Annotated in this window: 52 protein-coding genes (2 of these 52 running past the window's edge); 27 read left to right on the top strand and 25 right to left on the bottom strand. The window is 69.4% G+C overall.

The window, feature by feature from the left end; translation table 11 throughout:
* The 10 genes from AB0B64_RS16430 to AB0B64_RS16385 form a co-directional block, all read right to left on the bottom strand.
* Positions 1-104 carry the start of a hypothetical protein gene (locus AB0B64_RS16430; protein ID WP_358178180.1) on the bottom strand. 2761 nt of this gene lie to the left of the window's left edge, so the window shows 104 of its 2865 coding nt (coding positions 1-104); the start codon lies at positions 102-104; the stop codon falls past the left edge of the window.
* 8 nt (positions 105-112) lie between these two features.
* Entirely contained in the window at positions 113-1429 is a 1317-nt protein-coding gene (locus AB0B64_RS16425) for a hypothetical protein (protein WP_357956019.1), read from the bottom strand.
* Positions 1422-2225: a polysaccharide deacetylase family protein gene (locus AB0B64_RS16420; RefSeq protein ID WP_357956016.1), complete on the bottom strand. Its 804-nt coding sequence runs from the start codon at positions 2223-2225 to the stop codon at positions 1422-1424. Before AB0B64_RS16420 ends, AB0B64_RS16425 begins: the two co-directional genes overlap by 8 nt.
* Positions 2225-3163: a glycosyltransferase family 2 protein gene (locus tag AB0B64_RS16415; RefSeq protein WP_357956014.1), complete on the bottom strand. Its 939-nt coding sequence runs from the start codon at positions 3161-3163 to the stop codon at positions 2225-2227. Before AB0B64_RS16415 ends, AB0B64_RS16420 begins: the two co-directional genes overlap by 1 nt.
* A gap of 11 nt (positions 3164-3174) precedes the next feature.
* Positions 3175-4008: a glycosyltransferase family 2 protein gene (locus AB0B64_RS16410; RefSeq protein ID WP_357956012.1), complete on the bottom strand. Its 834-nt coding sequence runs from the start codon at positions 4006-4008 to the stop codon at positions 3175-3177.
* A 150-nt stretch (positions 4009-4158) separates the two neighbouring features.
* Positions 4159-5277, bottom strand: coding sequence for a GNAT family N-acetyltransferase (locus AB0B64_RS16405; protein ID WP_357956009.1), 1119 nt, complete (start codon positions 5275-5277; stop codon positions 4159-4161).
* 8 nt (positions 5278-5285) lie between these two features.
* Entirely contained in the window at positions 5286-5654 is a 369-nt protein-coding gene (locus AB0B64_RS16400; RefSeq protein WP_357956007.1) for a hypothetical protein, read from the bottom strand.
* Positions 5655-6022: 368 nt separating this feature from the next.
* On the bottom strand, positions 6023-7609 hold the full coding sequence (locus AB0B64_RS16395; RefSeq protein WP_358178178.1) for a sigma-70 family RNA polymerase sigma factor: 1587 nt from the start codon (positions 7607-7609) through the stop codon (positions 6023-6025).
* 139 nt (positions 7610-7748) lie between these two features.
* Entirely contained in the window at positions 7749-9524 is a 1776-nt protein-coding gene (locus tag AB0B64_RS16390; protein ID WP_357956003.1) for a substrate-binding domain-containing protein, read from the bottom strand.
* Between the two features lie 134 nt (positions 9525-9658).
* Complete coding sequence (locus tag AB0B64_RS16385; RefSeq protein ID WP_357956001.1) at positions 9659-10231, bottom strand: cation transporter; 573 nt, start codon at positions 10229-10231, stop codon at positions 9659-9661.
* 211 nt (positions 10232-10442) lie between these two features.
* Between AB0B64_RS16385 and AB0B64_RS16380 the strand changes: the two genes are divergently transcribed.
* From AB0B64_RS16380 to AB0B64_RS16370, 3 genes are all read left to right on the top strand, one after another.
* On the top strand, positions 10443-11216 hold the full coding sequence (locus AB0B64_RS16380) for a DUF4184 family protein (protein WP_358178176.1): 774 nt from the start codon (positions 10443-10445) through the stop codon (positions 11214-11216).
* Positions 11164-12024 (top strand): RNA methyltransferase, encoded by an 861-nt coding sequence (locus AB0B64_RS16375; RefSeq protein WP_357955997.1) that lies wholly within the window; start codon positions 11164-11166, stop codon positions 12022-12024. The genes AB0B64_RS16380 and AB0B64_RS16375 overlap by 53 nt, the downstream gene beginning before the upstream one ends.
* 257 nt (positions 12025-12281) lie before the next feature.
* A complete protein-coding gene (locus AB0B64_RS16370; RefSeq protein ID WP_358178174.1) occupies positions 12282-14828 on the top strand; it encodes a M4 family metallopeptidase in 2547 nt (848 codons plus the stop codon).
* 46 nt (positions 14829-14874) lie between these two features.
* Here the strand turns inward: AB0B64_RS16370 and AB0B64_RS16365 are convergent, their stop codons facing one another.
* Positions 14875-17787 (bottom strand): AAA family ATPase, encoded by a 2913-nt coding sequence (locus AB0B64_RS16365; protein WP_358178172.1) that lies wholly within the window; start codon positions 17785-17787, stop codon positions 14875-14877.
* A 476-nt stretch (positions 17788-18263) separates the two neighbouring features.
* Here AB0B64_RS16365 and AB0B64_RS16360 point away from each other — a divergent pair, with 476 nt between their 5' ends.
* From AB0B64_RS16360 to AB0B64_RS16345, 4 genes are all read left to right on the top strand, one after another.
* Positions 18264-18761, top strand: coding sequence for a hypothetical protein (locus AB0B64_RS16360; RefSeq protein WP_358178170.1), 498 nt, complete (start codon positions 18264-18266; stop codon positions 18759-18761).
* 78 nt (positions 18762-18839) lie between these two features.
* The gene (locus AB0B64_RS16355; protein WP_357955989.1) at positions 18840-19202 is read left to right on the top strand and encodes a hypothetical protein; all 363 of its coding nucleotides are present in this window, start codon (positions 18840-18842) and stop codon (positions 19200-19202) included.
* Between the two features lie 114 nt (positions 19203-19316).
* Positions 19317-20018 (top strand): hypothetical protein, encoded by a 702-nt coding sequence (locus AB0B64_RS16350; RefSeq protein WP_358178168.1) that lies wholly within the window; start codon positions 19317-19319, stop codon positions 20016-20018.
* Positions 20019-20704: 686 nt separating this feature from the next.
* A complete protein-coding gene (locus AB0B64_RS16345) occupies positions 20705-22288 on the top strand; it encodes an NAD(P)/FAD-dependent oxidoreductase (RefSeq protein ID WP_358178166.1) in 1584 nt (527 codons plus the stop codon).
* A gap of 206 nt (positions 22289-22494) precedes the next feature.
* Here the strand turns inward: AB0B64_RS16345 and AB0B64_RS16340 are convergent, their stop codons facing one another.
* Together AB0B64_RS16340 and AB0B64_RS16335 are read right to left on the bottom strand one after the other, a co-directional pair.
* Positions 22495-23340: a serine hydrolase gene (locus tag AB0B64_RS16340; protein ID WP_358178164.1), complete on the bottom strand. Its 846-nt coding sequence runs from the start codon at positions 23338-23340 to the stop codon at positions 22495-22497.
* A 62-nt stretch (positions 23341-23402) separates the two neighbouring features.
* On the bottom strand, positions 23403-23897 hold the full coding sequence (locus AB0B64_RS16335; protein ID WP_357956329.1) for a VTT domain-containing protein: 495 nt from the start codon (positions 23895-23897) through the stop codon (positions 23403-23405).
* A 148-nt stretch (positions 23898-24045) separates the two neighbouring features.
* On the opposite strand from AB0B64_RS16335, the gene AB0B64_RS16330 reads away from it, so the two are divergent.
* A complete protein-coding gene (locus AB0B64_RS16330; RefSeq protein ID WP_358178162.1) occupies positions 24046-24567 on the top strand; it encodes a hypothetical protein in 522 nt (173 codons plus the stop codon).
* Here AB0B64_RS16330 and AB0B64_RS16325 read toward each other — a convergent pair.
* The 3 genes from AB0B64_RS16325 to AB0B64_RS16315 form a co-directional block, all read right to left on the bottom strand.
* Positions 24536-27904 (bottom strand): BTAD domain-containing putative transcriptional regulator, encoded by a 3369-nt coding sequence (locus AB0B64_RS16325; RefSeq protein WP_358178160.1) that lies wholly within the window; start codon positions 27902-27904, stop codon positions 24536-24538. The two genes, AB0B64_RS16330 and AB0B64_RS16325, sit on opposite strands and share 32 nt — an antisense overlap.
* Positions 27905-27985: 81 nt before the next feature.
* Positions 27986-29041, bottom strand: coding sequence for a lysylphosphatidylglycerol synthase domain-containing protein (locus AB0B64_RS16320; RefSeq protein ID WP_357955974.1), 1056 nt, complete (start codon positions 29039-29041; stop codon positions 27986-27988).
* A 49-nt stretch (positions 29042-29090) separates the two neighbouring features.
* Positions 29091-29909 (bottom strand): PIG-L family deacetylase, encoded by an 819-nt coding sequence (locus tag AB0B64_RS16315; RefSeq protein WP_357955972.1) that lies wholly within the window; start codon positions 29907-29909, stop codon positions 29091-29093.
* 39 nt (positions 29910-29948) lie between these two features.
* Between AB0B64_RS16315 and AB0B64_RS16310 the strand changes: the two genes are divergently transcribed.
* Positions 29949-31031: a glycosyltransferase family 4 protein gene (locus tag AB0B64_RS16310; RefSeq protein ID WP_358178158.1), complete on the top strand. Its 1083-nt coding sequence runs from the start codon at positions 29949-29951 to the stop codon at positions 31029-31031.
* 10 nt (positions 31032-31041) lie between these two features.
* On the opposite strand, the gene AB0B64_RS16305 is transcribed toward AB0B64_RS16310, so the two are convergent.
* Together AB0B64_RS16305 and AB0B64_RS16300 are read right to left on the bottom strand one after the other, a co-directional pair.
* Positions 31042-32499, bottom strand: coding sequence for a DUF2079 domain-containing protein (locus AB0B64_RS16305; protein ID WP_358178155.1), 1458 nt, complete (start codon positions 32497-32499; stop codon positions 31042-31044).
* 126 nt (positions 32500-32625) lie between these two features.
* A complete protein-coding gene (locus tag AB0B64_RS16300) occupies positions 32626-33006 on the bottom strand; it encodes a hypothetical protein (protein WP_357955966.1) in 381 nt (126 codons plus the stop codon).
* Positions 33007-33200: 194 nt separating this feature from the next.
* Between AB0B64_RS16300 and AB0B64_RS16295 the strand changes: the two genes are divergently transcribed.
* A complete protein-coding gene (locus AB0B64_RS16295; RefSeq protein WP_358178152.1) occupies positions 33201-34310 on the top strand; it encodes an aromatic ring-hydroxylating dioxygenase subunit alpha in 1110 nt (369 codons plus the stop codon).
* On the opposite strand, the gene AB0B64_RS16290 is transcribed toward AB0B64_RS16295, so the two are convergent.
* The gene (locus AB0B64_RS16290) at positions 34280-34834 is read right to left on the bottom strand and encodes a DUF1707 domain-containing protein (RefSeq protein WP_357956327.1); all 555 of its coding nucleotides are present in this window, start codon (positions 34832-34834) and stop codon (positions 34280-34282) included. The two genes, AB0B64_RS16295 and AB0B64_RS16290, sit on opposite strands and share 31 nt — an antisense overlap.
* 195 nt (positions 34835-35029) lie before the next feature.
* Between AB0B64_RS16290 and AB0B64_RS16285 the strand changes: the two genes are divergently transcribed.
* Both AB0B64_RS16285 and AB0B64_RS16280 read left to right on the top strand, forming a co-directional pair.
* Positions 35030-35959, top strand: coding sequence for an anti-sigma factor RsbA family regulatory protein (locus tag AB0B64_RS16285; RefSeq protein ID WP_357955962.1), 930 nt, complete (start codon positions 35030-35032; stop codon positions 35957-35959).
* 166 nt (positions 35960-36125) lie between these two features.
* Entirely contained in the window at positions 36126-36755 is a 630-nt protein-coding gene (locus tag AB0B64_RS16280; RefSeq protein WP_357955961.1) for a DUF998 domain-containing protein, read from the top strand.
* On the opposite strand, the gene AB0B64_RS16275 is transcribed toward AB0B64_RS16280, so the two are convergent.
* Positions 36716-37081, bottom strand: coding sequence for a hypothetical protein (locus AB0B64_RS16275; protein WP_357955959.1), 366 nt, complete (start codon positions 37079-37081; stop codon positions 36716-36718). The genes AB0B64_RS16280 and AB0B64_RS16275 overlap by 40 nt on opposite strands.
* A gap of 58 nt (positions 37082-37139) precedes the next feature.
* On the opposite strand from AB0B64_RS16275, the gene AB0B64_RS16270 reads away from it, so the two are divergent.
* From AB0B64_RS16270 to AB0B64_RS16245, 6 genes are all read left to right on the top strand, one after another.
* Positions 37140-37604: a universal stress protein gene (locus AB0B64_RS16270; protein ID WP_357955957.1), complete on the top strand. Its 465-nt coding sequence runs from the start codon at positions 37140-37142 to the stop codon at positions 37602-37604.
* A gap of 69 nt (positions 37605-37673) precedes the next feature.
* Positions 37674-37850: a class I tRNA ligase family protein gene (locus tag AB0B64_RS16265; RefSeq protein ID WP_357955955.1), complete on the top strand. Its 177-nt coding sequence runs from the start codon at positions 37674-37676 to the stop codon at positions 37848-37850.
* Positions 37851-37897: 47 nt separating this feature from the next.
* Positions 37898-38875, top strand: a complete 978-nt coding sequence (locus tag AB0B64_RS16260) for a phosphotriesterase-related protein (RefSeq protein ID WP_358178149.1) — start codon at positions 37898-37900, stop codon at positions 38873-38875.
* Positions 38876-38916: 41 nt separating this feature from the next.
* The gene (locus AB0B64_RS16255) at positions 38917-39303 is read left to right on the top strand and encodes an STAS domain-containing protein (RefSeq protein ID WP_357955951.1); all 387 of its coding nucleotides are present in this window, start codon (positions 38917-38919) and stop codon (positions 39301-39303) included.
* 10 nt (positions 39304-39313) lie between these two features.
* Entirely contained in the window at positions 39314-40207 is an 894-nt protein-coding gene (locus tag AB0B64_RS16250; RefSeq protein WP_357955949.1) for a sigma-70 family RNA polymerase sigma factor, read from the top strand.
* Positions 40208-40363: 156 nt separating this feature from the next.
* A complete protein-coding gene (locus tag AB0B64_RS16245) occupies positions 40364-40855 on the top strand; it encodes a hypothetical protein (protein WP_358178146.1) in 492 nt (163 codons plus the stop codon).
* Positions 40856-41177: 322 nt separating this feature from the next.
* On the opposite strand, the gene AB0B64_RS16240 is transcribed toward AB0B64_RS16245, so the two are convergent.
* A complete protein-coding gene (locus AB0B64_RS16240; RefSeq protein ID WP_358178143.1) occupies positions 41178-41786 on the bottom strand; it encodes a hypothetical protein in 609 nt (202 codons plus the stop codon).
* 172 nt (positions 41787-41958) lie between these two features.
* Here AB0B64_RS16240 and AB0B64_RS16235 point away from each other — a divergent pair, with 172 nt between their 5' ends.
* Together AB0B64_RS16235 and AB0B64_RS16230 are read left to right on the top strand one after the other, a co-directional pair.
* The gene (locus AB0B64_RS16235) at positions 41959-42711 is read left to right on the top strand and encodes a DUF6879 family protein (protein ID WP_358178140.1); all 753 of its coding nucleotides are present in this window, start codon (positions 41959-41961) and stop codon (positions 42709-42711) included.
* An 11-nt stretch (positions 42712-42722) separates the two neighbouring features.
* Positions 42723-43574: a helix-turn-helix transcriptional regulator gene (locus AB0B64_RS16230; RefSeq protein WP_358178137.1), complete on the top strand. Its 852-nt coding sequence runs from the start codon at positions 42723-42725 to the stop codon at positions 43572-43574.
* Between the two features lie 91 nt (positions 43575-43665).
* On the opposite strand, the gene AB0B64_RS16225 is transcribed toward AB0B64_RS16230, so the two are convergent.
* Positions 43666-44745 carry a hypothetical protein gene (locus AB0B64_RS16225; protein WP_358178134.1) on the bottom strand — a complete coding sequence of 360 codons (1080 nt, stop codon included), beginning with the start codon at positions 44743-44745 and terminating at the stop codon, positions 43666-43668.
* Between the two features lie 201 nt (positions 44746-44946).
* On the opposite strand from AB0B64_RS16225, the gene AB0B64_RS16220 reads away from it, so the two are divergent.
* The 3 genes from AB0B64_RS16220 to AB0B64_RS16210 are packed head-to-tail and all read left to right on the top strand — an operon-like array spanning position 44947 to position 47974.
* A complete protein-coding gene (locus AB0B64_RS16220; RefSeq protein ID WP_358178131.1) occupies positions 44947-45417 on the top strand; it encodes a MarR family transcriptional regulator in 471 nt (156 codons plus the stop codon).
* Complete coding sequence (locus tag AB0B64_RS16215) at positions 45414-46337, top strand: ABC transporter ATP-binding protein (RefSeq protein ID WP_358178128.1); 924 nt, start codon at positions 45414-45416, stop codon at positions 46335-46337. The genes AB0B64_RS16220 and AB0B64_RS16215 overlap by 4 nt, the downstream gene beginning before the upstream one ends.
* Complete coding sequence (locus AB0B64_RS16210; RefSeq protein ID WP_358178125.1) at positions 46334-47974, top strand: ABC transporter permease; 1641 nt, start codon at positions 46334-46336, stop codon at positions 47972-47974. Before AB0B64_RS16215 ends, AB0B64_RS16210 begins: the two co-directional genes overlap by 4 nt.
* Positions 47975-48039: 65 nt before the next feature.
* Here AB0B64_RS16210 and AB0B64_RS16205 read toward each other — a convergent pair whose 3' ends face one another.
* The 3 genes from AB0B64_RS16205 to AB0B64_RS16195 form a co-directional block, all read right to left on the bottom strand.
* The gene (locus tag AB0B64_RS16205; protein WP_358178123.1) at positions 48040-50580 is read right to left on the bottom strand and encodes a Tex family protein; all 2541 of its coding nucleotides are present in this window, start codon (positions 50578-50580) and stop codon (positions 48040-48042) included.
* A gap of 27 nt (positions 50581-50607) precedes the next feature.
* The gene (locus AB0B64_RS16200; RefSeq protein ID WP_358178120.1) at positions 50608-51771 is read right to left on the bottom strand and encodes an amidohydrolase; all 1164 of its coding nucleotides are present in this window, start codon (positions 51769-51771) and stop codon (positions 50608-50610) included.
* Between the two features lie 75 nt (positions 51772-51846).
* Complete coding sequence (locus tag AB0B64_RS16195; RefSeq protein ID WP_358178117.1) at positions 51847-52281, bottom strand: RpiB/LacA/LacB family sugar-phosphate isomerase; 435 nt, start codon at positions 52279-52281, stop codon at positions 51847-51849.
* A gap of 346 nt (positions 52282-52627) precedes the next feature.
* Between AB0B64_RS16195 and AB0B64_RS16190 the strand changes: the two genes are divergently transcribed.
* The 4 genes in view from AB0B64_RS16190 to AB0B64_RS16175 are tightly spaced (at most 23 nt apart) and all read left to right on the top strand, a layout consistent with a single transcriptional unit that may run on beyond the window.
* On the top strand, positions 52628-53707 hold the full coding sequence (locus tag AB0B64_RS16190; protein WP_358178114.1) for a DUF917 domain-containing protein: 1080 nt from the start codon (positions 52628-52630) through the stop codon (positions 53705-53707).
* Complete coding sequence (locus AB0B64_RS16185; RefSeq protein WP_358178111.1) at positions 53700-55271, top strand: hydantoinase/oxoprolinase family protein; 1572 nt, start codon at positions 53700-53702, stop codon at positions 55269-55271. The genes AB0B64_RS16190 and AB0B64_RS16185 overlap by 8 nt, the downstream gene beginning before the upstream one ends.
* Before the next feature lie 23 nt (positions 55272-55294).
* Positions 55295-56914, top strand: a complete 1620-nt coding sequence (locus tag AB0B64_RS16180; RefSeq protein ID WP_358178108.1) for an ABC transporter substrate-binding protein — start codon at positions 55295-55297, stop codon at positions 56912-56914.
* A gap of 3 nt (positions 56915-56917) precedes the next feature.
* On the top strand, positions 56918-57006 hold the beginning of the coding sequence (locus AB0B64_RS16175) for an ABC transporter permease (protein WP_358178105.1). The gene runs 928 nt beyond the window's last position; 89 of the gene's 1017 nt are visible here — the first part of the coding sequence; it begins with the start codon at positions 56918-56920; its stop codon lies off the right edge, out of view.

Below are 57006 nucleotides of genomic sequence, written 5' to 3'. Positions count from 1 at the left end.
ACGCCCGTTTCCCCCTCTGCCTCGGTGCCGTCCGTGGAGTCGCCCACGTGCTCGGAGGAGCCCGTGATCCCCGTTGTCATGCCATCGCCGTCGCGTTGCCTCACGTTGACCATCATGCGGCCCCGGACGACCCCTGAGTGACGGGAGTCCGCCGTGTATCGCCAAGAATGAGTATTTTGCGAAGAGATTTGAAGATCAAAAGTGCCATCAAAGTCTCGCTGAGCAACAAGCCGTACCCAACGGCGTTGACTCCGGCGAACGGGAACAGCGCCAGGATCGACACGAGAACGAGCACCGCGAGCCCGATCTGCACGAAGGCCAGCTGCCGCGCGTCACTCCGCGCCCGCAGCACGCTCAGATAGACCTCGATCAGCACCCGTGGCAGCACGGCCAGCGCCATGAGCCGCAGCAACGTCGTACCCACCGCCGCGAAGCCGTCCCCGAAAACGCTCAGGATGAGGGGCGCGCCCGCGAGCACCACGACGATGATCGGTACGATGATCATGAAGGCTCGCTGCAGCGCCCGGCGGCAGTTCTCGGCCAGCTGCGACCGGTCGAAGGAGCCCTCGACGGTCAGTGACACGGCCATGTTCATGGCCAGCAGTTCGATCATGCTGGCCAGCGTGTGCGCCATCGAGAAGCGGCCGAACGTGGCCTCGTCCACCCGGGTCGCGACGACGGTGGGCACGAGGTAGACGATGGCCAGGATCGACAGCGTGCCGGGGAAGTCGCCGGCCAGGAACCGGCCGATCTCGCGCAGCCGCGGCGGCTGCTGGACGGTCTCGGTCCGCTTCATGTGCCGGGGGACGATGACGCCGAAGATCAGCCAGTTGACCGGGATCAGCGCCAGCGCCGTCGGCACCATCCAGGAAGTGAAGATGCCGCCGTCGGGCAGCGCGCCGGCCATCGCGATCAGCAACCCCATCTTGGCCAGGCCGAAGACCAGGTTGTTGAGCGGCACCCAGGTGGCGTTGCGCAGTCCGGTCAGCACCACGTCCTGCAACGTGAACACCGACCAGACCAGCACCGAGCCGAGGAAGAACAGGCCGGGCCCGAACGCGCCGAGCACCGAGTAAGTGCGTCCCCACAGCGGCAGGGTCAGCAGGAAGCCGAGTGCCGCCACGCCGCCGGTCGCCGCCGCCAGGCCGTACCCTCGCAGGATGAGCTCGGGGATGCGGCGGCCCGCCAGCGGGAGAAAGCGGGAGAGCGCGCCCACCAGGCCCAGCGCGGTCAGCGACGCGAACAGCCGCATCGCGGTGATCATCGCCTGGCCCCGGCCGAACTCCTCGGGCGTGTAGAAGTGGGCGGCCAGCAGCCAGTAGCCCATGCCGAGCGTCGCGGTGATCGCCGTGTTGGCCATCAGCGCGTAGCCGTTGCGGAACAGGGGGTTACGAAGGTCGCGCAGGACCCTCCCCCAGAGGCTAGACATTTCCACGCACCCGCTGCAGGCCGTACCTCGTGCGCCTGACGATCGCGTAGCCCTTGGTGAGGACCCGTTCCTTCAGGTAGATCAGGGGCACACCAGTGCCTTCGACGGCGCGCTTGAACATGCTGATGGACGTGTGCCGGGCCACGGTCAGCCGGGGGATGGCCAGCATGTCGTGACGGTCGGCGGCGATCGAGTTGTTCACCGCGCAGGCGGCGAAGTAGCCGGCCTTGCGCACCTCGCGGCGTACGCGGGCGCTGGAGTAGCCATAGGGGTAGGCCATGGTGGCGACCGGCGCGCCGATCTTCTCCTCCAGCAGGCCCTTGTTCTTACGCAGCTCCTGGCGCAGCTCGTCGATGTGGAGCTGGTCGAGCTGCGGGTGGCTGTGGCTGTGGCCGCCGATCTCCATGCCGGCCTGGGCGGTCTCGCGGGCCTGGCCCCAGGTGAGCATGTCGTCGAGCGGCCGGCCCGCGGCGTCGTCGCCGGCGTCCGCCACCCAGCCACTGGTCAGGAAGACCGTGGCCGGGAACTTGTAGCGGTCGAGCAGCGGCAGCGCGCGGCTGTGGAAGTCGGCGTAGCCGTCGTCGAAGGTCAGGACGATGGGTTTGTCCGGCATGCACCTGCCGTTGTTCTTGTTCAGTGAGGCCACCAGATCGCCCAGCGTGAGCGGGGTGAACCCGCTCTCCGACAGGTAGGCGAGCTGCTCGTCCAGGTCCGACGGCCGTACCGAGTGAGGGAGTGTCTCCTCGTTCGGGTCGTCGGCGACAGAGTGGTACATCAATATCGGTACGCGGATCATCAGCGCACTGCCTTCAGTCGTGCCGAGCCGATCAGGTAACCCCAGGTGGTCCAGGCCAGGCCGACCACGATCGCGGCGGCCCGGCCGAGCCCGCCGACGTCGCCCCGGAACGCCTCGCCGACGCCCCGCAGCGCGCCGAGCGGCAGCGTCTTCAGCGCGTGCGCCCGCTCACTGGCCAGTCCGTCCTGGGTGCCCACCTCCTGCGTGACCAGGGCCTTGGACAGTCCCTCCGCGTAGCACCTGGATCTGAAGTAGGCGAATCGCTCGCGCTGGCGCGACACCTTGTGCCCGATCAGCGCGCGCGGCTCGAACAGCATGACCGAGCCGGGCTTGCGCTGGCTCAGCCTGATGCAGAACTCGGTCTCCTCGCAGCCCAGCGGCCGGCTCTTGCGACCCTGCACGCTGCGCCCGATGCCGCTGTGGAAACCGCCCACCTCGGAGACGACCTCGCGCAGGAAGGCGGCGTTGCCGCCCATCACATTGCGGATCGGCGCTCTCACCGCGGGCATGCCGCGATAAGAGCAGCCGACCGTCCAGTCGAACTCGTAGGGGAACCAGCGCGGCCTGCGCTGGGACGCCCACAACGGCTCGGTGCGACCGCCCACGCCGACGACACCCGGTTCCTGGAAGCCCTCCTCCAAAGCCTCCAGCCAGCCGGGATCGGCGACGGCGTCGTCGTCGAGGTACGCGACGATGTCACCGGTGGCCGTGGCCACGCCGGTGTTCTTGCCGCCGGACAGCCCCTTCTCGTGCGTGTTCTCCACCACAATGGCCTGTGGGTAAGCACGCTTGAGTTTCAGGTGCAGGTCCGGGTTGTAGTCGACGACCAGGATCAGCTCGTACGGTCGTCGCCGCTGATTCTCGACCGACTCGACGGCTTGCCTGATGTCCTCCCACCGCTCGTCGGTGTATACGCAGATGACAACAGACGTCTTCACAACGGACCTTCTTACGCGACACCCCGGTCCGCGGCCGGAGCAGTGGCGGGCTTGGGCTGCGGAGGGGCGGGCTGGCGGCGCCACTCTCGCAGGATGGTCTTCAGCACACGCATGCCGTCACGCACGACGCGCAGGTTGCTCTCGCCGTGGATCCGGTTGCGCTCGTGGCTCGGCACCTCGTGCACCTTCAGTCCGGCCTTGGCGGCGCGGACGTTCAGCAGCGTTTCCACCTCGAAACCGTCGCAATCGAGGTCGAGCACCTCGAGGTGGCGGGCCCAGAAGGCGTTGTAGCCGTAGCACAAGTCGGTGTACTGCGTGCCGTACATCATATTGACGATGCTGGTGAGGACCTTGTTGCCCAACCGGCGGCCGAAGGTCAGGTCGTCGCTGCCGCCACCGGCGGCGTAGCGCGATCCCTTGACGAAGTCGGCGCCGGTCACCAGCGCACCGACGAACGTGATGATCTCGTGGCCGTCGGTGGAGCCGTCGGCGTCGATCATCACGATGATGTCGCCGCTGGCGGCGGCGAAGCCGGCGGCCAAGGCGTCACCCTTGCCCTTGCCGGTCTGGGTGACCACCTTCAGGTTGGGCCGCAGGCGTCTGGCCACCGCCACGGTGTCGTCGACGGAGTTGCCGTCGACCAGGATGATCTCATCGATCCACTGGGGCAACGTGGCGAAGACATGGGGCAGGTTGTCCGCCTCGTTCATGGCCGGGACCACGACGCTCACCGTGGGAGAGATGGCCAGGTGAGGCGTGACCGGGGTGAAACGCTCAATAGGTGGCATCGATCGCAGCGGCGCGATCTGCACTTTGCCGTTGTGCTTGGTGATGTCGGGACTCATGGTGAGGGAATTCCTTCCGAGACCCAGCACACTGGCCGGACGCAGCCACTCCCGGGTGCAGGAGGAATGGCGGTGCTGCGAACGGTGCATGAAGGGTCCACTGGGAGCGAGGGTTGCGCGGGGATTGCTAGGGCTGTACGGGTGGGAGCGCTAGCGCGCTCCCGTTGGTTCCTTGACGACTGCGTTGGATGACTCCTGGTGCTGCAAAGTGCTGCGCACCCGACCGAAACCCTTCAGGACTCTGTCGGCTGCCCTATAGAGAGACGGCCGGTCCATGACAATTGTTCGGGCTTTGTTGAAAGGAGTTCTGCCCATCCAGTGCACCGCCGCCGACGCGGAGGGTCTGGAGACCCGGCCCTCGGCGACGTACAGCACCCCACTCTTGAGCCAGTCCTTGTATTCCTTGCCGCCCTTGCCCATGTCCACCATGTGCAACCCGGCCGCCGCGGCGGCCTCTGCCATTTGCAGATGGTGCACGATGCCCGGTGAGTACCGGGCGAACTCGGTGTCGTAAGCGGGGAACCACCCGACGAGCGTGGTGGCCGTGCGCAGTCCAAAATGGCCGGCGACTGGCACGTCTCCCGCGTACAGCATGGTCAGGACACCCGAGAAGTCAGCCGACTTCTCGGCGAACATCAGGTCGATCAGCTCGACGATCCAGGGCTGGGCGAACCGGTCGACCCGGCCCGTCCGTCTGTACTGGTCGGACTTCCACGCGAGCAGGGTGCGCAGCACCTCCGGATCGGCCGAGGCCCATTCGAAGCGCAGCCCACCGTGCTCCCTGCCGAACTTGCGCTCCTTGTAGCGCACGGTCTTCAGGTTCTTGGGGGAGTTGGTCTTCACCTGCTGGAGCCAGGCGTCGAAGCCCTGGGTGAAGTCCATGACCGGCGCCGGGCGCACGTCGCTCTCGTAAGGAGCGAACGTCGGCTGCCCCGCGACCAGGTGGTCGAAGTCGAAGACGCTGAGCTTGCAGGCCCTCAGCAGCGCGCGGGCCTCTAACTTCAGGTCCGGCTCGGAGATCAGGCCATGGCAGGTGGTGAGGAAGCCGCCGAGCGGCTTGCCGATGCCGAAGCTGTGGCGCTCGTACGGGAAGAAGCCGGCGATGCCGGTCTCGTCCTGGATGACCGCGACCCGGACCCGATCCCGCAGGCGGTCCATCGCCAAGGCGAATTCGACGGAGAGGAATGGGTTGTCCAGGCTCGGGTCCGCCTTCTGAAGCGCCCGCCACCTGGCCCGCTCGGACTCGCCGAGGTCTCCGGGGCGAACCACTGTGATGTTCACCTTGGCCTGGCCCCCTGTTCGGTCTGCATGTTCTTCCCCCGGTACAACACGCGAAGCACGTACATGAAGCCTCCGAGCACGGCGACCGTTGCCACACCGGCCCGAGGCGACCATGCGTTGAACTGCAGCATGGCTTGGGCGAGAAGCACGTTAAGCACGAGACTTGCCGCAGCTCCTACTGATAGTGCGGCAAGCGGGTCACGATCACGCAACAGTCCTACGACTGCGGCTCCTGGCACCACCAGAAGGAAAAGAGAGATGAGGAGCGGGCGCAGCGGTGTCTGGATGTCGAACAGCGCGATCACCGCTCCCGCGATGCAGGCGAGCGCGAGGAGCCACGTCAGCGCTCTGCGGTGCTTGAGCATCTACTTGTCTTCTCTCCTGGGGCCTAGCTGGGTAAAGGCGCGATTGATCGCATTTCATGGGACCAATGCACCCGTGGACACGTCAATGCCGACGCTTGGCGACGCGCTCCGGTTTACCGGCAGGCAGATATTCTTCGTGTGTTTTTGAACACACGGTCATACTCCGGCCTCCGTTGCGGTCCCCAAACCACAAGGATGCCCTACTTGCGGCAAGATCTTCGAGCTATGGTCCGTTTTATCCCCACTTGTCACGTAAGTGTACTCCGGGCTCAGCAGTCACTGGCGTGGGGGCGGGCCATTTGACGACCGGGAGTCAGAATTTCCTGCCTTATCAGGCGGAATATCATCCCGAGTAACCATGTCACACATCAGGAGTCGTGGGGCGGGTCTACCTGGACGTTGTCCACGGACGTGCTCTGCGTCGGCCCGCTGGGCGTCTCGCTCGGCTCGGGACCGCTCGTCGGCTGGTCCGTGGGCGGCTCCGGGGTCTGCTCCGTGCCGCCGTGCCACGACAGCGAGCATTTCGCGCCGCCGCCGTTGGAGCTGAAGGACACCGAGCCGCTGCCACCGGTGCCGGGGTCGTCGACCGTGACCCAGATCGCCATCGAGCCGCCCGCCTTGATCGACCCGCTCGCGGGATACACCTGCAGCCCCGCGGACGCGGTCGCGCGCCAGGCGACGGTGGCGTTGCGCGCGGTCAGCCCGATCTTCGCGGCGTCCTCGACACCGTCCGGGCAGGAGGTGGCGAACCGGGCGCCGCGGACGGTCTGCCGGCGGGTGGCCGTCGGGGCGGCCGCGGGCTTGGTGGTGGCGGGTCTCGTGCTCGGCGCCCCGCTGCGGGACGCCGTGGGCGACGGATCAGGCGTGGGCGTGGTGTCGTCCTCCGACTCGGGCTCCGGCGTGGTGCCGGTCAGGTCGTCAGGAGAGCCGGTCAGGTCGTCAGGAGAGGCAGCGGGGGAGGCCGAGGGGGCGGGGGCCACGCGCAGCGCGGTCTTGGCGGGGTCGCCGCTGTTCATCGCGACCATGGCGCCGGTCGCCGCGAGCACCGCCGCGCCGGCCAGCAGCACGGGCCCGAGGCGGCGCGGCCGGCGGCGGCGCGAGCGCCGCTCGACCGCCACCGGAAATCCCGTGCGGTCGAAGCTGTCGCCCCGGTCGGTGATCAGCGTCCGGGTCTGGTCCCGCTCCGGGTTGACGCAGGTGTCGACCACCCTGCGGCGCAGCGAAATGGGGGGATAGGCCACCGGCACCATGTCGAGCAGCCGGGTGGCCGCCACCTGCCGGTGCCGCCCCTCCGTACACACCTCGCACCCTGAGATGTGTCCCGACAATCGCCGCCGCAGCAACGAGGTGAGCGGCCCTTCCCACGAGTCCAGCATCGCCGACAGGTCAGGACAGTGCGCCCGTCCGGTCCTGGCCAGGATCACGGCGGCGGCGGCGTTCTCCAGATGATCGCGGGCCCGGCCGAGCCGGGCGGTGGCCTGGCGAGAGGTCAGCCCGAGCACAGCGCCGACCTCCGCCGGGGTGAGCCCGTGACGCAGTGACAGCTCCAGGACCTCGCGCTCGTTCCTGCTCAGCTCCCCGAGCGCCTCGTGCACCAGCGCGGCGAGCTCGGGATCCTCCGGCTCGTCGAAGACCGGCAACGGAACGCTGTCGGTCTTGGCCGAGCCGCTCCTGTGGGCCAGCCGGGCGACAGCCTGGAACCTGGTCAGCGCGTACAGCCAGGCTCTCAGCCGGCCGGTCTCCTTCAACCGCGAGACGCACCCGTGCGCGGTGACGAGCGCGTCATGTACGGAGTCGGCCGCGGCGTCGCGCTCCCCGGTAAGAGAGCACGCGTAGTCGTGCAACCGCTCGGCATAAGCGTCATAGAGCTTGGCCGCGCCTTCGACGGCACCCATCCGAAGCGCGTCGACCACCTGCTGATCGTCACCGCGGTCAACAGCCGGCCATCCAGACACGTTTCCTCCCCGCTGGTCGAGGGCGGAAGCCCTCACGGCGGGTAGGACGCCTCCCCGCGCGAGCGGGGTTACCACAGCGTGCCAGTCCATGCCCAACTGGCATGAGCTGGGAAAACGGTGTCAGATGTGACTAATGGGGTCAGCCATCGCAGCGCGGCGCGCAGAGGCGGCGCTGCATGCCCTGGAGGAAGAAGTCGCGCACCTGCAGCACGTTCTTGGCGATGTAAGCCTCGCCACCGGTCGCCTGCGCGAGCGCGTCCATCTGCTGCTTGCCCTTGGGCGCGTCCGGGCCGAAGGCGATGAGGAGGATGCTGACCGGGCGCTTGGGGTTATACGTCTTCTTGAGATAGTTCAGGATCTGCTTGTTGCTGAGCCCGCCGTCCGGATCGTCGTTGCCGGCGCCGTCGGTGAGGATCACGATCGTGTTGATCTTGTCTTCCTGGTACGACTTCGTCATTTCCGCGTACGCGGCCTTGAGCGTGTCGTTCAGTCCTGTGTCACCCGTGGCCTTGGCCTGGGCGGCCCCCAGTTGCCGGCCCAAGGCGTCCTTGCGGAGCACGCCGTTGACGCTCTCGCTGAGCGGCCCGACCGAGACCACCTCGCGCCAGTCCTTGCCCTGTCCGTCGAGGTGGGTGGAGAACGCCCACACCCCGATCTCCGCGTCGGCGGGGAACAGCCCGAGCCCCTCGACGGCGATCTTGCCGATGGCCTGCATGCGGGTCATCTTCGTGCCGGGGACGGGCAGTGCCATCGTGCCCGAGACGTCGAGCAGGGTGAGCAGGCGGGTGCCGAGGTTCAGCCGGGACCAGGTCTGCGCCATGCTCACCACGGTCTTGTCGTCCGGGGTGGGCAGCGGTGTCGGCGGGGCCGGGGTGAAACCCTTGTCCTTGGACAGGGCGTCGCCGGCCTTGCCGTCGGGTGTACGGAAGCCCTGCTCGCGCAGCGTCCGGTGGGCCGACTCGGTGCCGAGCTCCTGCTTGAACGCCGCGGCCGCCTTCTGCGCCGCCGCGTCCTTGGTGACGATCACGAGCGGGTAGTCGAGGCTGAGCGTGCCTTCGGCCGGGTAGAGCGGCACCACCGGGGTGTCAGGCTTTTTCGTGTTGTGGAGGTAGATGGTCTGCTCGGACGTGACGCCGATCGGGACCTTGCTCCCGGACTTCACGGTCAGGCTGGCCAGCAGCGCGGCCGGGTCGGCGACGAGCTGGCCCGACAGCTCCTTGAGCGCGCCCACCAGCGCCTTGCTCTGACCGGCCTGCTGGGCCGAGCCGGCGGCGGCCAGCAGCGCGGCCATCCCGGCCGAGTTCTTCTGCGGGTCGAGGGCCAGTACACGGACCTTCTTACCGGGTCCGTCCGGATTGGCGACGTTCGCCGCCGCGATGACGCCCGCCCAGCTCGGCTGGAGGCTGCTGGCCAGCTTGGCCGCCGCGGCCTTGGCGGCCACCAGCACGACCGGCGAGGTGGCGATCGAGCCGCTGGACTCCGGCAGGGCGGCGCCCGCGGCCTGGCCGCGGAGCCTGGAGACGACGAGGCTGGAGTCGGCCACCCACAGGTCGGCGTTGATCTTGCCGGCGGCCAGCGCGTTCGCGGTCCGCGCCGCGGCCTCCTTGGCCACCGTCACCTCGACGCAGCGGCTGTCGATCGAGTGCATGGCCTTGTTGTAGTTGCCGGCGATCTTGTTGAGCGCGGGCTGGATGTCCGGGCTCGCGACGACGCGCAGTGGCAGCTTGCCGTTCGAGCAGTCGTGGTCGCGGTTAAAGATGACGAACGCCGCGACGCCCAGCAGCACAGCGAGTGCGACCGCCCCGGCGAGCGGGACGAACACCTTGCCGCGGCCACCACCGTTCCCACGCTTTCGGGGAGTCGGTTCCTGAGCTTGGTAGCCGCCGTCGAGCTCGTCTGTGCGGTGTCGCCCCACGATGTCCTCTTCGGTGTGTCGGGACCTTTCGGAGACCCTAGCGGGAGATGCTCCGCAATACTTCCGGAACGATACTCGGTGCGCTTACTGTGGCAAAACAGCCCGTTTGGTGCGACGATTACCTGGTGTGACGGTCAATGGCAGCATGAGTGACCGCGCCAGGCCCGAGTTCCCTCCCTCGTGGCGACCGCCGCCAGAGCCAACGCCACCACCGGATCGACCCACCACCAGCCGAGCGTGTTCAGCCACAATCCCGTCAGGACGCCCGCGGCCATCGCGGCGCAGATGAGGTTCTGGGTGCCTTCCCCCGAGGTCGCGGGGGACCCGAGCCGCCGGCCGAGCCGCCGCTTGACCAACCCCAGCACCGGCATGCTGGCCAGGCTGACCGCGGTCACCACGATGCCGAGCGCGGTCGGTACGGCCCGATGGCCGGCGTCGAGATCGTGGGCGACGTGGATGACCAGATAGGGCGCCAGCAGCCAGAAGCTCACCGCGACCGCCCGCCCCGCCCGGCGCTCCGCGCTCGGCGACAGCGTGCGCGAGCCGGTGAACCGCCACACCACGATCAGGCTCGCCACCGCCTCCACGAGAGCCGACAGCCCCCAGCCGATCAGCGCCACCGAATGCGCCCCCAGCCCCGCGGCCAGCCCGAGCGTGCTCTCCACCGCCAGCCACACGAGGGTGAGCACCGAAAGGGAGCGAGCCACGCGCGCAGCGCGCAGCCAGGCGGCTGACGCGGCCGGATGAGCGTGAACTCGCTGTTCAGGCACCTTGAACCCCCGAATCCCGACTCCGGCCGTCGACAGCGATAAGTAAGCTACCCATTACTAATGGTGACCTTAGGGTCTACGAGCAAAGCTTGTTCAAGGTTCGCGAGGTAATCTTCGAAGATCAGCTACGGGGGAGGAGTTGGGGCCGGTGCCGTTCACGCCCAGTCACATCGCGGCGGTGCTTCCCCTGGTGTCGTCGCCCCGATTCCGCAGGCTGGCCAACCCATGGGCGCTGGCGATCGGCGCGATGGTCCCCGACCTGCCGATCTTCCTGCCGTTCCTGCCCGACTACACCGACTGGCACTCCTGGCGCGGCGTCGTCACCATCGACCTGGCCGCCCTACTCATCCTGCTGGCCCTGTTCCATCTCTTCTTCCGCGAGCCGCTGATCTCCCTGCTCCCACCCGCCCTCGCGGGCCGCGCCGCGACCCTGCTCCCGCCGCGCCTCCGCGACCTGCCGGCCATCCTGGCCGGCGCCCTGATCGGCGCCGCCTCCCACGTCCTGTGGGACTCCTTCACCCACTCCACCGGCCCCGGCGAGTGGGGTCCGTGGCTGGGGGTGTCGGTGTTCGGGGTGATCAGGCTGTTCCGCCTGCTCCAGTACACCTCCTCAGTGGTGGGCCTGGCCATCGTGGTGTGGTGGGCCTGGCGCGGCCTCACCCGGATGGGCGCCGCGACCGTCCCCGACCGGCTGCGGCTCCACGCGGGCGTACGACGGGCGGTCCTGGCCCTCTGCATGGCCGGCACCGTCGCGGGCGCCTTTCTCTGGCCCCTGGTCGACGAGCCCGTCCCCCAGCTCGGCATCGCCAGCGTCATCACCAAGGTGGGCGCGGGCACGCTCGTGGGCCTCTGCCTGGTGCTCAGCTGCTATGCGGTGGTCTGGCAGGTCATGCGCCTCATGGCAGTATCTGAAGGTGCCTGACTACGTAACGGACCCCGCCGACCCACGCCTGACCGACTACACCCGGCTCAGGGACGTGGACCTGCGCAAGAGCCTGGAGGCGGAGCGCGGCCTGTTCGTGGCCGAGGGCGAGAAGGTGATCAGACGCGCGATCGGCGCCGGCTACCCGATCAGATCGGTCCTGACGACCCCGCGCTGGCTGGAACCGCTGGCGGACGTGCTCGGGGACGCGACGGTGTACGTGGTGAGCGACGAGACCATGCTGGGCGTCGCCGGGTTCCAGGTGCACCGGGGAGCGCTGGCGTCGATGGAGCGCCTGCCGCTGCCGTCGGTGGAGCGGGTGCTGGCGGGCACCTCACGCGTGGTGGTCCTGGAGGACCTCGTGGACCACTCGAACGTCGGCGCGATCTTCAGGTGCGCCGCCGCGCTGGGGGTGGACGGGATCGTCCTGTCGCCTCGGTGCGCTGATCCGCTGTATCGGCGGTCGGTGAAGGTCTCGATGGGCGCGGTGTTCTCCATCCCGTACGCGCGCATGGACGACTGGTACAACGGGCTGGAGCAGATGCGTGACGCGGGCTATCAGCTGCTCGCGCTGACCCCTGATCAGAGCGCCACGCCGCTGGACGCGGTGAAGATGACGGATCGGGTGGCGCTGCTGCTGGGCTCCGAAGGAGACGGGCTCTCCTCGCGGTGGTCGCAGGAGGCCGATGAGCCCGTGTGCATTCCCATGAGCCCGGCGGCCATGGCGGCCGGTGTGGACTCGCTCAACGTGGTGGCGGCGGCTGCGATCGCTTGCCATGGCCTCATGCGCGGCAGTGCCGGGCTCTAGGAGTCGTCTCTCTCGGAGGCTCTGACCAGGGCGGATCGAAAGATCGGTAGGGCTACCGATAAACATACGTATTTGCACACCCGATCGCAGCGCTTAGCGTCTGGCGGCAGCAAGGTCAACGGTTCGGCGCTCAAACCGCTCCCTCACCCACCCCCCTTTCCCGGTCGGTTCCGCGGCCCAGGCGATCCCTGAGGCGGCGTGGTCGGCGTGCGCGCGCACGCCGCGGCGTCCGGGAAACGCCGAAAGGAGCACCACGCGTGAAACGCACTGCCTTAGCCGCCGCGGCTGTGGGACTCGCCACTGCCGCGTCGATGGTTCTCGCCGTCCCCACCGCGTACGCCGCCCCTCCCGGAGCCGGCAAGCAGGACTCCGGCGCGCAGGCACGAGCGGCGGCCGACCCGGCCTCCCTCGCGGCGGCGGTCGCCGACAAGGCCGTCTCCAGCGGGCTCGACAAGCTGGCCAAGGGGCCGGACGAGGCGTACAGCCGCGTGTCGGTCACCCGCGGCACCAGCGACATGTACTTCGTCGGCTACGAACGCTCTTACAAGGGGCTGCCGGTGGTCGGCGGCGACGCGGTCGTCGTCACCGACTCGGCGGGGCACGTCCGCGACACCGTCGCGGCCGGGCCGAGCGCCCAGGACGTGCGGACCACGGCCGTGATCAGCGCGGAGAAGGCCACGGAGGTGGCGAAGACCCGGCTCTCGCGCGTCGACGACTCCGCCGCCCCGCGCCTGGTGGTGCTGACCTGGAGCGGTACGCCCAAGCTGAGCTGGGAGGCCGTCGTCAGCGGTCTGGTCAAGGGCCGGCCGAGTATCCAGCACGTGTTCGTGGACGCCCGCACCGGCAAGATCGCCGACTCCTACGACCTCGTACGTGAGGGCAGCGGCAACGGCTACTACTACGGCCAGGTCACCATCAACACGAGCGGCTCCGGCAGCTCGTACTCGATGACCGACACGACCAGGCCCGGCATCCAGTGCGGTGGGCAGGGCGGCACCGCCTACACCGGCACCGACGACGCGTGGGGCAACGGCAGCGGCACCAACCTGGAGACCGGCTGCGTCGACGCGCTCTACTCCGTCCAGCGCGAGTGGGACATGCTGGGTGCCTGGCTCGGCCGCAACGGCATCAACGGCAGCGGCAGGGGCTTCCCCGCCCGCGTCGGCCTGGCCGACGTCAACGCCTACTGGAACGGCAGCTACACCAACTTCGGCCACAGCCAGGACAACGCCCGGCAGGCCACCAACATCGACGTGGTGGCGCACGAGTTCGGGCACGCCATCTTCCAGACCACGCCCGGCGGGGCCGGTTCCGGAAACGAGAACGGCGGCATCAACGAGGGCAACGGTGACATCTTCGGCGCTCTCACCGAGGCCTACGCCAACAACCCCAACGACCCGCCGGACTACCTGGTCGGCGAAGAGGTGGACCTCGTCGGTGACGGGCCGATCCGCAACATGTACAACCCGAGCGCGCTCGGCGACCCGAACTGCTACTCCTCCTCGATCCCCAGCACCGAGGTGCACGCGGCGGCCGGCCCGCTGAACCACTGGTTCTACCTGCTGGCCGAGGGCAACAATCCCGGCGGCGGCAAGCCGACCAGCCCCATCTGCTCCGGCGGCCCGTCGTCGGTGACCGGTGTCGGCGTGCAGAAGGCCGGCCAGATCTACATGGGCGCCCTGAACCGCAAGACCTCGAGCTGGCGCTACACCAACGTCCGCGCGGCCTCGGTCGCGTCCGCGATCGAGCTGTTCGGCGCCAACAGCGCCGAGTGCAACACCACCAAGGCGGCGTGGAGCGCGGTGAGCGTGGCGGCGGCGACGGGCGAGCCCGCCTGCGGCACGTCCACCAACGACTTCTCGCTCTCGCTCAACCCGTCGACCGGTAGCGCGCAGCCCGGCCAGCAGGTGACCACCACGGTCAACACGCAGACGACGTCCGGCAGCGCCCAGACGGTCACTCTGACCGCGTCCGGGCAGCCCACCGGTGTCACGGCGAGCTTCAGCCCGTCGTCGGTCACCTCCGGCAACTCCTCGACGCTGACCCTGTCCGTCGGCTCCTCGGTGGCGCAGGGCTCCTACCCGATCACCGTCACCGGTGCGGGGTCGGCCACGCACACCGCCGTCTACACCCTCCAGGTCGGCACCGCGACCCGCGACTTCTCGATCTCGGCCAACCCGACGTCCGGCACGGTACAGGCCGGCTCCGCGGCCACCACCACGATCGGCACCACCACGACGGCGGGCACCGCGCAGACCGTGAACCTGGCCGCGACCAGCGGTCTCCCCACGGGCGCCACGGCCGCCTTCAACCCGGCCTCGGTGACCTCGGGCGGTTCGTCCACCCTGACGATCTCGACCGCGCCGACCACGCCCGCCGGCTCGTACACGGTGACCGTGACCGGCACCGGCGTGACGGCGACGCACACCACGACCTACGCGCTCACGGTGCAGAGCACCTCGGGCGGCAGGACGTTCACCAACGGCACCGACTACACCATCAACGACTTCAGCACGATCCAGAGCCCGATCACCTCCACGGCGACGGGTACGGCGGTCTCGCCGGTCAAGCTGTCGGTCACCATCGCGCACACCTGCGCGGAGGATCTCGACATCCGGCTCCGCGGGCCGAACGGCACGTGGTACTCGGTCGACAGTTCCGGCGGCACCAGCTGCACCTCGTACGGCACCAGGACGTACTCGGTCCCGGTGAGCCAGCAGGCGGCGGGCACCTGGGTGCTCGAAGTCACCGACGACTACTTCCTTGACACCGGGCGCCTGGACACCTGGAGCATCACCCTCTGACACACGACACCAAAGCCCTGGCCGGTCATCCGGCCAGGGCTTCGGCTCATGGAGGGAGAGCCACTTCGTTACGAGTGCGGACGCCGAGTTTCTGCAGCACCCGCGCCACATGGGTGTCGACCGTGCGACGTGACAGGAACAGCACCTCGGCGATCTCCCTGTTGGTCCGGCCGAGCACGACCAGCCTGGCCACCTCGCTCTCCCTGGGCGACAGCACCCCGCCGGCCGGCTTCCGCCCCCGGCGCGGCCGGCCGCCCGCGCCGATCTCCCGCAGCAGATGGCGGCAGCGTGCCGCGTCGTGGGTGGCGCCGAGCGCGGTGAAGCGCTCGTCCGCGTGAGTGAGGATCTCCGCGGCGGTCGCCCGGTCGCCGAGCGCGAGCCGCGCGCCCGCCTCGGCCTCCGCCGCCCGAGCCGCCCCGTACGGCCTGGGCATCGCCTCGTAGGCGGCCCGCGCCCGACCGTAGTAGCGGGCGGCCTCCTCGAACCGGCCGCCCGCTCCGGCCAGCGCGCCGCGCGCCGACTCCAGCGCCGCCTCGGCCGCCGGCGCGGTCGTGCCCGCGACGCCCGCCGCGAACTCGGCCACCAGCTCGGCGGCCTGGGCGCGGTGCTCGGCCCTGAGCAGCGCGGTGACGGTCGCCGGCACCACCTGCTCGCCCCACACCCACACGCCCTTGCGCCGCAGCCTGGTCACCGCGCTGTCGGCCTCCGACAGCGCGTCCTCCACCGAATCGCGGGTCAGGTGCAGCTCGACCAGCCCGCCGGAGGCGGCGGCCGCGACCGGGAGGAAGGCCGAGTCCGGCTCACGCGGGCCGGCCGCCTCCAGGTGCTCGCCGGCCTCCTGCCACTCGCCCCTGGCCAGCGCCAGCATGCCCAGGACCAGCCGGGCGTCCACGCTGAGCAGCGGCGTCTCGGGGGTCATCTCGACCGCCGCGAGTGCCCGCTCCCGCAGGCCGTCCCAGCGTCCGGTCAGCCAGTCGAGCTTGATCGACGACACCTCCACCAGGTAGGCGGGGTACAGGGCGCCGGTCTCACCGGCGATCCGCCTGCCCTCGCGCGCGAACCGGCCGGCCGGGCCGTAGTGGCCGAGCGCGGTCGCCGCGTCGCACAGGTTGGAGTAGCCGCGCGCGGCCTGCCTGCGTATCGCCGCCGACGGATCGCTCACGGGCAGCGTGTCGGCCAGCGCGAAGGCGTCGGGCGCGCCCACGAGCATGGCGAAGGTGACCTTGTTGACGTACACCGTCGCCGTCAGTTCGGGGTCCTCGTCGGCGACGGTGACGAGGAGGCTCTCGGCCTGGTCCATCCACTTCTTGTGGGTGGCGATCGGCTCGCCGCCCCAGGCAGGCATGGCCAGCAGCGCCAGCCCTCTCGCGGCGATGCCGGGCCGGCCGGTCAGGTCGGGGAGCGCGGCGAGGACCTCCTGACGTCCCGCCGCGATGTCGCCCGCCTGGTTGGCCAGCAGTACGCCCAGGTTCAGCCTGGCCTCGCCGCGGACGTCCCCGGTCAGGAAGTCGTCCGACAGCAGGCGGCGGAGCATCCGCACGGCGCGCCGATGCGAGAGCCCGATCGTCGCGAGCCGGCTGAGCCGGAGGACCAGCGGGCCGCGGGCCTCGCGTGGCAGCTTGGGGTCGGCCAGCATGCCCTCCAGCAGCTCGACCACGAGCGGGACGTCGCCGAGCGCCGCCGCCTGGTCCGCGGCGGCGACGCCATGCCTGCGCCACGCCTCGTACTCGCCCGCGCGCCTGGCATGGTAGGCCAGCTGTACGAGCGGCGGCGGGTCCAGCGCGGCCAGTGCCGCCATGGCCCGTCTGTGGGTGAGCTGCCTGTCGGGGCCGGGGATCGCGTCGTAGACGGCCTGCTGGGCGAGCGCGTGACGGAAGCCGTACTGGCCGTCGGGGTGCTCCAGCAGGACACCGGCCTTGAGCGCCTCGCGCAGGGCGGCCCCGGCGGGGGCGATCGTCGGTTCGTCGGTGGTGCTGGAGATGGCGGCGATCGGCGGTCCGTGGGCGGTGTTGGAGACGGCGGCGATCAGTGATTCGTCGGCGGGGAGCTTGAGCACGGCGGCGGCGTGCACCGCGCGCAGCGCGGGCGGCGACAGGTCCGCGAGGCGCTCCGCCATCGCCTCGCGGAGCAGCAGCGGCACCGCGACGCGGTCGAGCGCCTCCGGCTCCTCCACGCCGCCGGGGAACTGGCCGTCGCCGTCGAGCAGCGAGCGGACGACCTCCTCGATGAGGAACGGTACGCCGGCGGTCCGTTCGCGCAGTCTGGCGGCGAAGCCCGCCGTCACCTGGGGGCGGCCGAGCAGCGTGCTGGTCAGGGTCCTGACGGCCTCGACGTCCAGCGGCTTGAGCGAGATCACCACGCTGTTGGCGCCCGGCGGATGCCGGTAGGCGTGGCCCAGCGGCAGCCCGGTCACGGGCAGGTCCTCCCGCCGGAAGGTCACCACCAGCGCCAGGCCCTCGGGCGGTTGCTGGGTGAGGAACCGCAGCAGGTCCCGGGTGCCGTCGTCGGCCCAGTGCAGGTCCTCCACCACCAGGACGACCGGCGCCGCGGCGTCCAGCAGCGCGTGGACCGCGCGGAACAGGCGGTGCCGCTCGGCTCGCGGGTCGTCGACCGGCGGGAGCGAGGGCGGCAGGTGCCCGGCCAGCTCGGGGAGGTAGCCGCGCAGTGCCCCGGTCACCGGGTTGAGCGCCTCGGTCCCGGGCAGGGCGGCGGCGACGTGGCGCAGCGCGTCGAACACCGGGCCGTACGGGAAGGGCTCCCTGAGCTGGTGGCAGTGGCCGAGCAGCACGGTGCGACCGCCGTCGCGCAGGACGTCGATGGCCGCCCGCGCCAGCCGAGTCTTGCCGATCCCCGCCTCGCCCTCCACCAGGGCCACGGCGGGCGGTCGGGTGATCGCGCCGAGGAGTGCTCGCAACGGCGCTTCGCGTCCGACCATCGCGGGACTGGCGACACTCGTCATCGGCGTCTCCGAGGGTCCGGGTTTGGTGCCCGTGCCGGAATACCGTTATCTACTACCAGTCATCTACGGTCAACCCTCGCTTTACTGACATATCATCCTTTAACGCTATAAAGCGGACGGGCGGGAGGGGTATCGGCGCTCGGCTCAGCGGGCGCGCTGAGGAGGCTGTGCGCGTCCCGATGGGCCCGGGCCACTGATCGCTCCGTCGGCCGAGCCTCGCCGAAGATATGACCCAGGCTTCTGCCGCTGTCCCGGACTGTTCGGGTGGCCGATAAAGGGCTTGGGCGATTTCAGCGACATAGAGCGCTTGATGGCTGCATGGCTCTTCTGCGCGACGCCTCATAATGCAGCGCCAATCGGAATCATAGTGTCCGGCGTGATGTCGCGGCCATCCCTAAGCCTGGGTATGTGGGCTCGGCCGAATCACTCCTAACTTTAAGGAGTCAGGAGCTCGCCACCCTAAAAGGGGAACAGAAATGCGCGGTAAAGTCACCACCAGGCGCGGGATGCGCAGGCTCGGCAGTGCCCTCATCGCCACGGGGCTGTTGTCGGCCGGCCTGATCGCGTCCGCGGCCGGAGCGAGTGCGAGCACCGCCTCCGCTCGCTCGTTCTTCAGCTTCGAGGTCTTCCTGAGCAACAACACGGGTTGCGACCTGGTGCTCGTCACGGCACGGCTCGACCACGGCGAATGGAGCAGACGGCCGCCGGCCCGGATCAAGTCGGGCAGGCTCGTCAGCTGGGAGTCCGAGTCGAACGGGGTCGCCACTGGAACCGAAGGAGAGGCCGACTACATCACCGAGAACTGCGATCCCTCGAGCAACAACACCAAGAGGATCCATGCGCACTGGGACAACCCGGCCTTTGGTAGCAATTCCGGCGACGCTGCCGGAACGGACCCCGCCTTCCGTACCAACGTCGTGATCGGCGGCGGTCACCACGCGGGCGGGCAGTTCACCTACTTCCTGCCTGAGTGATCCAGCCCGGTAGCAGAAGTACCAGCGGATTCACCGAGCGGTGGGCGCGGGGTTCCCCGCGCCCACCGCTTACCACCGATGGGCCCTGTCGGCTGTGGCCGGCGCGACCTCGACGGCGGCCGTACGGTCGGCGGGTACTTCGACGGCCTGGGTGTCACCGGAGGATGGAAATCCGAATTCAGCGAGATTTTCGCGGGGACCAATGGGTCTGCCGTGGCCCATGACTGCATGGACGGGCGGTTGACCTCACGAAGTGTGCGCGTTAACTGGTTCACCTCGTTCCTCGCCGCCATTTCCTATGATGCCGACAGCACCGAGCCGGCCTTCCGGGTCGATATCAACGGCGATTCAGAAGAGCACGCGACCGTGCGGTTCACGCTGCGGGCGGCATGGCTTCAGGTCGGCAAGTTATTCCGAAACGATGGTCAAGGTACGCCTTGACGGCTTCCTGGGCCGAAGTTATTTTGTGCGCATGATCAAGAGGAAAAAGCGGAAGCGTACGTTATGAGAGGGCCGTTCCGCAGTTGGCGGCACGTGCTCACCACCCTCTTACTCGTGGCGGCGACCCTGGCCATAGGTCAGGGCGCCGCGTACGCCGACTACCCCGGCGACGTGTGTAACGAGGCGGCGCAGGACGACATCGTCACCGTCAGCGGCGAGACCTGGGAATGCGCCTACGACGGGGACATCGACGACTACATCTGGAAGCCCACGTTCGAGGAGCTGGGACCGCCCGACTACTGGATCTTCAGCTACGGCTGGGCCACGTCCACCACGGGCGGCTATGAGCACGGCACCCGGTCACGGGTGGAGTTCCTGCGGGACGGCGTTCACACCGGGGCCGACGGCTTCTCCTACCGCGATGGCAGCCGGCGGCGCACCACGCAGGTCAGCGAGAGCCTCCTCTACTACTGGGACGGCGGCACCTGGGTGCAGTGCGGCGGCACCGGGCAGGTGTCGGGCTCGTCCTCCTTCACGTTCGCCCCGACCTGGGGCTGGGGCGGCGCCTGCGGCGAGGACCGCTACTACGCGACGACCGCCTGGTCGTGGCAGTGGACGGGCTCGGCGTGGAACGGCTCCTCGGCTTGGTCCGGCTTCCTCTGGGCGCCGTGCCGGGGGTGCCTTGCGGCGACGGACCCGCCACCGCCACCTACGGGACGGCCCTCGGTCGCCCCGCCCGCACCGCCGATCGGGCCACCTGGACGCCTGAAGCTGCGCCCGCCGACGGGCACGACCCCGAAATCGGTACGGATGTGAGAAGCCCGGCTCGGGCCTGACTCCGGCTCGGGCCCCGCCCCGGGGCCTGGCCTGCCCCCGGCTCGGGCTTGTCCGGCCTGCCCCCGGCTCGGGGACAGGCCCGTGCCTGGAGGCGCCTGGAGGTGCCAGGAGGCGCTTGGCCCGTCATGCAGAACGCCGCCACCCGGCGGGTGGCGGCGACCTCTTGGGCGAACCGGGCTCTGGCCTTCGCCCTTTCCATCCGGTCGAGCCTGAGCGGCTTGCCGGCCGCCCCGGGTGCCGTCCTTTTCGAAGACCTCGCAGACGGCTCCCTGTCCGCCGGAGCCGAGCCGTCCGCAGAGCCGGTGATCGCCCACCTGCCGGTCAGCTCCTCGGGCGAATGGCGCTTGAACCATCGAGCCCCCCGCTTTCGATGGAGGAAGCCACCACGCGCGCCTCGGGCCGCAGGTGGGATCCAGCGTAGATCGGGTGACGAGCCGGGCACCTCAGGGCCCGGCCAGGGGATAGCCCTAAGGCCGCACCGCATCAGGACGGTCTTTCGAGCCCTGGGCGGTCGGCAACCGCTGTCCGGTGGGCCGTGTTCTCCTGTGCGGGTCGTGTTCTCCCATACGGGTCGGTCGGCAACCGCTGTTCGCCGGGCCGTGCTCCCTTGTACGGGCCGTGTTCTTCTAGAGGGGAGGTCCATCTCGATCGCCGATGGAGGCGCGATGCCCGCAGGATCGACCGACCACGACGTGATCATCATTGGTGCCGGATTCGCCGGCCTGTACATGCTCCACCGCCTGCGCGGCCTAGGCATGGCCGCCCGGGTCCTGGAGGCGGGCAGTGGCGTCGGCGGCACCTGGTACTGGAACCGCTACCCCGGAGCCCGCTGCGACGTCGAGAGCCTGCAGTACTCCTACTCCTTCGCCGAGGACCTTCAGCGTGAGTGGACCTGGACCGAGCGGTACGCCGCCCAGCCCGAGATCCTCCGCTACCTCGATTACGTCGCCGACCGCTTCGACCTGCGCCCCGACATCCAGCTGGACACCCGCGTCACGGCCGCCTCCTGGCAGGCGCCCGGAGTCTGGAGCGTCGAGACCGGCGACGGCGAGCGTCTGTCGGCCCGCTACTTCGTCACCGCGGTCGGCTGCCTGTCTGTGGCCAACCTGCCCGCTCTGCCCGGTTCCTTCGAGGGGCCGAGCTATCACACCGGACGGTGGCCGGCCGAGGGCGTGGACCTGTCCGGGCGGCGGGTGGCGGTGATCGGCACCGGCTCGTCGGCCATCCAGTCCATTCCGGTCATCGCGGAGAGCGCCGAGCACGTGACGGTGTTCCAGCGGACGCCCAACTTCAGCGTCCCCGCGCACAACGGGCCGCTGTCGCCGGAGTACGACCAGTGGTTCAAGGCCAACCACCAGGACCTCCGCCGTCAGCTGCGTACCTCCCACAGCGGTCTCCTGACCAGCCCCAACCCCGACTCCGCCCTGGCGGTGACGGACGAGGCGCGGCGGCACGAGTTCGAGGCGCGCTGGGAGCGGGGCGGCCTGGGCTTCCTCGGCTCGTTCTCCGACCTGCTGACCAACGAGGAGGCGAACAGGACGGCCGCCGGCTTCGTCCACGGCAAGATTTGGGCCACGGTCCAGGACCCGGCCGTGGCCGAGCTGCTCCTTCCCGGCGGCCACCCCATAGGAAGCAAGCGGCTCTGCGTGGACACGGGCTACTACGCCACGTACAACCGCCCGAACGTCACCCTCGCCGACCTCAGGACCGCGCCCATCCGGGAGCTCACCCCCGGCGGCGTGCGTACGGCTGAGCGTGAGCATCCGGTGGACGTGATCGTGTACGCGACCGGGTTCGACGCGATGACCGGGCCGCTGCTGGCCATCGACATCCGGGGCGAGGGCGGGCTGTCGCTGCGGGACAAATGGCGGGCGGGGCCCAGGAGCTATCTCGGGCTGATGAGCGCCGGTTTCCCCAACCTGTTCACGATCACCGGGCCCGGGAGTCCGTCGGTGCTGAGCAACATGATCGTCTCGATCGAGCAGCACGTGGACTGGATCGCCGAGTGCCTGGAGCGGCTGGACGGGCAGGTCATCGACGCGGATCCGCAGGCCGAGGACACGTGGGTGGGGCAGGTGAACGAGATCGCGGCGCTGACGCTGTTTCCGCGGGCGAACTCCTGGTACATGGGGGCGAACATCCCCGGAAAGCCTCGGGTGTTCATGCCTTACGTCGGCGGTGTTGGCGTATATCGGGATAAATGCAGTGAAGTGGCTGCCAAGGACTATCAGGGGTTTCTCCGCGGCTGAGGCGCCGCCCCACGGCCCCACGGCCCCGCGGTCCCGGCCGCCTCGCCGAGAGCGGGGGCCGCCCGGTCGTACGCGAGGTCGGGTCAGACAGCGGGCGCGGCGGTCGAGCCGCGGACGATCAGCTCGTGCGCGAACAGCAATCGCCCGTCCTCGGCGAGCGGTCGCGGCCCGGCGATGACCGGGCAGGTCGTCGCCGGGCCGTGGGATCAGCTGCCGGCGATCTGCTCGCCCGCGTAGTCGAGCAGCTTCTCGGCCGTGCTGAAGCGGCGCGCGTCCTGGTCCCCGAGGAGCACGCCCACCACCTGCCTGCCGCCGCGCTCCGCCGCGAACAGCAGGCAGTAGCCCGCCGCGTTCGTGTAGCCGGTCTTGACCCCCAGCACCCCGTCAGCCTGCGTGAGCAGTTTGTTGGAGTTGCGCCAGGTGTGCGCCCGGTGCGTGGATGTCTTGGCCACCTTGTGCACCTCGCGCCCGACGACCGTCTTGAACGTCGTGTCGCGGAGCGCCGCCTGCGCCAGCTTGGTCTGGTCGACGGCCGTGGAGTAACCGCCGTTGCTGGGTACGGGCAGGCCGTCGGCGTTGGTGTAGCGGGTGTCGGCCAGGCGCAGCTGCTTGGCCGCGGCGTTCATCTTGGCGACGAATGCCGCGTTGCCCGGCCCGTACGTCCTGGCCAGCGCGTTGGCGGCGTCGGCCCCCGACGGGAGCATGAGCCCGTACAGCAGGTCCCTGACCGTGAGCCGCTCGCCCTTCTTCAGCGAGGCGGTGGTGCCGCCGTACTTGGTCGCGTGCTTGACGTCAGCCGCGGTGATGGTGATGGTGTCGCCCAGTTTGGCCTCGCGGAGCACCACGTACGCCGTCATCACCTTGACGAGGCTGGCGACCGGGACGCGGCTCGTCTCCCGCTTGTTGAAGTGGATCGTTCCCGCTGAATCGACCACATACGCTGATTTTGCCGCCACAACGGGCGGGTCCGCCGCCTGCGCGGCCGCTGCGGGCGACGAGATCCCCACGACCACGGCGAGTGCGGCGCCGCCGATGAAACCCCCAATATGCATGCCGACATGGTCGCAGGTGATCAACGCTTAATATGCCGAACTCTGTCCCAAGTTGAGGACACTCAGGCGGCCAGCACCTTGTCCGCCCGCTTCTTCCGGCGCCACACGACGAACCCGACCACTCCGCCGACGAACAGCACCGCCAGGACCGCCGCCGTGATCGGCGACCGCGCGGCGACCTGGAGCCAGGCCCAGACCAGCGCGCTCAGGCCGAACCACCAGATGGGCGCCCAGGTCAGGCAGCCCAGCGCGCTGGCCACGAGGTACCAGGGGTAGGAGACGCGCAGGGCCCCGGCGACCCACGGCAGCGTGTGCCGGAGCATGGGCACCCAGAAGCACCCGTAGACCGCGAACGCGCCCCACTTCTCCACGACCCGCTCGACCTTCGCGATCCGCTCGCGACCGAGCCGGACGCCGATGCGCGAGTCGTAGAGCTTCTCGCCGAGCCTGCGGCCGATCCAGTAGTACGCCTGGAACGCGCCGAACAGGGCGATGATCAGCACGACTCCCAGCCAGATCGGCCCCACGGGTTCGATGGTGATCGCCAGCTGTCGCATCAAGGACCCCACCCCCCGTCGCGTGCTTTAGGTCAGCCTTACCTTAGTTCAAGGGGCAAGTCGTCGCCACAGCAGGGTGCAACTCGTCGACAACCAGGGTTCAACCACCTTCGCGTACCACTGTAGTGAGCAAGAAGGAGTGTTGATCATGGCAACGAGAAGCACCGCGGTTCTGGCCTCCGGCACGGCCAGCACGGCCAAGCTCTTCGTGGCGGCCCTCGCCTTCACCGGAGCCTATGTCGGTTTCTCGGCCTACGACACCGCCAACTCCGCGCCACACCCGGCGCAGACGGTCACCCTGTCGGCCCGCGAGCTGCCCATCATCTCCCCGACCACCGCCCGGACGCCCCAGGCCGCCAAGCCGGGCAAGATCAGCGTCAGCGCGCTGCCGGTCGGCGACGCCGGGTGTGTCAAGACGTTCGTGGCCCGCAGTGTGGTGATCAACGCCGAGCCCGACCACACCGTCCTGTACGGCTGGGAGCTGTCCCGCTGGAGCCCCGGCACCAACACCTGGCACTCCTACTTCGTCAACTACGACGGCTTCGCCGGTAACACGAAGACCGTGCGCTGGAACCCCAGCATCACGAACAACCCCGGCTGGTATCGCATCGAGCTCACCGTCGAGGGCGCCAAGACCATCAAGAGCGACCGCTTCCAGGTGAGTTGCTGACCGACCGCCGCGCCGCCTCCACCCAGCGCGGCACGCCGACCCGCTCGGCCACCTCCAGCGCCTTCTCGTAGTGGGCCCGCGACGCGTCCGGCTGGCCCAGCCGCACCGCCAGGTCGCCGAGCGTCAGGGCCACCGGCCAGAGCGCCACGACCCCGGTGCCGGCGCCCGCGATGCGGTCGGCGAACGGCTTGAGCTTGTCGTAGCAGTCGATCATCCGTTCGCGGTCGTCGAGCAGCATCCCGGCCAGCGCCCGCCAGGTCATCGCCAGCTCGTACAGGAAGTCGGGCCGCACGGGCGGGCGTACGGCGGCCACGGCCTTGGCGTCGGCCACCCGGCCCGCGGAGGCGAGCGCCAGCGCGTAGGCGTCAAGGGTCCACTTCGCGCCCCGCTGGTGCTTCTCGGAGAGCAGCTCGACCGTCTCGGCCGCCCGGCCGTCGACCAGGTGCAGGCAGAACGTGGTGATCAGCGGCAGGTCCTGGCGGCCCTCCAGCATGCCCGCCCGCTCGGTCATCCTGGCCGCGTCGGCGTAGGCCCGCTCGGCGCCGCGGTAGTCGCCGGCGATCATCAGTCGCTGGCCGGAATACCAGGCGCAGACGGCCGCCGGCGCCGACAGGTCGTACTGTCTGGCCAGCCGGTCGGCCGCGGCGGCGTGCTCGTCGGCGATGGCGAACTCACCGCGGGCCGCCGCGCATTCGAGCAGCACCAGGTGGGCCAGCGCCTGCGTGGCCATCTGCCCGGAGCGCTGGGCGACCTCCAGCAGCTCGCGGCCGATGCTCTCGCGGGTGTCGACCGCCGGGATGTCGTAGGACTGCCGCAGCCGCCCGCTGAGGGCCGCCGCCAGCAGCGTCGGGTCGCCGCTCTGCCTGGCCAGCTCCAGCGCCTCCAGCGACGCCTGCCGCCCCCGCTCGGGCGAGGAGGAGCCCTCCAGCTCCAGCGCCAGCGTGGTGAGCAGGCTCGCGCGCAGCGTCTGCTCCCCTTCGGGGAGCTCCATCAGCGCCTTCTCGGTGACGTCGACGATCTCCCACGCGGTGCGGGTGAAGTCGCGGGCCATCCCCTTGTGCGGTACGGCGAGCGAGGCCGCCACCCGCGCGGTGATCTCCAGGTCGCCCAGCGGCAGCGCGGAGTCCATGGCCTGGCGGCGCAGCAGCCGCGCCGCGGTCATGTCGCCGCACAGCGCCAGGGCCCTGATCTGGCGGAGCATGAGCTGCAGCCGGTCCTTGGTGTCGCCGCCGGTGCGGTCGAAGGCCGCGATGGCCTGCTCCCACAGCGTGGCGGCCTCGCGGTGGGCGAACCTGCGCTCGGCCTGCTCGGCGGCCAGCCCGGCGTAGTGGACGGCCTTCTCGGCGGCGTCGGCGAGGAAGTAGTGGTGCGCCAGCGCCGCCACGTCGGACGGTGTGCGCCGCTCGATGACCGACGCGACCGCCGCGTGCAGCCGGGTGCGGCGCAGCCGGGAGGCGTCGGAGTAGATCGTGTCGCGCACCAGGTCGTGATCGAACCTGAGCAGCCCGGGCCCCGGCTCGGTCACCAGCCCGGCCAGCAGCGCCGCCTCGACCGCCTCCACCACGGCGTCCTCGTCGCCCGCCACGTCGACCAGCACGTCGACGTCGACGTCGCGGCCGATCACCGCCGCCTGCAACAGGATCTGCTGGGCTCCGGCGGGCAGCCGGGAGATGCGCCGCCGCAGCACGTCGCGCACCCCTGAGGGCACCCGCGACAGCACCTCGACCGCGCTGGCCCGGTCGGCCGCGCCCTCGGAGTCGAGCAGGCGTACGGTCTCGCGCACGAAGAACGGGTTGCCGCCGGTGCGCTCGACGATGGACTCGACCGCGTCCTCGTCGATCTCGCGCACGCAGGTGGCCCTGACCAGCTCGCCCACGGCCTTGGGGTCGAGGCCGGACAGCCCGACCCGCACCGGGCCGAGCCGGGCCAGCGCGGCCAGCACGTCGGACTGGCGGTCGTCGAGCTCGCTCTCCCTGCAGGTGACCACGAGCAGCACCCGGCTGGTGGCCAGCAGGCTGGGCAGCGCGCGCAGCAGCGCCAGCGTCTGGTCGTCGGCCCAGTGGAGGTCTTCGAGCGTGAGCAGCACCGGCGCGCGCCGCGCCACCCCCGCGAGGTAGCCGCCGACCGCCCGGTGCAGCCGGAAGCCGCCGGACACCTCGTCGTCGTCGGGATCGGGGTCGGCGTCGTCGAGCAGCGGCGCCAGCAGCTGGGCGTATTCGCCCGCGCCGGTCATCCCCACCAGGGCGCGCAGAATCTCCACCCACGCCCAGCCCGGCGGTGTCGCGCTGGAGTCGGGGCAGGCGCCGGAGGCGGTGATCCAGCCGTCATTGGTGAGCTTGCCGTCGAGCTGGCGCAGCAGCGTGGTCTTGCCCGCTCCCGCGACGCCCGCGACGATCGCCACCTGGAACCTGCCGGTGCGCGCGGCGGCCGTGGTGAGCCTGGCCAGCTCGGCGTCGCGGCCGACGAACGGCTCGGGCTCCAGTGGCGGCGGCTCGACCGGGGCGGCGGGCCGGGGCGGCCAGGTGTCGGTGGGCGCCTGCACGGGCCTGGACGGCCGTGGCGCGACGCTCAGCTCCAGCTCGGGCGCCTGGGCCAGGATGTCGGACTCCAGCTTGCGCAGCGCCGGCCCCGGGTCGATGCCCAGCTCGTCGGCCAGGATGCCCCTGGCCCGGCGCAGCGCCGCCAGCGCGTCGCCCTGCCGGCCGCAGCGGTAGAGGCCGAGGCCGAGCAGCCTCCAGCCCTCCTCGCGCAGCGGGTGCTCGGTGGTGAGCGCCTCCAGGTCGGGCACGGTCTCGGCGGGCAGGCCGAGGCGCAGCCCGGTGTCGGCGTGCCGCTCGCGCGCCACCAGCCGCAGCTCGGTCAGCCTGTTGACCTCGGCCTCCGCCCACTGCTGGTCGGCGAAGTCGGAGTAGGGGGTGCCCCGCCACAGGCCGAGCGCCTTCTCCAGGCGGGCGCGCGCGGACTGCGGATCGCCCTCTTCGAGGTGTTCGCCCGCCGCCCTGACCAACTGCTCGAACTTGAGCGCGTCGACCTGGTCGGGCGCCACCCGCAGCGCGTAGCCGGAGGCGACGGTCACCAGCAGGCGGTTGGGCCCGCCCCGCGGACGGCCCGGCTCCAGCACCCGGCGCAGCCGGGAGATGTAAACCTGGAGCCCCGACTGGGCTCCCTTGGCCGTGTCGTCATCCCACAAGTCGTAAAGGAGCGTGTCAACCGGCACGACCTGACCTCTGGCCACGAGAAGTCGGGCGAGGACGGCCCGCTGCCGCAACCCGCCGAGGTCGAGTTCGTCGTCGTGTTCGTACGCCTCGACTGGCCCCAGAACTCGGAACGCCACCATGTCAGCCGCCACGCTATGCGGGCTTCCGAATCAGGCACAAGGGCCGTGATTGATTAACGCCTGTTCGGTTTGGGATTGTCACTAGGGGGCCTTCGAGATCGCGGACGGGGGCTCCGCGTCGGCGTTCCTGGCGTTGCGCCTGCGCAGTAGCGCCCACGCGCCTAGAGCGAGGCCGCCGAACGGGATCTCGATAGTGTAAGTCCAGAAGCCGAAAAGCAGTGCGGTCGCCGTCGCCGGGGCGGGTGCCACGCCGAAGGCGTAGAGCAGCGCGGCCACGCCGCTCTCCATGATCCCCGCGCCGCTCGGGGTGACCAGTGCGCTGGTCAGCACGCGTGACAGGGCGAAGACGGCGATCGACTGGGCCAGCCCCGGATAGGCGCCGGTGGCGTGCATGCAGACGACCATGATCGCCCACTGGAAGCCCAGGAAGAAGACCATGGCCAGCGACAGGCCGATCGAGCGCGACTTCACGATCTCGGCGGTGTCCTTGCGCAGCCGCTCAAGCGCCTCGGAGGCGTGGAACTTCAGCCTGAGCAGGCGTACGAGGAAGTCGAGGCCCTTGCCCAGGAGGGCGGCGGCGCGGTCCCAGTAGAGGGCGGCGGCCACGACCAGGCAGAGCGCCAGGATCGACACCGCGCCCACCCAGCCGGCCTTAGCCACCGTCGGGTTGGGCGCCTTGCCGGCCGCCAGCAGCGCGATGATGCCGACGGCGGGCAGGATGAATCTGAACAGAGTGTTCCAGATGCCGCTGACCAGGGTCATCACCACGATCGAGCGGTTGGCGAACCCCCAGCCCCTGGTCATCGCGAACGTCAGCGCCACCCCGGCCGCGCCGCCGAACGGCAGCAGGTTGCTCACCGCGCTGCCCGCCGCGTTGAGCGAGAGCGCCTGCAGGTTGTTGAGACCCGGCAGCGAGTTGGTGAGCACGAAGGTGTAGGCCAGCAGGCTCAGCAGCCAGACCACGGTCATCAGGGCGATGGTGCCGAAGCTGAGGCTGTGGAAGAGCGCGCCGATCTCGCGCCAGGACACGGGCTTGCCGGTCAGCGAGTGGACGATCTGCGGCAGGTAGACCACGAGGGCCAGGGCCAGCGCCAGGGAGAGCGCCGACAGCGTGATCTGGAGCCATCTGTTCTTCATCGGGGTATAGTCTGCCGCTCGCGGGGGCGGCCCGGATCATACTGGGGACTTATTTCGGCCATTGGTCCAGAGGATGATTGAGGCGGGTGCCGGGTGGGAGATCACGCCGTACGTACCACTCGGTGCCGAAGACGAGCCGGTAGAGCGGGCCGGGCACCTTGAGCATCACGGCCAGCGTGCGGTCGCTGTCGCCGCCGGTCGCCTGGGAGGCGTGCGCGGACATGGACGCCCGCTTCTGTTTCGCATATTTCCGGACATTTACCCGGTGGGTGATCGTCTCACTCGCCGAGTAGGCGCTCTCGAAGGTCCGTACGTCGAACTCGGGCGGGAACCGGTAGAACTTCCCCGCCAGCTTCAGCAGCCTGACCAGCGGGTCGCGGTTGACCGTCGCCTCCAGCACGACCGCCGTGCCCGCGATCTCCGCCGCCCGCCGCCCCACCCGGTGCACCTGGACGTGGTCGGGATGGCCGTAGCCGCCGGCAGGATCGTAGATCGACAGCAGGTCCGCCTGCTCCTCCTCCAGGATGGCGGCCAGCTTTCCGGCGGCCTTCTCGGAGTCTGCGTCGATGAAGGCGTCGTCGGGCCGCTCCTCGGCGCTGCCGCCCTGCGGGCTCAGGCCCGAGTCGCCGTAGCCGAGGCACTCGACGCGGGCGCAGCCGAGCAGGGCCGCCGACTCGTACAGCTCCTTCAGGCGGGTCGCGCGCAACTCCTCGCCCGGCCCCATCTCGGCCAGGCCGCGCTCGCCGGCGGTCGCCACCACGAGGACCACGCGGTGTCCCTCGGCCGCGAGCATCGCCATCGTGCCGGCCGTCAGCAGGGCCTCGTCGTCGGGATGGGCGTGGAAGAACACAGCGGTACGTGGAGGCACAACGCCCAGATTAGTCTGGGAGGGGTGCGGATCTTTCACGTGAGTGACTGTTACCTGCCGCGACTCGGGGGGATCGAGGTTCAGGTCGCCGACCTCGTGCGTACGCAGCGCGAGGCCGGCCACGCCGTCGATGTGGCGACCGCGACCAAAGGAGAGGCGCTGCCCGGTGTACACAGGATCGTCGCCAAAATGCCCTTCGACCTGCCGGTCCACCCGTTCGGAGTGGGACATCTCACGCGGCGGCTGACCTCCTCGCGGCCCGACGTGGTGCACGTCCACATGGGCGCGGTCTCGCCGTTCGCCTGGATGGGGGTGCGGGCCGCGAAACGGGCCGCGATTCCCTGCGTCGTGACCGTGCACAGCATGTGGGATCCCGTCACGCGCGGCGTCTACCGGTTGCTGCGGCTGGTCTACGGCTGGCAGAGCTGGGGGCTGGTGGCCACCACGGTCAGCAACGCGGCGGCGGCCCCGATCCGGTCGGTCGCGGGGGAGGGGGTGCCCGTGCACGTGGTGTCCAACGGCCTCGACCTGTCGGGCTGGCGGTTGTTCTCCGGGTCGCCGCCGGAGCCGCGCGAGGAGGTGCACATCGTGGCCGTGGGCCGTCTGGCGCCGCGCAAGCAGCCGGTCCGGCTGCTCAAGCTGCTCGACATGGTCCGTTCCCGGGTCCCCGCGGGCATTCCGCTGCGCGCCACGGTGATCGGCGACGGCCCGGCGCGCGCCCAGATGGAGCGCTACCTGGCCAGGCACGGCATGACGGGCTGGGTCTCGCTGCCGGGACGCTACACCCGCGAGCAGATCGCCAAGGTGCTGGAGTCGGCCGACGTGTTCGTGGCGCCGGCGCCACGCGAGTCGTTCGGGATCGCCGCGCTGGAGGCCCGCGCCGCCGGGCTTCCCGTGGTGGCGCGGGCGCAGAGCGGGGTGGCCGACTTCGTCCGGCACGGCACGGAGGGGCTGCTCGGCCGCAGTCTGGGCGACCTGGCCGCCGCCGTGGCCCGCCTGGCCACGGATCCCGAGCTGCGGCAGCGCATGATCGCTCACAACCGCGCCGTCCCGCCGTCGGCGGGCACCTGGCCGACCGTCCTGGCGGGCTTCGACCGGGCGTACGCGGAGGCCATCGGATAAGCCGATCGGGTCATGTACGGCGTAGCACCACATAACCATCGCGGTCGAACACCTTCGTGTATCCCTCGGTCACCAGCCGGTCCACCTGGGCGCGCTGATCGTCAGGGGAGCCGAACGGGTACTGCCAGCGGGCCGTGTCGGCCGCCACCCACGCGGCGCCGCGCGGCTGCCCGGTCCAGAGCAGGACGGTGGTGCGGGAGGTCAGGGCCGGGCCGAGCGAGTTGGCGGCCTCCACGGTGACGCCCGTGGGCACCGCGGCCACCGCCGCGGCGGCCGATTCGGTCCTGATCTCCTCCGCCTTGTAGAAGGCCGGATGGTAGAGCTGGTCGAGGGCGAACTTCGGCACCAGGGTGAGCGCGACCACGAGCGCGCCCGCCGACCAGGCCAGCTTGAGCGAGCGGTCGTCGGCGCGCTTGACCCGGCGCAGCAGCCTGGACAGCCCGTCGACCCCCGCGAGGAGCAGGATCACCACGGTGAAGGCGTTGTACTGGAAGTCGGCCCGCCACCACGGCTCGCGGTCCGACAGCATGCGTTCGAGCACGTGCGGCAGCGCGACCAGCGACAGCGGCGACAGCAGGCAGAGCAGCAGCGTCGGCCAGGCCAGCAGGAATAGCGTGTCGACCTTGGTCTCCTCGCTGAACGGCAGCAGCAGCGCGTTCAGCGGGTCGCGCAGCAGCGTCAGGATCGCGCTCGGCGCGTCGGGCCCCAGGTGGTTGTAGGCCCAGAAGTCCTGGCTCTGGCCGCCGAGCAGCGAGATGAGCGCGCCCCGGGTGAGCATGACCCCGCCGAGGCCGATCGCGGCGCAGCACAGCCCGCGGAACCTGTCGCCGGTGAGGAAGAGGTAGAGGCCGAAGCCGATCACCGTGAGGCCCATGTCCTCCTTGACCAGGAGGAGCGCGCCCATCGCCGCGAAGGCGGGCAGCAGCCGCCCCGCGTGGTAGCGCTCGATCATGATCGCGGTGAGCAGCGGGACGAACATCACCTCGTGCGCGTCGAACGCGATCGCCTGTGCGACGGGCCACGACAGCGCGTAGGCCACGGCGACCAGGTAGGCCGGGGCGGTGCCCAGCATCCGCCTGGTGAACAGCCAGATGAACGGGATCGCGGCGGCGAACAGCAGCGCCTGCGCCACGATCAGCGAGGCCGGGCCGTCATGGATCCAGTAGAAGGGCGCCAGCAGCGCGTAGATGGGCGAGAAGTGGTCGGCGAGCTGGAGGTAGTCCAGCCCCCGGTCGTGGAAGGCGCCGACCATCGGGATGTACGGCGGCCGGAAGTGCGCGTAGTTGCGCACGGCCTGGTCCACGATCACCAGATCGAACGTGCTGGCGCGATAGGTGGCCAGCTTGACCAGGCCGAGTACGGCGTAGACGGCGGCCGAGACCACGGCGATCAGCCCGACGCGCAGGCGGTTCGGCGTGATCCGGGCCGTCCAACGGGCAGCGCCCGCTGCCAGAGCTTCCCCCGTCACGGGCAGCAAGCGTAGACCGATTCCCCCTGATCGCGTTCGCGGAAAAGTTCCCCCTGGACCGCGAACGCGACAAGGCCGCCGCGCCGAGCCGCCCCCCGCGGCCGGTGCGGCATGCCGACACAAGCGTCAGGTGCAGGCGCTCTGGATCTTCGTTACGAAGCTCTGCAACTTCTGGACAGAGTCCATCGAGCCGGTGGGATCCTTGGCGTCGATCTTGATGCCGTCGAGCCCGGTGGCAAGGTCATTGAGCGCGGCGGCGAGGTCGCCGTCGTACTTGCCGGCCAGGGTCTTCACCTTGGCGGCGGCCTCATCGCCGGCCTTCTCGAAGGCCTTGGGATCGGTCGCGGCCGAGGTCATGCTTCCGTTGAAGTCAGTCATGATCTTCGTGACTTCGCTGCCCATCTGGTTGCAGTCCACAGCGTTGCCGATGGCACCACAGGCGGTGGTGAGGCCGGCAAGAGAAAGCGTCGCGATCGCGATGGCGATGCGACGACGAGGGGGTGTCATTTCCGTGCCCTTCGTTGCGTTTAGCGACGAATCGACATTATGGAGTAATCCTTGACAAGTGCTTGCACCCCACTAGCACCATCAGTATCAAGTCGTTGTAAAGCGGGCGACCAACTCTTGACAGCTTCTGAGGCCGACCGGACGATGTCGCATATAGAGCAACTCGGTGCGTAATACGCAACAAGGGGTGCCGGTTGACCACATCGAGCTTGATCTCCACGCTGCCGGGTCACGCCTACACCGACCCCGCGACGTTCGCCGAAGAGCAGGCCAAGATCTTCGAGAGCCTCTGGTTCTGCGCGGTCCGGTCCGGCGAACTGGCCCGGCCGGGGACGTTCAGGACGGTCCAGGTCGGAAGAGAGAGCGTGCTCGTGGTCCGCGGCCGCGACGGCGAGCTGCGCGCCTTCCTCAACGTCTGCCGGCACCGCGGCGCCCGCCTCTGCCTGGAGGAGACGGGCGAGGTCAGGCGGACGATCAGGTGCGCCTACCACGCCTGGTCGTACGACCTGGACGGCCGCCTCGCCGCCGCGCCCAACCTGGCGAAGATGCCCGACATCGACCGGGTGGAGTACGGGCTGATCCCGGTGAGCCTGCGCGAGTGGCTCGGCTACGCCTGGGTCTGCCTGGCCGACGAGCCGCCGTCGTTCGAGGAGACGGTGACGAGCGCGGCCACCGAGCGCCTGGGTGATCCGGCCGCGATCGAGCACTACCACGTCGACAAGCTCGACCTCGGGCGCCGCATCGTGTACGACGTCAAGGCCAACTGGAAGCTCATCGTCGAGAACTTCATGGAGTGCTACCACTGCGCCACGATCCACCCGGAGCTGACGGCCGTGCTGCCCGAGTTCGCGGGCGGCTACGCCGCGCAGTATTACGTGGGCCACGGGGCGGAGTTCGCCGAGCGGGCCGAGGGGTTCACCGTGGACGGGAGCCCCGGGTTCGGCAAACTGCCTGACGTGTCGGCCAAGCAGGACCGGCGCTATTACGCGATCACCGTCAAGCCGCAGGTGTTCGTCAACCTGGTGCCCGACCACGTGATCCTGCACCGCATGGTGCCACTGGCCGCCGACCGGACGATCGTGGAGTGCGACTGGCTCTACCACCCCGACGTGGTCGCCTCCGGCGCCGACCTGTCGCTCTCGGTCGAGCTGTTCCACCGGGTCAACGAGCAGGATTTCGCCGCCTGTGAGCGGACCCAGCCCGGTATGTCGTCACGCGCCTACCGGGCGGGCGGGGTGCTGGTGCCGAGCGAGCACCACATCTCGATCTTCCATCAGTGGGTGAACCAGCGCTTACGCGGATAGCGGATCGCCAGGTTCCCGTACTTCGCCTGGCCGCTCACCACCACATAGAGGGCGCCCGGCTGGGGCCGGCCCGGCACCTCCGACGTCGCGGTGTTGCCCCACTCCGTGCGGAACCTGTCGATGTCGGCCGCGGCACCGTCGGGCAGCACGATCTTGGCCGAACCGTACTTGAGGTCGAGGTCGATCTCGACGACCGGATGGGAGATGACGGCCTCCGACAGGTCGAGTTCGACGCTGCCGTACTTGGAGGCGACCTTGAGCCGGCGGGGGACCGCCCAGTCGCCTGATCGCTTGATGTGGCCGTTCTTGGACTCCAGTTCCACCACCTCGTCGGCCACGGGCCCGTCCACCGCGGGCCCGTCAGCCGGTAGGTCGGCGGTCAGGTCGGCCAGATCGCCGTAGGTTCGCGCGGTGAGGGCCAGTTCGAGCCGGTCCTCAAGCTCCAACTGGGTGAGACGGCCTTCCATGAACGCGTCTTGGAGCTTTCGCGCGCTTCGCTCACGGTCCGCATCTGAGACGCGCATCTGTAAATCCGACATGTTCCGAGCATAGGTTCGCCTGCTTCAGAACGGGAGGCGTCGGCCGGAGGGCGTACGCAGATCGAGAGGGAGCGGCCGGGGGGAGGGCTTCGTCGGCCGGACGATCTGGAGTCTCTTCATAACACATGGATACCCAACGGATTGCCGTAAAGACCTCATGGCGAGGTAGCTTGAAGTGTGATGGCGGCGGATCCCTTCGTACACCCGGCACTCTTCTATCGAGGCGATCGGGAATATGTGGCGGCTACCACGGCTTTCGTCCGCGAAGGGCTAGATTCGGGAGAGCCCGTCGCCGTCGCGGTTCCGCCCAGGAATCTCGCCCTGATCAAGGCCGGGCTGGGGCGCGACGCCGACGAGGTGCTTCTGCTCGACATGACCAGCGCCGGGCGCAATCCCGGACGCATCATCCCCGCCGTGCTCCGCGAGTTCGCGGACCGCCACCCCGTCGGTCACGTACGGATCATCGGCGAGCCCATCTGGCCGGGCCGCACGGTGACGGAATATCCCGCCTGCGCCCAGCACGAAGCCCTGATCAACTACGCCTTCGCCGGGCGCCATGTCACGATCCTGTGCCCCTACGACCTCGACGGGCTCGACCCCGAGGTCATCCGCGAGGCCGAGCAGACCCATCCCGTGCTGCGCGACGGCTCCGGCGAGTGGCACAGCGGCGACTACGCGCCCCAGAAGGTCGTCGACGGGCACAACCAGCCGCTGGACGAGCCCGCCGACTTCCTCTCGCTCCGCTTCGACCACACCAACCTGGCCGCCGCGCGCGGGCTGGCCGCCGGGCGGGCCGCCGAGCTGGGGTTCAGCCGGGCCAGGCTCGACGACATCCGCCTGACGGTCGCCGAGCTGGGCGCCAACAGCCTCGATCACGGCGGCGGCGCCGGGCTGATCAGGGTCTGGGCCGAAGCCGACCGGCTGGTGTGCGAGGTCAGCGACTCGGGCCACATCATCGACCCGCTGGCCGGGCGGATGCCGGTCGATCCGCGCACTCCCGGTTCGCGCGGCCTGCTGATCGTCAACCTGCTCAGCGACCTGGTCCGCGTGCACACACGAGCGGGCGCCACCGTGATCAGGGTCTACTTCGACCTGCCCGCGGTGGTATAGCTGGCCCTACCTACCCTGAGGCGGCGGGCTAGACCCAGGGGTGGGTTCCCGCAGGTCAGTGGGCCGGTATCCGAAGTGCTACGACCTAGGTATTAAGGGGCGCTTCAGGGCCTGTTCGGGTCGATCTCCGATACTCCGGAAGCCCGTATTCCACGACCTTTGAAGCATGAAGGCATTGCTTGTCAGTGGATTCGCGGCCATCGGAACCGGCGCCGGCGCCATGCTCACCTTGCACGCGGAATCGGGGCTGGACCCCATGCACAGCGTGATCAGTGAGTACGCTTTTCAGCCCTTGGGATGGCTGCTGCCGACCTCGCTGACGCTGTTCGCGGTCGGCTCGGCACTGATCGCCGAGTCGCTGCGCCGGGCGGGCGCGAGTGTCTGGGTCGTGCTGCTGCTGCTGGCGTGGGGCGGGAGCATGTTCCTGATCGGTGCCTTCCCCACGGACCGGCCGGGGGTGCCGCTTTCGCTGTCGGGCGGCATCCATAGATATGCCGCCTTCGCCGCCTTCCTGGTGATGCCGGCCGCGGGAATGCTGCTGGCCAACGCGCGAGTCCGTTACGCCAGGGCCGTACGGGTCCTGAGCGCGGTGGCGCTGGGCGCGCTGCTGCTCGTCGTGGTCCCGTACGTCGTGCGGATGTTCGGCATCGAGTTGTCCAACGACGACATCCCCGCCGGGCTCACCCAGCGGGTCGTGGTCCTCACCGAGATCGGGGTGCTGGCCCTGGCCGGGATGTCGCTGCTCAAGCCTTCGGTTCAGCGCTCCCAGGGTGGCGTGTCGCCCATCTTGGCGTAGTACTTGGCCAGGTTCTTCTTGACCCTCTCGATGTCGCCCTGCGGGATCTTGACCCCGCCCCTGGCACCGTCCACGACCGCGGCGGCGGCGATCACGGCCCGTGGGACGACTTTCAGCTCACCACCGACGACGTCGGCGATCGGCAGCTTGTAGGCGCCGAACTCGTCGGCGTCGTCGCTGTCGTACCAGAGGAAGGCCTGGCGGTACTTCTCGTCGGGCTTCTTCTCAGCGTCCGCCCACTTACGCACCCGCTTGTCGGCCGCCGCCGCGTCCCATTCGCGGTCACGGTCGGCGAGAGGCAGGTCCCGGAACTGTGTGACAGTCATACCCGCTGGCTACCCGGCTCCAGGGCGTGAAACGGGCTGATCTGGAAAGAGCTCGCCTATGGAAGCAACTGAGCAGACCATTCTGATCGCGTACGACGGCTCCGACGACGCCAAGGCAGCGATCGCCTTCGCGGGCCCGCTGATGCCCGGCGCGCGCGCCGTCGTACTGACCGTGTGGGAACGCCTGGCGCTGGCCTCGGCGCGGGCGTCGGCCGGGCTGATGATGACCATCGACGATTCGCCCGTCGAGGACGAGGCCGTCGGACAGGCCATGAGAGAGCTCGCGTCGCAGGGCGCGGAGCTGGCCAGACAGGCGGGGTTCGACGCTTCGCCGCGGTGTGAGCCGGACGCGTTGTCCGTGTGGTCGTCCATCGTGGACGTGGCGAACGAGATCGAGGCCACGTTGATCGTCACCGGGACGCGGGGGCAGGGCGGGGTGAAGTCACTGCTGCTCGGGAGCACGTCCGACCGCGTGCTGCACCACGCGCGCCGGCCGGTGCTGGTGGTGCCCACGCCGGAGTAAGCGTCTCGCGCGCCGCGGACCGGGCCCGCGGCTGGGGCATACCCGTGCCGGGCGCGCAAGGTCCATCTGATGGGCAAGGGCGTGATCCGCTTTCACGCGGTGTACTGGCCCGCGATGCTGCTCGCGGCGGGCCTGCCGCTGCCCACCGAGATCTTCGTGCACGACTACCTGACCGCCGGCGGCCGCAAGAGCCCGGTGACAGGGAGACCTCGCTGGCGACGCTCGTCCATTGTTGACGGGGGGTAGGGGGCGGCCTAGGTTGGCGGCACCGACCAGCCGGTATGGAGGCGCTCATGCCCACCGTCAACACCGTTCGCGGTCCCGTCGACGTCGATGAGCTCGGTCAGACCCTGATGCACGAGCACATCTTCGTTCTCTCTACCGAGTTTCTCGACAACTACGGCAAAGGCGCTTGGTGGGACGAGGAGTTCCGGGTCACGGACGCCATCGGCAAGCTCAAGGCGGTGGCGGCGAAGGGCGTGCGGACGATCGTGGACCCGACGGTGTGGGGCCTCGGACGGTACATCCCCCGCATCCAGCGCATCGCCGCCGAAGTGCCGGATCTGCACATCATCGCCGCGACCGGCATCTACAGCTTCGAAGAGCTGCCTCACCAGTACGACTACCGCGGCCCCGGCCTGCTCCTGGACATGCCCGATCCGATGATCGACGATTTCGTACGCGACCTCACCGAGGGCATCGCCGACACCGGGGTCAAAGCGGCGTTCCTCAAGTGCGTGGTCGAGCAGAAGGGCCTGACGCCCGGGGTCGAGCGGATCGGCCGGGCCGTCGCGCGGGCGCACGTGCGTACCGGCGCGCCGATCACCGTCCACACGAACTCCTTCACGCAGAGCGGGCTGACCGCGCTCGACCTCTTCGCCAAGGAGGGCGTGGACCTGACGAAGGTGGTCGTCGGGCACGCGGGCGACACCAACGATCTCGACTACCTGATGCGTCTGGCCGACACGGGCGCCACGCTGGGGATGGATAGATTCGGGTTGGATGTCTACAATGCGACGTCCGACCGGGTGGCCACCATCGCCGCCCTCTGCCAGCGGGGATACGCTGATCGGATGGTCCTCAGCCACGACACCGCCTGCTTTATGGACTACTTTGTGGAGTCTTGGGATGACGCACTACGCACGATGGCGCCCAACTGGCGCTACGATCACATCCACGATGAGGTCTTGGCCGCACTGCTGGACTCGGGTGTGACCGGCGATCAGATCGAGCAGATGCTGGTGTCCAACCCAAGACGCTACTTCTCGTAAAGTGGTGGCATCGGGCGAGCAATGCGGGTAGGTGGAACTGGGTGACTTCGGAGCAGGCCTTGTCGATCAGCCTCGGGCTCCAGGGACCGTGTGTCATCGCCAGGCTCACGGGAGACTTCGACTTCGGGTCCGCGGCCGAGGTGCGTGATCGCGTCACCAAGGCGCTCGACCTGACCCAGCCACCCTTACTCGTCATCGACATGCAGGCGGTCAGCGTCTGCGATTCTTCCGGGCTTTCCGTGCTCGTTTATCTGCACAAGGCGGTGACCGCCTCCGGCGGCCGGCTGTTGCTTTCCGGGCTGAATGGCAGGTGTAAGCACCTTTTCGCGATCACCGCCCTCGACAAGTTCTTCGACATCCGCACCACCGCCGAACTCGCCATCGCGGAACTCAATGAACAGGGGAGTTCGCCGCCGTTTACCGGGTAGTCGCATTGGTATGTCGGCCGAAGAGCCCGACCTGCTCGGCATGTATCTGGAGCAGATCGGAAAGACACCATTGCTCTCCGCCGCGGACGAAGTGGACCTGGCACGACGGATCGAGGCGGGGCTCTACTCGGGCTACCTGATCAGCCGTGGCGAGGGCACACCGGAGCTCGAACACGTCCGCCGCGACGGGCAGCGTGCTAAGGACCTGCTCATCAGGTCCAATCTCCGGCTGGTGGTGGCCGCCGCCAGACGCTACGCCTTTCGTGGGCTCCCACTCCTCGACGTCATCCAGGAGGGCAATCTCGGGTTGATCAGGGCCGTGGAGAAGTTCGACTACAAACGTGGCTACAAGTTCTCCACCTATGGGATGTGGTGGATCCGCCAGGCCATCGAGCGCGGCATCCACGACAAGAGCCGCACCGTACGGCTGCCCACGCACGTCGCCGAAGAGCTGGCGCGACTGAGCAGAATCGCCCGGCAACTGGCCGCCGACCTGGGGCGCGAGCCCCGGGAGGCGGAGCTCGCCAAGGCCGCGGAACGCTCGCTCCGCCACGTCGCCGTGCTACGGCGGCTCGCCCAGGAGACGGTCAGCCTGGACGTGCCCGTCGGCGAGAACGGCGAGGGGAGCATCGGCGACATGATCCCCGACGAGGACGGTCTCCAGGTGCAGGAGTTCACGGAGCGCCGCGCGTTCAACGCCGAACTGCACCAGGTGCTCACCTCGCTCCCGCCGCGAGAGGCATTCGTCCTCAGACTCAGGTACGGCCTGGCGGGCAATGAAGCCCGCAGCTATACCGAAATCGCGGATCGTCTCGGGCTCACCAGAGAGCGCATCAGGCAACTGGAGAAACAGGCGCTGAAACGCCTGCGACAGCTGCGTCCATTGCTCGCCTGGGCTTCGTGACGAGAGGTAATACGAGAGGTAATAGGGGTGTGGTCGGAAGACCGATTGACTCGGTCATTTTCCTGACGGTTAATCGGGACCCTGATGCCGCTTTCAATGGCTTTCGACGGTTTTCGACGGGCGGAAGCAGCGGCATGTTGACGCTATGGGGGCAACATGGTCAAGGGTCTCGTCGTCTTCTTCTTGGCGGCCACGGTGGTGGCGGTGCTTGTGGCACCGGCCGCTGGGGACGCCGCTTCTCCGGCACCCGCCTTCACGAGGGTGGCCGCTTTCACGGGGGCTTCCGCTTTTGTCGGGGTGGCCGCGGGTCCGACGGCCACCCTCTCCAGCACCGCCAAGCCACACCTGGTCAAGTACAAGATCTACTTTGGCCGATGCAAGGACACGTGCCTGGTCAAGGTGCGGATCACCAACATCTCCCGCAAAACCCTCTATGCCGTCAGCCTGAACGCCCGGCTCAAGGTCAACGGCAAGAAGGTCGGGTCCTGCTACGACTACGTCGGCACCATCCGTGCCAAACGCACCCGCTGGGGGTCATGCACCGTCAGAACCCGTACGCTCTCGAACATGTGGAACCGGTGGCTCGACGGCGGGATCCGCTTCGACCGTGACGTCACCACGGTCGTGCACTCCGAGTATTACCGCTGACCAGGACGCCAGGGGTCGCACCCGGTCCGGCCCCTGACTGTCAGGAGGTGACCATCAGAGCGAGGCCGATGAGGACCACGACCGGGACGAGCCAGACCACGGCCTCTGCGGCGAACTCCTTGTACATTACGTTGATCTCCCTTGAGACGCCCGTGCGGGGGCGGCGGTAAAACGTCCAGTGCGCAGCATAGCCGCCCGTACCTACTCCTCCAGTTGTAGATGGTGATGTTCGTGGTTGCTGCTGCGACTTGCCGCTGGTAGCGGACTTGCTCGGGGTGCCCGTTCCATCTCGCTCTCTGAGAAGGGCTTGGCCCGCCTGTGGTTACCGGTCGTTCTGGACCATCTCGGGCCGCAGGTCCGATACGTGCACGATCAGGGCCCTGGCGAGGGTGTATTCCAGCGTGTGGCAGTCGGTCAGTGGGACGTCGTGGAGAGTCGGCGGACCGGAAGGGGAGACGACGATTCCTTTCACTCCCCATGGTTTGTAGTCGGGCGAGGTGTAGACGTGGGCCTGGTGCTGGAGACGCGGGCACGCGTCCAGCGCCTCGGGGATGCACCGCATGCATGTCGGTGGCTTGCTGAGGCGGCCGGTCGTGGCGTGCGTCTTCTCGTGGAAAACCCAGGACAGGCGCCCGGTACCGGGATCCAGCGCGGGACCTTCGCACACCTGGCACAGTCGGTGCAGCATGCATGCCCGCTGCCGGAGTGTGTGCATCTCCTGGTAGTTGACCTTCCCACGCCGATCGCACTTCTGCCGGGCCCACAGCACGGACAGGTTCCAATCGTCTGCCCGGGGATCGGTGTAGGACAATCGCCGCCCGCTCAGCGCCCACACGTCGTGGATGACGACCAGGTCGAGCGCGACGGTCTCCTTGTTGTAGGCGACGACGTACGGTACCCGGGCGGCAATCGTGGTCCCATGACTGTCCATGCCGGGAACGGTAGGAAGAGCCGCCCGGGAGCCACCATGGAGGTTGCGCGAAGTTGCTTGACGGCTCCGCGAAGTTGAGCGATGTTGTTGACGCAGGACGATGGAAGCTCGGACACGGAGCACCCGCCTCGCGGAACCTTGAGAGATCAGTCTCCGCCGAAAGGAACGGGTCATGGCACGTCGACTGCGCTTCAATGGCTCCGGCTCCGGTGAGGGCGGCTGTCCCGCCGTGCATGAAGACCTCGATACGGGCGAGATCATCGTCCACGGGCCGCGACTTACCGACCCCGACGTCATCGCCCAGCTTCAGCACCTCGACGAGGACGAGATCCCCATTGTGGTGCCGCGCAACACGCTGATCGATTTCGGTCCGCACGACCGGGACACCCAGCCACGCATCCTCGACCCGGAGCGATTCGCCCGTCTCTTCAAGAACTTCCAGCACAGCGCATGGCATCTGGAGGTGCGCGCACGCTACGCCTCCGACGAAGCCACCGAGACCTACGCCCAGTTCGTACGAGGTGAGACGCCCACTTGGGACCTCACCACCCCGTGGAGCACCACCATCCGCGCGAAGACCGAGGACGGCGCGGCCGTCGGCCGGGTGCGCATCGTCGACAACCCGCCCACCACGGGACAGCTGTACCTTCTCGCGCACGCGGCGAAGAACGCTGCTCTGGGCGAGGATGTTCGCAACATGTGGCGCGCGGATGCCGAGCGCGCGTACCTCCCGGACGAAGACTTCTGGATCTTCGACTCCCACATCGTCGCCCTGTGCCTCTTCGACGACGGCGACAACCTCACGGGCGCCGAACTGATCACCGAGCCGGCGGCCGTCAATCAGTACAACCGACTGCGTGACATCGCACAGCACTACGCGGTTCCCTACAAGGAGTTCGCGGCGAGGATGACCGCGAAGGAATAGCGGAAACACCAGTGAGCACCGACTATCAGGTAGCGCGCGAAGCCTTAGGCGCTCGGCTTCGGGAGATCAGGCTCTCAGCTCCTGGAGGTCGGCTCACCGGTGCACAACTCGCCGAGAAGCACGGATGGAACAAGTCCAAGGTCAGTCGGCTGGAGAACGGCAAGCAGACTCCCACCCCCGACGATCTGCGGGTGTGGGTAGACGCGTGTGGACAGCCCGCGACGTATGACGAACTGCTCGCCAAACTACGAGGATTCGAGTCGCATATCAGGTCTTGGCGCCGCCAGCTCTCCGCAGGTCACAGGCCCGTCCAGGACGTACACAACGAGGCCCAGGCGAATGCCGTAGTGCTGCGCGCGTGGGAGTCCTCATGGATCGTCGGCATTCTTCAGACGCCCGACTATGCACGCGCCGTGCTCACTCGCTTCGCCGAACTGCACAAATCGCCGCGCGATACCGAGGAAGCCGTCCGGTCTCGGATGAAACGACAAGAGCTTCTCTACAATGGAGGCAGGCGTTATCACATCATCCTCTGGGAACCAGTGCTTCGCGCCCTGATCTGCCCGCCTTCAGTACTCGCCATGCAGCTTGACCGCCTCATGGGTGTCATCGGTATGGACACCGTAGAGCTGGGCATCGTGCCACTGAGTGCCTCGCTGAAGATCCCGCCCGGAGCCGGCTTCTGGATCTACGACGATCGCCAAGTAGTCACCGAAACATGGCATGCCGAACTGTGGCTCGACGATGCGAGCAGCGTCGAGACCTACCTGCGCACCTGGAAGACGCTCCAGGAGTCCGCGGTGTACGGTGCCGACGCGCACAACGTGATCAATGCAGCGCGACGAGCACTCGCCTCGCGTTGAAGCTGCCTGTCCTCCGCGTATTTACGGGCCATTCAGCTAAGCCTGGCCGGCGAAAAGTAGCCAAATGATGAGCCCAGGCCGTAGCCCGGCGTCATCGTTCGCTTTGGGCGATGCGTTTGCGGAGGCCCGCCAGTGACTCGTCGGCCATCAGCGCGGGCAGGCGCGGCGCGTCGGCCTCGATCTGCTGGAGCACCTCCGGCTCGGCGCCGTGGAAGCGGCTCCAGGCGCGGACCACCTCGGGCATGGCGGAGACAGCCGCGTCCGTCAGGATCGCCTCGCGCGGCAACCAGGAGGTGAGGAACCGTGAGACCCGGGCCGGACTCCACCACAGGGGCCGATCGCCCACGAACTCGACCAGTTGCTCGAACGCCTCCTGCGCTCCCGGCAGGTCTGGCAGATCCAGGAACCGGGACAAGGTGTCATCGGGCGCCTGCCGTACCGGATCGGGGACGGTCTGCGCACGGGCGAGCGCCAGTGGGCGGACGGCGGGCAGGCTCTCGGCGATCGGTGCCCCCATGACGAGGTCGGTCATCTCGAACGCGTCCAGTACCCGCCCCGCCACCACCGCCGGATCCGCCGGTCGCAGGTCCAGATCGTCAAGAAACTTCGGCTCCTCGACTGTCGCGTCGACCGCCAGCCCGCCGTTGACCTGGTCGATGCCGACGATCAGGACGTGCGGTTCCTTGTCGTCGGGGTAGCGGAAGCGCAGGGCGGCCAGGGTCTGCTCGCCGTAGCGGTCGGCCTTGCCGTACCACGCCTGCTCACACTCCACCTGCCCCATTCGCCCGACCCACTCGGGCAGTCCCCGCGCGGCCTCCCTCCCGGCCTCACGCAGCGTCTCCCGAAGCGTCTTATCTCCTACCGGCTCCCGCGCGGCCGTCTGTCCGGCGGCGCTTCGCTCCGCCTCATCGCCCAGAATCGCGGTCTCGACGTCGTCCGGGGCGGTCTCCACTGCTTCCAGAGCCGCGGGCTCCACGGTGGCCAGGGCGGCGAGGGTGAGCCGCGCCTCCGGGCTGCCGTCTTCGGTGAGCTGTCGTACGAGCGGCTGGACCTCCGCCGGGCGCAGCGTGGCCGTGAGCCGGGCCGCCCAGAGCTCGGTGCGCAGTGGTGAGCGCCACCTGAGCAGGTCGCGGGCCTGGGTGATCGCCGTGGTGTACGCAGATGTGCTCACCCTCCGACCGTATCGCCCCAGTGGGTCCGTCTGGTTCGCCAAGGTTGCGCTGGCAGCGGACCCACCCCGACGGCGGGCGACCCCTGGCGACGGGAGCGCACACGCGGGTTCGACACGAGGGCTGGACAGGCGCCGGTTCCACTCTGATATGTTACGTACGTTCAGTATGAACTGAACGTACGAAACTTCCACGGAGGCAGGATGCCGACACAGGATGAGCTCGAGTTCGTGGACCACTTCGGCCTGTTCTTCGAGACCGCCGGCGGCAGCCGTACGGCAGGCCGGATGTTCGGGTGGTTGCTGATCAGCGATCCCCCAGAGCGGTCGATCACCGAACTGGCCACCGTGTTGCAGGCCAGCAAGGCGTCGATCAGCACGGTGGTACGCCAGATGCAGCAGGCCGGCTTCGTCGAGCGGGTGCCCGCTCCGGGTTCGCGGCAGCACCACTACCGGCTCAAAGAGGGCGGCTGGCTGCAGATCGCCCAGGCCCGGCTGGGCTTTCTGACCACCGGCAAGGACTTGACCCGGCGTGGCATGAAGCTGGTCTCCGGTGACCCGGCGCGACAGGAACGGCTGCAGGAGTTCGCTGACTTCCTCGGCTTCATGGAGAAGGAGTACGGCGACGAGATGATCCGTCGCTGGGAGGCCTACCGCAGAGGAGAGCGGTCATGACGACGAATGTGATCGCGGTTTCCGGCTTAGTGAAGCGATTCGGCCGGGCAACGGTTCTGGACGGGCTGGAGCTGAATGTCGCGCCTGGCGAGGTGCACGGCTTCCTCGGCCCCAACGGCGCCGGGAAGACCACCACGGTTCGTGTTCTGCTGGGCCTGCTGCGCGCCGACTCCGGCGCCGTTCGTCTGTTCGGCGCCGACCCCTGGGAGAGCGCGGTGGCGTTGCACCGCAAGCTGGCCTACGTTCCCGGCGATGTGAACCTGTGGCCGAACCTGACCGGTGGTGAGGTGATCGACCTGTTCGGCCGCCTGCGCGGCGGTATCGACCGGGCTCGCCGCGCCGAGCTGCTGGATCGGTTCGGCCTCGATCCGAAGAAGAAGAGCCGCACCTACTCCAAGGGCAACAGGCAGAAGGTGGCGCTGATCGCCGCGTTCGCTTCTGACGTGCCGCTCTACATCATGGACGAACCCACATCCGGTCTGGACCCGCTGATGGAGGCGGTGTTCCAGGAGTGCGTGCTCGAGGCCAAGCAGGCGGGCAGAACGGTCCTGCTCTCCAGCCACATCCTGGCCGAGGTGGAGGCCCTGTGCGACCGGGTCAGCATCGTGCGCGACGGCCGGACCGTCGAACACGGCACCCTGGCCGAACTGCGCCACCTGACCCGGACCAGCATCACCGTTGAGACCGCCACCCCGCTGAGCGGCCTGGCCGACCTTCCCGGTGTGCACGATCCGTCGGTGAACGGAACCAAGGCCACCCTGGCCGTCGACACCGCCGAACTGGACCATGCGATGGGATACCTGCATCGGTTCGGCATTCGCTCCCTCGCCTGCGCGCCTCCGACGCTGGAGGAGCTGTTCATGCGCCACTACGACCGCTCCTCCGGCGGGCCGGCGGATCAGGTTGGAGCGGCACGATGAGCACCGCCCCTCTCCTTGTGCCCCGCCACGCGTCCTTCGCCGAATCCGCGTTCGCCGGGACGTGGTCGGCCGTACGGCTCATCTTGCGCAGGGACCGGATCCTGCTCCCGGTGTGGATTCTCGGTCTCGCCGCGATCACTTCGAGCACCGCGGCCGGTGTCATCGGGTTGTACTCCTTGGCGGCCGACCGGCAGGAGTGGGCCGACGGGGTCGCGGGCAATCCGATGGAACTCGCGCTGGTCGGGCCGATCTTCGGCTCGAGCAGCGGCGCGATCATCAGCTGGCAGGTCGGCGTGCGAAGCCTGCTCGGCGCGGCGCTGGCCAGCCTGCTCATGGTCATCAGGCACACCAGGACCGAAGAGGAGACCGGCCGCCGCGAGCTGCTCGGCTCCACGCCGTTCGGCCGCCACGCTCAGCTGGCCGCGGCGCTGCTGGTCACCGCGGTGGCAAGCTGCCTGGCGGGTCTGCTGACCGCGGCGGCGCTGGCCTGGCTCGGTCTTCCGCTCGCCGGAGCGCTCGCGCTGGGAGGGGCCATCGCGAGCATGGGACTGTTCTTCGCCGGGGTCGGCGCGGTCACCGCTCAGCTGTCGGTCGGCGCGGGTTCCGCTCGCGGGATGGCTCTCATCGTGCTGGCCGTCGCGTACGTATTGCGCGCGGTCGATGATGCCGGTAGCGGCGACTCCCCTCTGTCCTGGCTGTCGCCGTTCGGCTGGGCGCACCGGGTCCGGCCGTTCGCCGGGGAACGATGGTGGGTCCTGCTGCTCCCCGTGATCGCCACGGCGGTCCTCGCCGGCGTGGCCATCGCGTTGTCAGCGCGCCGGGACATCGGCGGAGGTCTGATCGCGTCCCGCGAGGGCCCGGCTACCGCGTCCGACAGCCTGCGCGGTCCGCTCTCCCTCGCCTGGCGGCAGCATCGGACCGGCCTTGCGGGTTGGGCCGTCGGCTTCTGCTGCGCCGGGTTCGCCCTGGGCGGTATCGCGCTGAGCGTCACGAAGCAAGCGGGCCAGAGCGAGCAGCTCCAGGAACTGATCACCTATCTTGGCGGCGAGGGCCGGCCGGTGGACGGCGTCTTCGCCCTCTTCGTGTACATCCTGGCGCTCGCCGCGGGAGCCTACGGCGTACTGGCGGCGCTTCGGCCACACGCTGAGGAGGCGTCCGGACGGGCTGAACCAATGCTGGCCGCCCCAGTCGGTCGCGCTCGGTGGCTGGGCGGCCATCTGCTCATCGCGGCCATGGGCTCGGCCGCCCTGCTCGCCGTCCTGGGCCTGGCCACCGGACTCACCTACGGCCTGGCGAGCGGCGATGTGCCGGGGGAGCTGGCGCGGATGCCGGCCGCCGCGCTGGCGTACGCGCCCGCGGTCTGGGTCATGATCGGGATAACCGGTGTTCTGTACGGCGTGACGCCACGGGCCGCCACCGCGGGCGCCTGGACCATTCTCGTGCTCAACGTCCTGGTCTTCTTGATCGCGCAAGTGCCGGGGATGAATCCCTCGATCGCCTACGCCTCGCCATTCATCAACGTCCCGAAGCTGCCCGCCGCCGCGCTGTCCGTCAGCCCTCTCGCAGTGTTGGTGCTGATCGCGGCGGTGCTGGCGGCGGGTGGGTTGTTCGGTTTCACCCGCCGCCGCATCACGTGACGGACCGGACCGGCACGCGGCACCTGATCAGACTCAGTTGGATCCGACAGCTGCGCGACTGAAGGTCACTTCGAGCCGCGGTCGTCTCCGGTCAGGCCGGCCTTGCGGAGGGCTTCGGCCATGGCGCCCGAGGGGGCCGGGCGGCGTGCGCCACCGCCGCGCTGTCCGCCCTCTCCACGACCCCGCTGGCCGCCGTCACCGCGCTGCCCGCCGTCACCGCGACCGCCGCCACCTCGCGCACCGTCCCCGCGTCCGCCGGACCCGCCACCTCGCGCACCGTCCCCGCGTCCGCCATCCTCACGACCGCCGGGCGCGTCACCGCGACCGCCGTCACCCCGCGTGCCGCCTCGGGGTCCGCCGTCGCCACGGCCGGCCGTTGCTCCGCGTCCGCCGTCTCCAGCCGAGCCGCGGCCCGCGCCGCCCTGGCCGCGGGAAGCGCGGCCCTCGGAGGTGGTCTCGTCGTCCAGGCGCAAGGTCAGGGAAATGCGCTTGCGGGGGATGTCGACCTCGAGGACCTTGACGCGGACGATGTCGCCGGGCTTGGCGACGTCGCGGGGATCCTTCACGTAATTTCGGGACATGGCGGAGACGTGGACCAGGCCGTCCTGGTGTACGCCGACGTCCACGAACGCGCCGAAGGCGGCCACGTTCGTCACCACGCCCTCCAGGATCATCCCGGGCAGCAGGTCGGAGATCTTCTCCACGCCCTCCTTGAAAGTCGCGGTCTTGAACGCCGGCCGCGGGTCACGGCCGGGCTTCTCCAGCTCGCGCAGGATGTCGGTGACCGTGGGCAGGCCGAACGTGTCGTCCGTGAACTCCTGCGGCTTGATCGCCCGCAGCGTCGCCGTGTTGCCGATCAGCGTCTTGAGGTCGGTCTGGACCGAGCCGAGGATGCGCCGGACCACCGGGTAGGCCTCGGGGTGCACGCTGGAGGCGTCGAGCGGGTCGTCGCCGCCCGCGATGCGCAGGAAGCCCGCGCACTGCTCGAACGCCTTGGGCCCGAGCCGGGCCACGTCCTTCAGGGCCGCGCGGGTCTTGAAGGGGCCGTTGGAGTCGCGGTGGCGCACGATGCTCTCGGCCAGGGTGGCGCCGATGCCCGACACGCGGGTGAGCAGCGGCGGCGACGCGGTGTTGACGTCGACGCCCACAGCGTTGACGCAGTCTTCGACCACCGCGTCGAGCGAGCGGGACAGTTTGGTCTCGGCGAGGTCGTGCTGGTATTGGCCGACGCCGATCGACTTGGGATCGATCTTGACCAGCTCGGCCAGCGGGTCCTGGAGGCGGCGGGCGATGGAGACCGCGCCGCGCAGCGACACGTCGAGGTCGGGCAGCTCCGCGGAGGCGTAGGCCGAGGCGGAGTAGACGGAGGCGCCCGCCTCCGATACGACGATCTTGGTCACCGACGGCATGTGCTTGACCAGCTCACCGGCCAGCTTGTCGGTCTCGCGGGAGGCGGTGCCGTTGCCGATGGCGATCAGCTCGACGCCGTGCTTCTGCGCCAGCGCGCCCAGGACGGCCAGCGACTGGTCCCACTGCCGCTTCGGCTCGTGCGGGTAGATGGTGGCGGTGTCGACGACCTTGCCGGTCGCGTCGACCACGGCCACCTTCACGCCGGTGCGCAGGCCCGGGTCGAGGCCCATGGTCGTGCGGGTGCCGGCGGGGGCGGCCAGCAGCAGGTCGCGCAGGTTGGTGGCGAACACCCGGACCGCCTCGTCCTCGGCCGCCTGCCACAGCCGCATCCGGATGTCGATGCCCAGGTGCACGAGGATGCGGGTGCGCCAGGCCCAGCGTACGGTCTCGTTGAGCCAGCGGTCGGCCGGGCGGCCCTGGTCGGAGATGCCGAAGCGGGAGGCGATGCGCATCTCGTAGTCGGGGCTGTCGTCGGGCTCCAGCGTGACGGAGAGGATCTCCTCCTTCTCGCCCCGGAACATGGCCAGGATCCGATGCGAGGGCAGCTTGGTGAACGGCTCCCCGAACTCGAAGTAGTCGGAGAACTTCGCCCCCGCCTCCTCCTTGCCCTCACGGACCGTGGAGATCAGCCGGCCCCGACCCCAGAGCTGCTCGCGCAGGCCGCCGATGAGGTCGGCGTCCTCGGCGAAGCGCTCGATGAGGATCGCTCGCGCGCCTTCCAGCGCGGCGGCCCCGTCGGCGACGCCTTCGTTGGCGCCATTGATGACGAATGTCTCGGCCAGCGCGGCCGGGTCGAGCGAGGGATCGGCGAGCAGCTGGTCGGCCAGCGGCTCCAGACCCAGCTCGCGGGCGATCTGCGCCTTGGTGCGCCGCTTGGGCTTGTAGGGGAGGTAGATGTCCTCGAGCCGGGCCTTGGTGTCGGCCGCCATGATCTGGGCGCGCAGCTCGTCGTCGAGCTTGCCCTGAGACTCGATCGACTCCAGGATCGCCGTCCTGCGCTCCTCCAGCTCGCGCAGGTAGCGCAGCCGCTCTTCGAGCGTGCGCAACTGGGCGTCGTCGAGGGCGCCGGTGACCTCCTTGCGGTAGCGGGCGATGAACGGCACCGTCGCGCCGCCGTCGAGCAGCTCGACGGCCGACAGCACCTGCCCGTCGCGTACGCCGAGCTCTTCCGCGATCCGCTGGTGAATAGAGAGCACTTGCCTGCCTTTCGATGGTCCCGCCGGTCAATTGTGCAGGACGGTGCCGTCTTTCATGACCAGAGTGCGCGCCGGGTGCGTGATCACGGCCTCGGCCGCGCCGCTCGCGGGGACGACGACGAGGTCGGCCCGGTCGCCTGGAGCCAGCCCGTAGGCGTCGAGGCCGAGCACGCGGGCGCCGCCGTAGGTGGCCGCCTCCAGCGCGAGCTCGATGTCCTCGTCCCTGCGGAACGTGCTGCGGTAGGCCACGTGCATGGCGCGCTCGAGCATGTCGCCGCTGCCGTAGGGGCCCCACAGGTCGCGGATGCCGTCATGACCGCACGCCACCGTGACGCCCGCGGCCCGGAGCTTCTTGATCGGCGGCACCGGGAAGCTGTAGACGGCGGCCGTCGCCAGCGCCACCCCGGCCTCGGCGAAGCCCTGGGCCAGGCGGTCCTGGTAGGCCTCGTCGACCTGGCCGAGCGCGTAGGCGTGGCTGACCGTCACCCTGCCCGCCAGCCCGAGCACCCTGGTGCGCTCGGTGATGAGCTCCAGCTCCCAGGCGCCGAGCGAGCCGCCGTCGTGGAGGTGGATGTCGAGCCGCGCGCCGTAGCGCTCCGCCAGCCCGAAGACGATGTCGAGATGGCGCACCGGGTCGCGGTCGATGCCCGCCGGGTCGAGCCCGCCGACCGCCTCCACGCCGCTCTTGAGCGCCGCTTCGAGCAGGTCGGCCGTGCCGGGGTTGGTGAGCACGCCGTGCTGCGGGAAGGCGACCTGGCGCACGTCGATGGGCGAGCCCGCCGCCGCCTCCCGCACGGCCTCCACGCCGCGCAGGCCGACCAGCGGGTCGATGTCGGTGTGGGTACGGACGTGGGTGGTGCCGTAGGCGCTCATCCGCGCCAGCAGCGCGGCGACGCGTTCGACGCTCGGCACGCCCAGCCCGGCGCGGCGGCCCAGGTCGTTGCCGATGCGACCGGCCAGCGTGTCAGCGGCCGAGTGGGGCACCCAGGGCCCTCCGTAGAGGGTCTTGTCGAGATGGCAGTGAGCCTCGACGAGGCCGGGCAGCACGAGGCCGCCGGTGACGTCGAACGATTGCGCCGCGGGCGCGTCGATCCCGGCCGCGACCCGCTCGATACGACCGTCGCGGACGAGGATGTCGGCAGGCGCCTCGTGACCCCACGGCCGCCCGCCGTGGAGGAGCACATCCGTCATGCCCAGCACCCTAAAGGGCGGCACCGACGTTTCCGCGATTCCGCCCAAGGTCATTTCCCGTACGGCGAGGCGTCGTCAGATTGTGTCGAGGTGGGAGACGTTCGCCTGGTCTGTGGCGTCCGTGCTCGGTACACCGGCCAGCCAGGCGTCGAGGATCTCGTCGAGTACCACCTCGGACGTCAGCCGCAGGCTCAGCGCCAGCACGTTGGCGTCGTTCCACTTGCGGGCCCCGCCGGCCGTGTAGGCGTCGACGCAGAGCGCCGCCCGTACGCCCGGCACCTTGTTCGCCGCGATCGATGCGCCCGTGCCGGTCCAGCAGCACACGACCGCCTGGTCGGCGCGTCCCTCGCTCACGTCGCGCGCGGCGAGCTCGGACGCCCACGCCCAGTCGTCGCGTTCCTCCGGGTTGAGCGCGCCGTGCGTGACCACCTCGTGCCCGCGCGTACGCAGCAGCTTCACGACGCGCTCGGCCACGCCGTCCAGGCTGTCGGTCGCCACCGAAATCCGCATGCTCGCTCACCTCTCCGGATATGTCGGGACGGCACCCATACCGCCACCACCATGGCACCCATGCCGCCAACCATGGCGCACATGCCGCCACCACGGCACCCTTGCCGTCGCCACCTCGGCACCTATGCCGCCGCTACCACCGCAGGTATGCCCGCCACGAGCTTCACCGCGCGGAGCCGGATCGCGCAATCGGATCACGCACTCGGTTTGCCGGTTCGCCGATTTGAGTCGGCCTCCGTAACCCCGGTTCGCCGACCTGAGCCGACGGTTCACAGGCCCGAGTTGGTCCTCGTAACGCCGACCTGACTGGCGCAATGAGTGGCTATGTGCTTGGTTGTGTCGCCATATGACCATCGACATCAGTGACATTCCCGCCCTCGCCCGGGGATGTGCCGTGCTGGGCACCGGAGGCGGCGGGGACGTGCGTACCGGGTCTCTGGCGGCGATCCGGGCGATCCAGACGTATGGCCCGGTACCGCTCATCGAGCTCGCGGATCTGCCCGCGGACGCGCTGGTCGTGCCGCTGTCCGGCATCGGCGCGCCGACCGTCAGCCACGAGATGATCCACGGCGAGGACGAGCCCAGGCGGATCGCGGAGGAGATCGAGCGGATCTTCGGCCGCCCGCCGGCCGCGGTCATGTCGTCGGAGATCGGCGGGGCGAACGGTGTCGCGCCCGTCGCCTGGGCCGCCCAGCTCGGCCTGCCGCTGCTCGACGCCGACGGCATGGGGCGGGCGTTTCCCGAGGTGCAGATGGTGTCGATGTACGTGGCGGGGCTGCCTGCCGACCTCGTCATCATGTCCGACATCGTGGGGAACATCGTGACGATCCGCCCCATCGACGGCCTCTGGTCCGAGCGTCTGGCGCGCGCCGTCTGCGTGGCGGCGGGCTCGCACGCGCTGATGGCCGACTACGTGCTCACCGCCGCACAGGCACGCGGCGCGGTCATCGAGGGTACGGTCACCCGCGCGCTGGCCGTCGGCCGGGCCACCGAGGGCGCGGCGGAGCCGCTGTGCGCCCTGGCGGAACGGCTCGGCGCGGCCCGGCTGATCACCGGCAAGCTGACGGACGTCGAACGGCGCACCACCGGCGGGTTCGTCAGGGGTAGGGCCACGATCGAGGGCACCGGTGACGACCGGGGCCGCACGCTCACGCTGGAGCTCCAGAACGAGAACCTCGTCGCCCTTGAGAACGGCCGCCCCAGGGCCATGGTGCCCGACCTGATCACCGTGGTCGACACCGAGACGGCCGCCGCCGTACAGACCGAGAGTCTGCGCTACGGCCAGCGCGTCACGGTGCTCGCCTGGCCGTGTGACCCGCTCTGGCGGACGCCCAAGGGGCTGGAGACGGCGGGGCCGCGCGCGTTCGGCTACGACCTGGAGTACGTGCCGATCGAGGAGCTGGCGAAGGGGGAGCCGCGTGACTGAGGGCGCGCTGCGGATCGGGATCGACGTCGGTGGCACGAACACGGACGCCGTCGTGCTGGACGCCGCCGACCGGGTGGTGGCGAAGGCCAAGCGGCCGACGACGCCGGACGTGACCGAGGGGTTACGGGCGGCCCTGGACGCGGTGCTGGTCGACGTGGCGTCGTGGGAGCGGATCACCCGGGTCATGCTGGGCACCACGCACGCGACCAACGCGATCCTGGAGCGCAGGAACCTCGGCCGGGTGGCCGTGCTCCGGCTCGGCGCGCCCGCGACCACCGCCGTACCGCCGCTCTCCGACTGGCCGGACGACCTGCGCAAGGCCGTGTCCGCCGGTGAGGTCATCGTGCCGGGCGGACACTACGTCGACGGACGGGAGATCGGCCCGCTCGACCTCGGCGCGATCCGCCGGTTCCTGGACGGCGTACGGGCCGACGCCGTGGCGGTGACCGGGGTGTTCAGCCCGGCCAGCGCCGACCACGAGCGGGCGGTCGAGGAGCTGGTCCGGAACGAGTACGGGCTGCCCGTCTCGGTGAGCCACGAGATCGGCTCCCTCGGGCTGCTGGAGCGGGAGAACGCGACCGTGCTCAACGCCGCCCTGTACGGTGTGGCGGCCCATGTGACCGAGGCCCTGGTGACGGCGCTGGCCGAACGGGGGCTGGGGGCGCGGCCGTACCTCGCCCAGAACGACGGCACGCTCATGACGGTGGCGCACGCCGCGCGGCTGCCGGTGTCCACGATCGGCTCCGGACCGGCGAACTCGCTGCGCGGGGCGGCGTTCCTGTCGGGGGTACGTGACGCGATCGTGGCCGACGTGGGCGGCACCTCCACCGACCTGGGCGTGCTGGTCGGTGGCTTCCCGAGGGAGTCGGCGGCGGCGGTGGAGATCGGCGGGGTGCTGACGAACTTCCGGATGCCGGACATCCTGGCCATCGCCCTGGGCGGCGGCACCGTGGTCCGAACGGGCGGGGGCAGAGCGCGGGTGGGGCCGGACTCGGTGGGGTACCGGATCGCGGAGGAGGCGCTGGTCTTCGGCGGCGCCACGACCACGGTCACCGACGCCGCCGTGGCGGGCGGCCGCGTCCCGGCGAACGCCGCCGACTGGCGCGAACGGCTGGAAGCCGCCACCGACATGACGGAAACATTCCGCGACACTCTGCAAAGCGCGCTGGTCGTCGCCGACGCCATGGTGATCGACGCCGTGGACCGGATGGCGCTCGGCCGGGCCGACCGTCCGCTGGTGGCGGTGGGTGGCGGCGCCTTTCTGCTGCCCGCCGAGATCCCCGGCGTGAGCGGCGTCATCCGTCCCGAGCACGCCGAGGTGGCCAACGCCGTTGGTGCCGCTATCGCCCTCGCGAGTGGCAGAGTCGATACGATCTTGCCTGCGGGCGAAAGCCGGGCAAAGGCGATCGAAAGAGTCAAAGAGGAGGCGGCGGCTCGTGCCGTGGCGGCGGGTGCGGACCCGGCCAGGGTGGAGATCGTCGACCTGCTCGAGGTGCCGCTGAGCTACCTCTCAGAACCCGCGGTGCGGGTACACGTCAAAGCCGCCGGACCTCTGTCCCGGTGACAGATCGAAAGGACTCCCCACCCATGCGCTGGCACAAGCGTCTGCTCGTCGCCGGGGTCACCGGGGCCGTGGCCATGACCGCAACCGCGTGCGCGGGCGGCCAGGTACGCGGTGCGGACCGGACACCGAGGCCGAGCGCCATGACGAGCGAGTCCGCCGTCGCCGCCACCAAGGCCAACGACGCCACCTTCGTCTACGCGCCCAACCTCGACGTGGTCACCGACTGGGACCCGGCGACCTCGTACTCCAACGAGATCATCGCCATGTCCAACATCTACGAGGGCCTGACCAGGTACAACACCCAGTCGCAGAAGCCCGAGCCGCGTCTGGCCACCGAGTGGACGTCGGCCGACGGGGGCAAGCAGTGGACGTTCAAGCTGCGCCAGGGCGTGAAGTTCCACACCGGCGCCCCCATGGACGCCGAGGCGGCCAAGAAGGCCATCGAGCGCACGATCAAGATGAACGCGGGCGCCGCCTACATCTGGGGCTCGGTCAAGACGATCGAGACGCCCGACCCGGCGACGCTGACGTTCAAGCTCAAGTACGCGGCTCCGCTCGACCTGATCGCCTCCTCCGGCTACGCCGCCTACATCTATGACACGGCCGCCGCCGACAAGCTCAAGGACGGCAAGACCGACGCCGGCACCGGCCCGTACACCATCGACACCTGGCAGAAGGGCAAGGAGACCGAGCTCACGCTGAAGGCGTACGAGGACTACTGGGGCGGCTGGAAGCCCGAGCAGTACAAGAAGATCGCCTTCCGGGTCACCCCCGAGATCACCACCGCCTGGCAACTGCTGCAGAAGGGCGAGGTGAACTTCGTCGAGCGCCTCAACCCGCAGCTGTTCGAGCAGGCGAGCGCGACCCAGGGCGTACAGACCTCGCAGACGCCGTCCTTCCAGAACCTCCTGCTGCTGTTCAACACCGCCACCGGCCCGATGAAGGATGTCAAGATCCGGCAGGCGCTCCAGCTCGCGCTCGACTACGACGGCCTCGTGGCGGCGCTGAAGGGCGCGGGCAAGAAGAGCACCGGCCTGGTGCCGCAAGGCCTCATCGGCTACACCGCCAACATGGAGCCCAAGCAGGACCTGCCCAAGGCGCAGGCGCTGCTGGCCGAGGCGGGCTACGGCCCCGACTTCCCCGAGCTGAAGCTGAAGATGACCTACGCCCAGGGCGACGAGGACCAGAAGCTCCTGGTGACGCTGCTCAGCTCGGCGCTGAAGCAGCTCAACGTGCGCCTGGAGGCCAAGCCGATGGCCTGGAACGCGCAGTGGGACCAGGGCAAGAAGCAGGGCCAGGACATCTTCGTCATGTACTGGTATCCCGACTACGCCGACGCCTACTCGTGGTTCCTCAACGTGTTCAGGAGCGCGGACAAGCCGCAGTTCAACCTCTCCTACCTGAAGAACGCCGAGATCGACAAGGAGATCGACGCGCTGCCGCAGCTCACGGCCACCGACAAGTTCGCCGCCGAGCAGTCGTACGCGACCATCCAGAAGCAGATCATCCAGGACCAGGCCGCGGTGGCGGTGCCGTACGTGCAGACCTACCAGCGCGCGCTGACGGCGGACGTGCAGGGGTACGTCGACAACCCGGCCTATCCCAACGTGGTCTTCTTCTACGATCTCAAGCCCGCAAGCTGAGCCGTGCCGCGCTATCTGGCCCGCCGCCTCGGCCAGGCCGTCCTGGTCGTGGCCGGGGTGGTCGTGCTGACGTTCGCCATCATGCGGCTGGT

Source organism: Nonomuraea sp. NPDC049129, assembly GCF_040648495.1.
Lineage (GTDB): Bacteria > Actinomycetota > Actinomycetes > Streptosporangiales > Streptosporangiaceae > Nonomuraea.
The sequence above is the reverse complement of the archived record's forward strand: the minus strand, read 5'-3'. Positions and strand labels throughout refer to the sequence as shown.

Bases quoted from the DNA above. Each gene is read 5' to 3' on its own strand.
- AB0B64_RS16425 (WP_357956019.1), bottom strand. From the start codon at position 1,429: ATGTCTAGCCTCTGGGGGAGGGTCCTGCGCGACCTTCGTAACCCCCTG.
- AB0B64_RS16420 (WP_357956016.1), bottom strand. From the start codon at position 2,225: ATGATCCGCGTACCGATATTGATGTACCACTCTGTCGCCGACGACCCG.
- AB0B64_RS16410 (WP_357956012.1), bottom strand. From the start codon at position 4,008: ATGAGTCCCGACATCACCAAGCACAACGGCAAAGTGCAGATCGCGCCG.
- AB0B64_RS16400 (WP_357956007.1), bottom strand. From the start codon at position 5,654: ATGCTCAAGCACCGCAGAGCGCTGACGTGGCTCCTCGCGCTCGCCTGC.
- AB0B64_RS16375 (WP_357955997.1), top strand. From the start codon at position 11,164: ATGCGGTGGTCTGGCAGGTCATGCGCCTCATGGCAGTATCTGAAGGTG.
- AB0B64_RS16365 (WP_358178172.1), bottom strand. From the start codon at position 17,787: ATGACGAGTGTCGCCAGTCCCGCGATGGTCGGACGCGAAGCGCCGTTG.
- AB0B64_RS16360 (WP_358178170.1), top strand. From the start codon at position 18,264: ATGCGCGGTAAAGTCACCACCAGGCGCGGGATGCGCAGGCTCGGCAGT.
- AB0B64_RS16355 (WP_357955989.1), top strand. From the start codon at position 18,840: ATGGGCCCTGTCGGCTGTGGCCGGCGCGACCTCGACGGCGGCCGTACG.
- AB0B64_RS16345 (WP_358178166.1), top strand. From the start codon at position 20,705: ATGCCCGCAGGATCGACCGACCACGACGTGATCATCATTGGTGCCGGA.
- AB0B64_RS16340 (WP_358178164.1), bottom strand. From the start codon at position 23,340: ATGCATATTGGGGGTTTCATCGGCGGCGCCGCACTCGCCGTGGTCGTG.
- AB0B64_RS16335 (WP_357956329.1), bottom strand. From the start codon at position 23,897: ATGCGACAGCTGGCGATCACCATCGAACCCGTGGGGCCGATCTGGCTG.
- AB0B64_RS16330 (WP_358178162.1), top strand. From the start codon at position 24,046: ATGGCAACGAGAAGCACCGCGGTTCTGGCCTCCGGCACGGCCAGCACG.
- AB0B64_RS16325 (WP_358178160.1), bottom strand. From the start codon at position 27,904: ATGGTGGCGTTCCGAGTTCTGGGGCCAGTCGAGGCGTACGAACACGAC.
- AB0B64_RS16320 (WP_357955974.1), bottom strand. From the start codon at position 29,041: ATGAAGAACAGATGGCTCCAGATCACGCTGTCGGCGCTCTCCCTGGCG.
- AB0B64_RS16300 (WP_357955966.1), bottom strand. From the start codon at position 33,006: ATGACACCCCCTCGTCGTCGCATCGCCATCGCGATCGCGACGCTTTCT.
- AB0B64_RS16290 (WP_357956327.1), bottom strand. From the start codon at position 34,834: ATGCGCGTCTCAGATGCGGACCGTGAGCGAAGCGCGCGAAAGCTCCAA.
- AB0B64_RS16285 (WP_357955962.1), top strand. From the start codon at position 35,030: ATGGCGGCGGATCCCTTCGTACACCCGGCACTCTTCTATCGAGGCGAT.
- AB0B64_RS16280 (WP_357955961.1), top strand. From the start codon at position 36,126: ATGAAGGCATTGCTTGTCAGTGGATTCGCGGCCATCGGAACCGGCGCC.
- AB0B64_RS16275 (WP_357955959.1), bottom strand. From the start codon at position 37,081: ATGACTGTCACACAGTTCCGGGACCTGCCTCTCGCCGACCGTGACCGC.
- AB0B64_RS16270 (WP_357955957.1), top strand. From the start codon at position 37,140: ATGGAAGCAACTGAGCAGACCATTCTGATCGCGTACGACGGCTCCGAC.
- AB0B64_RS16265 (WP_357955955.1), top strand. From the start codon at position 37,674: ATGGGCAAGGGCGTGATCCGCTTTCACGCGGTGTACTGGCCCGCGATG.
- AB0B64_RS16260 (WP_358178149.1), top strand. From the start codon at position 37,898: ATGCCCACCGTCAACACCGTTCGCGGTCCCGTCGACGTCGATGAGCTC.
- AB0B64_RS16250 (WP_357955949.1), top strand. From the start codon at position 39,314: ATGTCGGCCGAAGAGCCCGACCTGCTCGGCATGTATCTGGAGCAGATC.
- AB0B64_RS16245 (WP_358178146.1), top strand. From the start codon at position 40,364: ATGGTCAAGGGTCTCGTCGTCTTCTTCTTGGCGGCCACGGTGGTGGCG.
- AB0B64_RS16240 (WP_358178143.1), bottom strand. From the start codon at position 41,786: ATGGACAGTCATGGGACCACGATTGCCGCCCGGGTACCGTACGTCGTC.
- AB0B64_RS16235 (WP_358178140.1), top strand. From the start codon at position 41,959: ATGGCACGTCGACTGCGCTTCAATGGCTCCGGCTCCGGTGAGGGCGGC.
- AB0B64_RS16220 (WP_358178131.1), top strand. From the start codon at position 44,947: ATGCCGACACAGGATGAGCTCGAGTTCGTGGACCACTTCGGCCTGTTC.
- AB0B64_RS16215 (WP_358178128.1), top strand. From the start codon at position 45,414: ATGACGACGAATGTGATCGCGGTTTCCGGCTTAGTGAAGCGATTCGGC.
- AB0B64_RS16210 (WP_358178125.1), top strand. From the start codon at position 46,334: ATGAGCACCGCCCCTCTCCTTGTGCCCCGCCACGCGTCCTTCGCCGAA.
- AB0B64_RS16200 (WP_358178120.1), bottom strand. From the start codon at position 51,771: ATGACGGATGTGCTCCTCCACGGCGGGCGGCCGTGGGGTCACGAGGCG.
- AB0B64_RS16195 (WP_358178117.1), bottom strand. From the start codon at position 52,281: ATGCGGATTTCGGTGGCGACCGACAGCCTGGACGGCGTGGCCGAGCGC.
- AB0B64_RS16190 (WP_358178114.1), top strand. From the start codon at position 52,628: ATGACCATCGACATCAGTGACATTCCCGCCCTCGCCCGGGGATGTGCC.
- AB0B64_RS16180 (WP_358178108.1), top strand. From the start codon at position 55,295: ATGCGCTGGCACAAGCGTCTGCTCGTCGCCGGGGTCACCGGGGCCGTG.